Raw genomic sequence first — 55,829 nt, forward strand, 5'->3', positions numbered from 1 at the left:
GCGCGTGATGCCATTGCGCGGGGCGTGGATGATCTGCTGATTGCGTTCGGCGACACGCCGCTGATCTCGGCCGAGACCTTTGCGCGGCTGCGCGCGCCGCTGGCCAAAGGCGCCGCAATTGCCGCACTCGGCTTCCGCGCCGCCGATCCCACCGGCTATGGCCGCTTCATCGTCGAGGGCGACCGCCTGGTCGCGATCCGCGAGCAGGCCGATGCCAGCGCCGAGGAGCGCAAGATCGACCTGTGCAATGCCGGGGTTATGGCGATCGACGGCCGCCGCGCGCTCGCGATCCTCGACAAGATCGGCAATGCGAATTCCAAGGGCGAATATTATCTGACCGACGCGGTCGGCATTATCAGCGAACAGGGATGGGATGCCGTGGTGATCGAAACCAGCGAGGACGAAGTGCGCGGCATCAACACCAAGGCGCAGCTCGCCGAGGCTGAAGGCGTGATGCAGGCGCGGTTGCGGAAAGTGGCGATGGAGTCCGGCGTCACGCTGATCGCGCCCGAAACCGTCTATCTCGCCGCGGATACCGTATTCGGCAAGGACGTGACGATCGAGCCCTTCGTGGTGATCGGCCCCGGCGTTTCGATCGGCGACGGCACGGTGGTCCATTCCTTCTCGCATATCGTCGAGACCAAGCTCGGCAAGAAGGTCTCGATCGGCCCCTATGCGCGGCTGCGGCCCGGCACCTCGCTCGGCGACGGCGCGCGCATCGGCAATTTTGTGGAGACCAAGGCCGCGACGCTGGAGGCCGGCGTCAAGGTCAACCATCTCTCCTACATCGGCGACGCCACCATCGGCGCCAATTCCAACATCGGCGCCGGCACCATCACCTGCAACTACGATGGGTTCAAGAAGCACAAGACGATCATCGGGCAGGGCGCCTTCGTCGGCACCAACTCCTCGCTGGTCGCACCGGTGACAATCGGCAACGGCGCCTATATCGGCTCGGGCTCCGTGATCACGCGCGACGTGCCCGACGACGCCATGGCGCTGGAGCGCAGCCCGCAGACCATCCGCGAAGGTGGTGCGGCGCGCTATCGCGAGATGAAGACGCGAGGGAATAAGCCGGCGAAATGAGCGCCGCTATTCGTCGTCGGCGAATTCGGAGAAGATCGCGCGCGTCAGGCGCCAGCCGCGCGGCTTGGCACGCTTCGCCGGCTCGCCGGCGACGTGCTTGATGAAGACGGGCTTGCTTTCCTTGCCGCGCTGGGGCGGCGGCCAATGCGCGAGGTGCGTGCCGGTGGTCTCGCTGGCGCGCACCGCCATCGATGACAGGCCTTTGCGGTTGGATGAGCCTTTCATGGCCTCTCTCCTTGGTACGCAAGGGTTGGCCAAATTTGTTGACAACAAGTTAACGCGCGCGGTTTAAGGCCCAGCCAGTTCGACGCAGGCGAGGCTCGGTCGCCGTCGGTGCTGTCTCAATCAGCAATAATTATTGAGTATCTGGTTCCTTAGGAACTTCGCTAAAAACCGAGCGGGTCGTTTAGGCGATTTTTCGACGATTTGGGGGATATTGATCCGCATGTGCGGGATTGTCGGCATTCTCGGGCGCCAGCCGGTTGCAGAGCAATTGGTGGATTCGCTCAAACGTCTTGAATATCGCGGCTATGATTCCGCGGGCGTCGCCACGCTCGAGGGCAAGCATCTCGAGCGCCGCCGCGCCGAGGGCAAGCTGAAGAATCTGGAGAAGCGGCTGGAGGCCGAGCCGCTCAAGGGCACGACCGGAATCGGTCACACCCGCTGGGCCACCCACGGAAAGCCGACCGTGAACAATGCGCACCCGCACGCGACCGAGCGTGTCGCCGTCGTTCACAACGGCATCATCGAGAATTTCCGCGAGCTGCGCGAGGAGCTCGAAAAGAAAGGCACGGTGTTCCACACCCAGACCGACACCGAGATCGTGCTGCATCTCGTCGACGACCTGCTCACGCGCGGCAACAAGCCGGTGGAAGCGGTGAAATTGACGCTGGCGCGGCTGCGCGGCGCGTTCGCACTCGGCTTCATCTTCGCGGGCGAGGACGATTTGATGATCGGCGCGCGCAACGGTCCGCCGCTCGCGATCGGCTATGGTGACGGCGAGATGTATCTCGGCTCCGACGCCATCGCGCTCGGGCCGTTCACCGACACGATCAGCTATCTCGAGGACGGCGACTGGGTCGTGCTGACCCATACAAGCGCTTCGATCTTCGACAAGGACGGCCATGCCGTCCAGCGCGAGAAGACCAAGCACGCGGCCTCGACCTCGCTGGTCGACAAGGCCAATTACCGCCACTTCATGGCCAAGGAGATCCACGAGCAGCCGGAAGTGGTCGGCCACACGCTGGCACGCTATGTCGACATGGCGACCGAGCGGGTCTCGCTGCCGGTCAAGCTGCCGTTCGACTTCAAGAACATCCAGCGCATCAACATCACGGCTTGCGGCACTGCGAGCTACGCCGGCTTCGTCGCAAAATACTGGTTCGAGCGTTTCGCGCGCGTGCCGGTCGAGGTCGATGTCGCCTCCGAATTCCGCTACCGCGAGGCGCCCTTGCGCAAGGGTGATCTCGCCATCTTCATCTCGCAGTCGGGCGAGACCGCCGACACCTTGGCCGCGCTGCGCTACGCCAAGGCCCAAGGCGTGCACACGGTGGCCGTGGTCAACGTGCCGACCTCGACGATCGCGCGCGAAAGCGAGACCGTGCTACCAACGCTGGCCGGCCCAGAGATCGGCGTCGCCTCGACCAAGGCGTTCACCTGCCAGCTCATGGTGCTGGCAAATCTTGCGATCGCGGCCGGCAAGGCCCGCGGCGAACTGACCGACGAGGACGAGACCAAGCTCGTTCACGGGCTCGTCGAAATCCCGCGTTTGATGTCGGATGCGCTCACCACCGAGCTCCAGATCGAGAAGCTCGCGCGCGAGATCGCGAAATCTCGCGACGTGCTCTATCTCGGTCGCGGCACCAGCTTCCCGCTCGCCCTTGAAGGGGCGTTGAAGCTGAAGGAAATCTCCTACATCCACGCCGAGGGCTATGCCGCCGGCGAGCTCAAGCACGGCCCGATCGCGCTGATCGACGAGACCATGCCTGTCGTCGTCATCGCGCCCTACGACCGGGTGTTCGAAAAGACCGTCTCCAACATGCAGGAGGTCGCCGCTCGCGGCGGCAAGATCATCCTGATGACCGACGCCAAAGGCGCGCAGGAGGCAACCGTCGAGTCCCTCGTCACCATCGTCATGCCCGATATGGCGGCGGCGTTCACGCCGATGGTCTATGCGGTCCCGGTTCAGCTGCTCGCCTATCATACGGCGGTCATCATGGGGACCGATGTCGACCAGCCGCGCAATCTCGCGAAATCCGTGACGGTGGAATAGGCAGAAGGGTCGAGTGCGGGACGCTTCGTGGTCTTCCAAAACCTGCTAGAAGACCCTAGCTTGGACGAAGCGACTGACTTGGAACCCGAATGAACCCCCGTGACGACGCGCCTGCGCCTCTTGATGCCGTGCCCGAGCCGCATACCGGCCTGATCGGCCGCTTCCGTAACTATTTCCTCACCGGCCTCATCGTGACGGGGCCGATTGCGATCACGCTGTATCTGGTCTGGTGGTTCGTCACCTGGGTCGATGGCGTGGTGCGGCCGTTCGTGCCGCTGGCCTATCGGCCCGAGACTTATCTGCCCTATGTCATTCCCGGCTGGGGGCTGATCGTCGCATTCTTCACGTTGACGCTGGTCGGCTTCCTCGCGGCCAATTTGATCGGCCGGACACTGGTCGATGTCGGCGAGACCTTCCTCGGCCGCATCCCGGCGGTACGCGCCATCTACCGCGGCCTGAAGCAGGTGTTCGAGACGCTGTTCTCGGGCAAGGGCTCGAGCTTCCGCAAGGTCGGCCTGGTTGAGTTTCCCTCGCCGGGCATGTGGTCGATCGTGCTGATCTCGCAAGCGCCGAACGAGGACGTCTCCCGCAGCCTGCCGGGTCAGGAGGAGCACGTCTCGGTGTTCCTGCCGTGCTCGCCGAACCCGACGACCGGCTTCTTCTTCTATGTGCCCAAGAGCAAGATCGTCGAGGTCGACATGAGCACCGAGGATGCCGCGACGCTGATCATGTCGGCCGGCGTCGTGCAGCCGGGCTCAGCGCCCGATTCGAAGAAGGCAGCGGCGCTGGCGGGCATGGCGAATGCCGCGCGTATTGCCAACGCCTCGGCGGCGGTGCAGCCCCAGCCTGCGAAGGTGGAGTAGGGCCATTCCCCTGCGGGATGGCCGCCGTTCACGCGGGCGTCTCGTCCTCTGCTAGTCTCCGATTGAACTGAGCGCGTTGCTCGGGCTTCGATCTGGAGTGCACGATGTCCAAAACTATTGCGATCCTCGCGCCCGGTGCCATGGGCAGTGCCGTGGCCCGCCGTCTCGGCGAGCACGGTGCGCGTGTGCTGACGTCGTTGAGAGGGCGGAGCGAAGCGACGCGCAAACGCGCCACGGATGCCGGCATGATCGGCGCCGAGGACGACGCGATCGCGGACGCCGACATCATCCTGTCGATCGTGCCGCCGGGCGAAGCCGTGGCGCTCGCCGAGCGGCTGGCCGGGCTGATCGTCCGGCGCGAGAAGAAGCCGGTCGTGGTCGATTGCAATGCCGTCAACGTCGATACCGTGATGAGGATCGAGGAGATCATCGGCTCGGCACAGGCGCCGTTCGTCGATGCCGGCATCATCGGGTTCCCGCCCCAGCCCGGTGGCAAGAGCCCGGCCTTCTACATGTCGGGCGAGCACGCCAAGGATGTCGCCGTGCTGAAGGATTTCGGGCTCGACGTGCGGATCGTCGAAGGGCCGGTCGGTGCCGCGTCCGCGCTGAAAATGTCCTATGCCGGGATCGTCAAGGGCCTCGCCGGGATCGGCGCGGCGATGGTGGTCGCGGCAACGAAAGCGGGGGCTGCGGATGCGCTGCGCGACGAACTCGCACTCAGCCAGCCCGCGGTTCTGGCCCGGCTCGAAGTCGCGCTGCCGGACATGATTCCGAAAGCCTATCGCTGGGTCGCGGAGATGCGGGAGATTTCCGGCTTCCTCGGCCCCGATCATCCGGCGAGCCAGGTTTACGAAGGCTTTGCGCGCTGGTTCGACCACCTCGCCGAGGATGCGAAAGGCGAGGCGGCGGATACCGACCTGATGAAGGCATTCGCCGCGCGCATCGCGCAGAAGAAATCCTGATCGTCCGGTCTCACGTCACCGCCATCATCATGTGCCGTGCAGCGAATCCAGAAACCCCTGGATGTCTCGATCGCGTCTCAAGCGCACGACCGGAACGTCAGCGCCATACTGCATACGCTCGGCCTCGATGAGAGGCGCGCGCTCGGTGTCGTAGCGCCACGCCTCGCGCATCAATTTCCAGTCGAACTGCTCGGGGCACCCCTCCGGGAGATCAGGCCGGGCCTTGTCGCGATCGAAGGCGGATCGCAGGAGAATGCGCCACTGGCAGAGCCAGCGCGGGCGGTCGATGACGACCAGCGTATCGGCGCGCGCGAGCGTGAGATCGAAGGCAAGTCCCGAGAAGCTGCCGTCGACAACCCATGCGTCGCCCGCGATCGCGTCAGTAACCCGTGCTCGGAAGTTCGGTTTGTCGGATGGCTTCCATCCCGGCCGCCAGTAGAGCACGTCGAGATGCACCACCGGCAGCGCGAGCTTTTGCCCGAGATTTCGGGAGAGGCTCGTCTTTCCGCTACCCTGACAGCCTACAACGATGATCCGGCGCATCGTCGTAGGGTTCCATAAAGTCGGGCGAAGGGAAAGAGGAGGCCTCCGAACGCGCGTTATTACCTGGCATGTAATTGAGCTCATCTGCAGCCTGGCTACTGTCCGGTCATTCACCCGACAGGAAGCATTCCATCAAGCCTCCTGTCGCGTGTGTGTCGGTGCATGAGGAGAGAGCTATGCAAGTCGTGTTTACGAAGAAGGAACCGCCGCAATGGCTGCTCGACATGTGGCGGGAGATCGACAACAAGACCTTCGGACCAGGCTTCGACTGTTTTACGGAAGATGCCGTTTGCAACCTCGGCGTCGCCGATTGGAAGGGGCGCGAGGCGATCCGCGGCAATCTGAAGGCCTTCATCGACACCGGATTCACCGCGCTCCATCACATCACCGAATATTGGGACGCGGGCTCGCTGAAGGTGTTTCGGGGTGTCGTGGACATGACACCCGATGATCCCTCAATGAAGACGGTTCATCCCACGATGACGCACTTCTTCTACATGGACGAGAGGAACGACACCAAGGTACGGCACTGGGTCGGTGCCGTGGGGCCGGTCGCCTTCGGTTGATCGCCACGAACCTGCTACCATCGGCGGTGGTGCCTCGGACAACCCGACGTACCGCCGCCGATGCGCGTTGACGATGCCGCACATCGACAGGAAGGATCAGTCGGCCATGAAAGCGACGGCCAGTGCCCTCAAGACGCGCGCCAGTTCCGCGGGCGCGCTGCTGCGTCAATGGCGGGACATTCGCGGCAAGACGCAGCTCGACCTGTCCTTCGACGCCGGCGTCTCGCAGAAGCACATCAGCTTCGTCGAGAGCGGCCGCAGCGTTCCGAGCCGCCAGATGCTGCTCGACCTTGCGCAAGCCCTCGACGTGCCCTTGCGCGAACGCAACGAGCTGCTGCTGGCCGCCGGCTATGCGCCGTCCTATTCCGAGCCCGCGCTCGAGGCGCCCGGCATGACGAGCATCAACCGTGCCCTGCAACGCATGCTGCGTCAGCACGAGCCGTTTCCCGCCATCGTCATGGACCGGTACTGGAACGTGCTGATGACCAATGAGGCCGCGCCGCTTCTGTTCAATTGCTTCATCGACATGTCCGCACGGCCGGCGCCACGAAACCTGCTGCATCTTATGTTCGATCCGGAGGGCATGCGCCCTTTTATCGCGAACTGGCCGCAGACCGCACGCGGGCTGCTGGCGCGGGTGTATCGCGAGGCAGTCGGACACGTGGTTGACATCAGGACGAAGGCGTTGCTGGAGGAGCTGTCGCAATACCCCGGGGTGAAGCCGGAATGGCGTGCGCCGTCGGCATCCGATGCGATGCCGATGATCCCGTTGTCCTTCGTCAAGGACGGTGTGACGCTGGACTACTTCTCCCTGATCACGACGGTTGGAACGCCGCAGACGGTGACGGCGGAGGAGCTGCGGCTCGAGTGCATGTTCCCCGCCAACGAGGGGACCGAAGCCGAGCACGGCAGGTTCTTGCGCGCGCACGCCGGTTGAGGAGACGTCGCGAGGCTCATCTGTTATTGTTTCTGCGAAAGCGGTCACTCCGCAATGGGAGTTCGAATGAGAGTGCTTGTGATCGGCGCGGGAGCGCTCGGAGGCTACTACGGAGCGCGCCTGGTCCGAGCCGGCGGCGACGTGAACTTTCTGGTGCGGGCCGGGCGTGCGGAGCAATTGCGGCGGAATGGATTGCAGGTCGTGAGCCCGCAGGGCGATTTCGCCGTGCAGCCGAAGATCATCCTGGCCAACGACCTCAAGGAAACGTTCGACGTCGTGCTCGTCGGGGTGAAATCCTACTCGCTCGACGATGCGATGGCCCAGTTTGCCCCGGCCGTTGGCGCCCACACGATGATTTTGCCGATCCTCAACGGGCTGAAACATGTCGACGCCCTGACGGCGCGGTTCGGCGCCGCTCAGGTTCTCGGCGGGCTCGCGAACGTCAGTGCCGGGCTCGATGCGGATGGTCGCGTCGTTCAGTTCATGGCCAATCAGACCATCGTCTTCGGCGAAATCGGGGGGTCGTTGAGCGAGCGTGTGCTCGCCCTGGAGACGCTGCTGCACGTGCCCGGTATCGACGTGCGCGCCAGCGAAGCGATCATGCAGGACATGTGGGAGAAATTCGTCCAGCTCTCGACGCTCGCCGGCATCACCTGCCTGATGCGTGCAAGCATCGGAGACATTCTGGCCGTTCCGAACGGCGAGCAATCCATCTTCCGCCTGTTTGCCGAATGCTGCGCCGTCGCCACGGCCTCGGGTTTTGAGCCGCGAGCGCCTTTCATCGAGTTTGACCGGAAGCTGTTCACGACCCCGGATTCCCCGCTCAAGGCCTCGATGCTGCGTGATATCGAGCGCGGCTCGGTCACCGAGGCGGAGCATATCCTCGGCGATATGGCCAACCGGGCTCGTGCACTCGGCATCGACACGCCCCTGCTGGATCTCGCCCGGGCGCATGTGGCGGCTTATGAGATTGGGCGGCAACGAGCGGCCAGCTAACCCGCTCCGATCAGCGGGATCGCTTCATCCCGCTCATACAGATACAGCAGGCAGCGCAGTGCCTCGCCGCGCTCGCCCTTGAGTTTTGGATCGTCCTTCAGGATGCGCAGCGCCTCGTCGCGGGCCTGCGTGATGAGCTGGCCGTGCACCTCCGAGCGGGCGATGCGGTAGCCGGGCAGGCCGCTCTGGCGCACGCCGAGCACATCGCCTTCGCCGCGCAGCTTCAGATCTTCCTCGGCGATCCGAAAGCCGTCGGTGGTCTCGCGGATCACCTTCAGCCGTGCTTTCGACATCTCGCCGAGCGGCTCGGAGTAGAGCAGCAGACAGGTCGAGGCCTCCGAGCCGCGCCCGATGCGGCCGCGCAATTGATGAAGCTGGGCGAGGCCAAAGCGTTCGGCGTTCTCGATCACCATGATGGTCGCCGCCGGCACGTCGACACCGACCTCGACCACGGTGGTCGCGACCAGCAGACCGATCTCGTGGGCGGCGAACTGGCCCATGACGCGGTCCTTCTCGGTGCCCTTCATCTGGCCGTGGACGAGGCCGACACGGTCGCCGAAACGCTTTTGCAGGGTTTCGAAGCGCTTGGTCGCATTGGTCAGGTGCTCGGTACCCTCGGCCTCGGATTCCTCGACCAGCGGGCAGATCCAGTAGACCAGCTTGCCGGATTCGAGCGCGCGGCCGATGCTGTCGGTGACCTCGCCGAGGCGGCTCATCGATATGGTGCGAGTTTCGATCGGCTGGCGGCCGGCCGGCTTCTCCCTGAGCTCGCTGATGTCCATGTCGCCGAAATAGGTCAGCCCCAGCGTGCGCGGAATCGGCGTGGCGCTCAGCACCAGCACGTCGACGGCCTCGCCCTTTGCCGTCAGCGCCAGCCGCTCGCGCACGCCAAAACGATGCTGCTCGTCGACGACGGCGAGGGCGAGATCGCTAAAGATCACGTCGTCCTGGATCAGCGCATGGGTGCCGACGAGCAGGTCGATCTCGCCGGCTTCGAGTTGTGCCAGCAGGTCACGCCGCTCCTTGCCCTTTTCGCGGCCGGTGAGGATCGCGACCCGCATGCCCGCGCGCTCGGCGAGCGGCGCGATGGTCTTGATATGCTGACGAGCCAGAATTTCGGTCGGCGCCATCAAGGCGGCCTGCTTGCCGACCTCAGTGACGGCAGCGGCGGCCAGCAGCGCGACCACGGTCTTGCCGGAGCCGACGTCGCCCTGGAGCAGGCGCAACATGCGCACCGGCTGTTGTAGATCATTGGCGATGGCGGCTGCTGCGTCGCGCTGGGAGGTTGTCAGCGCATAGGGCAGGGCATCGATGATTTTGTTGCGGAGGTGCCCGTCGCCGGCGTTGCGCGCACCGGCCGGGCGTCGCAATTGGGCGCGGATCAGGGCAAGCGCAAGTTGCCCGGCCAGGAGTTCGTCGAAGGCGAGGCGCGACCAGAACGGCTGGTCGGGCAGAATGTCGGTGAGCTCGACCGGCTGGTGCACGCGGGTGAGCGCCTCGGCGATCGGTGGGAAGCCGCAGCGGCGCAGCACCTCCGGGCTGATCCATTCCGGCAGCGCCGGTAGCTTCTGCAGCGCCTGCGCGACCGCGCGGCGCAGCGAGCCGAGCGCAAGGCCTTCGGTCAAGGGATAGACGGGATCGATGCCGGAGAGTTTGGAAATCGCCTCCTCGTCCAGCACCCGGTCGGGATGCACGATCTGCGGGATGGCGTCGTACATCTGGAGCGTGCCGGAGACGAAGCGCTTCTCGCCGATCGGCAGCAGCTTCTCGACATAGCCGGGCTTTGCGCGGAAGAACGTCAGCACGACGTCGCCGGTGTCGTCGCTGGCGTAGACGAGGTAGGGCGCGCGCGCATTGCGCGGCGGGGGCGGGCGGTGGCGGTCGACCGTGACCTCCAGCGTCACCATGGTTCCCTGCACGGCGTCGCGGATCTTCGGCCGGGCGCGACGGTCGATCACCTGGCTGGGCAAATGCAGCAACAGATCGAGCAGCCGCGGCGTCTCATTGCGGCTGAGCAGATATTGCAGCAGCTTGTCCTGCTTCGGACCGACGCCGGAGAGGCTGGTCACGGGGGCAAACAGCGGGTTGAGCAGGCTGGGGCGCATCAGGCGAATCTAGGACCGTTTTCGCTCGTCAGCCCGGCTTTATGCCCGGCATCCACGTGTTTTTTCGTGCCCCTGCGGGGCAGCGGGCCATGACAAATCGAGGGCTGACAGGGCCCGCCCGAGTGGCTATATCACCCCGGCCCGGCACGTCCGGGCTTTTGGCGTTTGACTGGATTTGAGACATGACGGGAACGACACGATCGAGCAACGGGCTGGACGACCGCCGCAAGCGGCTTCTGTTCCGCTGCTGGCACCGCGGCACGCGCGAGATGGACCTGATCCTCGGCCGGTTCGCGGATGCCGAGATCGGCAATCTGTCCGATGACGAGCTGACGCAGCTCGAGACCCTGCTCGAAGAGGCCGATCCCGACCTCTATGCCGCCATCACCGGCGACAAGGTGCTTGCCGCCGACGTCATCGGCCCGCTGTTTGCGCGCATCAAGGGGTTTCCGATCGCGGACCGCGACGTATGAAGCAGGGGATGAAATCGCCGGCCGAGCTGCTCACGCCCGGCCGCGCGCTCACGCTTGCCAATGTTGCCGAGGGTGCAGAGGGCCTCGTCATCTCTGATCTCGCGCGCGCCATCGCGGCGCGGCCGAAGAAGCCGGCTGTCAGCCTCGCGGTGATCTGTCGCGACGGGCCGCGGATGCAGCAGCTCGAACGTGCCCTGCAATTCTTCGCGCCCGATTTGCCCGTGCTGACCTTCCCGGCCTGGGACTGCCAGCCCTATGACCGCGTCTCGCCGCATGGTGGCGTCCTCGCGCAGCGCCTGACGACGCTGGCGCGGCTGGCGTCACTGACCGGTAGCGACAAGCCGCTGATCGTGCTGACCACGGTGAACGCCGTGGTACAGCGCGTGCCGGCGCGCGAGCTCGTCGCGGCGCAGGCGCTGTCGGTCGCGCCCGGCAACGTCGTGCCGATGGATACCATCATCGCCTGGCTCGAGCACAACGGCTACAACCGCTCCTCGACCGTGCGCGAGCCCGGCGAATACGCGGTGCGCGGCGGCATTCTGGACCTGTTTCCGGCCGGCCTGGACCAGCCCGTCCGTTTCGATTTCTTCGGCGACAGCCTGGAATCGATCCGCACCTTCGATGCCGAGACCCAGCGCACGCTGCTCGACATGCGCGCGCTCGATCTCGTGCCGATCTCCGAATTCCAGCTCGTCACCGAGACCATCCGCCGCTTTCGCATGGGCTATGTCGCCGAGTTCGGCGCGCCCGAGCGCGACGATGCGCTCTACGAGGCCGTCAGCGAGGGCCGCCGCCATCCCGGCATGGAGCATTGGCTGCCGCTGTTCCAGGACCGGATGGACACGCTGTTCGACTATCTGCAAGGAGCTTGCGTCGCGATCGAGCCGCAGGCCGAGGACGCCATCCGCGAGCGTTTCAAGCAGATCCTCGATTATTACCAGGCCCGCCGCGACGCCATGGAGCATCCGGGCGGCGGTGCCATCTACAAGCCGCTGCCGCCTGACAGGCTCTACCTGACCGAGGAGGAGTGGGGCAAGCGTGAGAGCGGGATGCCGTTGGTGCGGCTGACCCAGTTTTCGGTGCCCGCTGATGGTACCAGCGTGGTCGATGCCGGCGCGCGCAAGGGACGAGACTTCGCCCCGGAGCGCAACGATAACAAGATCAATGTCTTCGAAGCCGTCGTCGCACATGTGCATGGGCTACTGACAAACCGCAAGAAGGTGGTCATCGCGCTCTGGACGGAGGGCTCGCGCGACCGCATGACCTCGATGCTGCGCGATCACAAGCTCACCCCCGTGACCAGCGTCAACAGCTGGCGCACGGTGCAGGCGACCCCGCGCAACGAGACCATGCTGGCCGTGCTCGGCCTCGAAAGCGGATTCGAGACCGACGAGATCGCTGTCATCAGCGAGCAGGATATCCTTGGCGATCGCCTGGTCCGACCGCGCAAGGCGAGCCGCAAGCTCGACAATTTCATCTCGGAGGTGACGAGCCTCGCCGCCGGCGATATCGTGGTCCATGTCGATCACGGCATCGGCCGCTTCATCGGCCTGCAGACGCTGGACGTCGCCGGCGCGCCCCATGACTGCCTCGAGCTGCATTATGCCGCCGAGACCAAGCTGTTCCTGCCAGTCGAGAACATCGAGCTGCTGTCGCGCTATGGCTCCGACCAGACCACGGTCGAACTTGATCGTCTCGGCGGTTCGGGCTGGCAGACGCGCAAGGCCAAGCTCAAGAACCGCATCCGTGAGATCGCGGGCGAGCTGATCAAGATCGCCGCCGAGCGCCACCTCCATGAGGCGCCGAGGCTGCCGGTGCAGCCGGGCCTCTACGACGAGTTCTGCGCGCGCTTCCCCTATGACGAGACCGAGGATCAGCTTGGTGCGATCGAGTCCACGCTGAAGGACCTCGAGCTCGGCCGTCCCATGGACCGGCTGATCTGCGGCGACGTCGGCTTCGGCAAGACCGAGGTGGCGCTGCGCGCCGCCTTCGCGGTGGCGCTCGAAGGCAAGCAGGTCGCGGTCGTGGTGCCGACCACGCTGCTCGCCCGTCAGCATCACAAGACGTTCACCGACCGTTTCAAGGGTTTCCCGGTCCAGGTCGCCCAGGCCTCCCGGCTGGTGCCCGCCAAGCAGCTCAATCTGGTCAAGAAGGGCCTCGCCGACGGCTCGGTCGACATCGTCGTCGGCACCCATGCGCTGCTCAGCAAGTCGATCAAGTTCCGGGATCTCGGCCTGCTGATCGTCGACGAGGAGCAGCATTTCGGCGTGACCCACAAGGAGCGGCTGAAGCAGCTCCGCGCCGAGGTGCACGTGCTGACGCTGTCGGCCACGCCGATTCCACGCACACTTCAATTGGCGCTCACCGGCGTGCGCGAGCTCTCGATCATTGCCTCGCCCCCGGTCGACCGCCTCGCGGTCCGCACCTTCGTCGCCCCGCACGACCCCTTGATGATCCGCGAGGCGCTGCTGCGCGAGCGCTATCGCGGCGGCCAGGCGTTCTACGTGGTGCCGCGCATCGACGACCTCGCCGAGGTCAGGGATTTCCTCGACAAGAACGTGCCGGAGATGAAGGTTGCGGTTGCGCACGGGCAGATGCCGCCCGCCGTGATCGAGGATATCATGACGGCGTTCTACGACGGCAAGTTCGATATCCTGCTGTCGACCACGATCGTGGAATCCGGCCTCGACATCCCCAACGCCAACACGCTGATCGTGCATCGCGCCGACATGTTCGGCCTTGCCCAACTGTATCAGCTCCGCGGCCGCGTCGGCCGGTCCAAGCTGCGGGCCTATGCGCTGTTCACGCTGCCGGCGCAGCAGAAGATCACGGCGCAGGCCGAGCGCCGGCTCACCGTGCTGCAATCGCTGGAGACGCTGGGCGCGGGCTTCCAGCTCGCCTCGCACGATCTCGACATCCGCGGCGCGGGCAATATCCTGGGCGAGCAGCAGTCCGGCCATATCAAGGAGGTCGGCTTCGAGCTCTATCAATCGATGCTGGAGGAGGCGATCGTCAACCTCAAGGCTGGCGTGTCCGAGCCCGCGGCCGACCGCTGGTCGCCGACGATCACCATCGGCATGCCCGTGCTGATTCCGGAGGATTATGTCGGCGATCTCTCGGTGCGGCTGTCACTCTACCGCCGGCTCGCCGACCTCGACAGCGAGGAGGAGATCGAGAACTTCGGCGCCGAGATGCGCGACCGGTTCGGCGTGTTGCCGGACGAGGTGCGCTATTTGTTCAAGGTCGCCGCGATCAAGGCGTTCTGCCGCCAAGCCAATGTCGGCAAGATCGACGCCGGTCCGAAGGGCGCCGTCATCGCCTTCCGCGACAATTCCTTCGCCCATCCCGACCGGCTGGTGAGCTTCATCCGCAGCCACGGCCAGGCCGCGAAGGTGCGGCCCGACATGAAGGTGGTGTTCCTGCAGGACTGGGAGACGCCGGAAGAGCGTCTTGCCGGCACCACCGAGATCATGCGCCAGCTGGCGCAGCTCGCGCAGAGCAAGAAGGCGGCGTAGAGGTTTCCGGAGGCGGCGCGAAACGACGCGCCGCACTCGGATCCCCGAACAGCGACATATGATCACTTGCGCAATGATCGAACAGTTGCTAGGTTCAATCTATCGAGTTTCGGCCGAACGACTTGGCCTCGCCGCTGAAAAGCGCGCCTGACTGACGACCCTCCCTCCAGATCTCGACGACACCCACCGCGCTTCTGAGCGCGGCTAAACGTTTATCTATCTTAAAGGACGATCCCCATGACGACGGGAACTGTGAAGTGGTTTAACAGCCAAAAGGGCTTCGGATTCATTCAGCCGGACGAGGGCAGCCAGGATGTCTTCGTTCACATCAGCGCCGTTGAACGCGCCGGCATGAATACCCTCAACGAAGGGCAGAAGGTTTCTTTTGAAATCGTTGCAGATCGCAAGACCGGCAAGTCTGCTGCTGAAGATCTGCGCGCCGCATAGGCTGCCGCAATCCCAATGACGTTGCTTTGACCACGGATGTACTGGCAGAGCTTCGGATTTTGACCCGCGACCGTTTACCGGCCGCGGGTTTTTTGCGCCAGCGGCCGGCCCTCGCGAATGAGAATGCGAACGGTGCGTTTCGCGTAAAGCTTCCACATGTGAGCAGTCGAGCTCCGACGGCAGCGAGCGCTCGCGGATGATTACGACGCCGCCCGCGATGCCTCGGCCGACAGCCGCCCAAGCAGCGACCTTGCCGTATCCGAGGGCGACAGCGAATCCACCGAAACGACGGGATCGCTGCGCATCTCGTGCTTGCCGTTCGACGTGTGCCGCATCACCGCGGAGAGGCGGCGGGCGATCATGTGGGCGGTGCGGAAGTCGGTCTCCGCGAACACGACGACGACCGAGCCGTCCTTCTGCGCCACGCCAAAATCCATCTGCCGCATCAGCCGGCTGAGAATGCGCGCGGCATCGAGCTGGGCTCGGGAATTGCCGGGATCGAAGGCGAAGCGTGCGACCGAGAGGCCGCCGCCGCGGGCCAGCGTCTGCTCGACCGCCTTGGCAAAATCACGCGCAAAAGCTTCCGCCGTGAGCAGGCCGCTGCGCGGGTCGAGCCAGCCGCCGGCATCGATCGAGCGCAGCGTACGGCTCAGCTGGGCTTCCATGGCGTGCTGGCGGATCAGGGGCAGCGCGTTGGCGGCGACCTTCGCCGACTCACCGGGGATCAGTTCAAGATTGGGTAGGTCGTAAGTCTGCGTCAACTGATGCGCAGTGACGACCACGGGCAGGCTGCGGAAGCGGGTGTCCTCGGCGAGCACCGTGAGAAAGGCATCGGTCACGCGGGGGGTAAAACCTTCAGCGAGCACGACGCCGTCGAGGTCGCGGGTGTTGAGATGCTTGGCCGCTGCCTCGATCGAGAGCGCCCCGATGACGCCGACGCGCTCGCCGAGCGCGACGGAAAGCGCGGGGTAAGCCGCGCCGCGGCCGATCAGAAGCACCGTGGCATCGCGAACGGGATCAGCCTCCGGCAGCGCGACTTTGACCTCGGGCAGCCGGCGCAGCACCGTGGCGTGAAGGGTACGAATCCGTAGAGCGGCGCGAAGCCGCGCGATCAGGCGTTCGGAATGGCCGGCGCGCGAGGAAGAGAAGGGCAGGACGTTGTGCGGGAGCGCGCCCGCCGCATCCAATGCCACGAAGGGAAGGTAAGGGGATTGCTCTGCGATCTTGCTGGCGAGCGGCGCCAGATGCGGCTCGTGCCCGGCATGCATCGCGGCGAGAACCGCGGCCGGCTGTACCTCTTCGACCGCGCGCGCAGCGCCGGCCCAGCCGGTGTCGATCACGGGAAAGAATCGCGCCTCGTCCAGCGCCGCAAGGAAGGTCGGCCGCTCGCCATTGGACACAAACAGGATCGGGCCGGCCTGGGACATCGAGAAACTCTGGTCACGCAACAGGTGCTGCGCAATCTAGTCCGGCCGCCTTAATGCAGCGTCAATGGAACGGTCGAAACTCCGCTTAGACCGGCCCGGAACGGTCGCGAAAAGCTTCGACCATCAGGGGGTTAAGCCCGAGTTCGCTGAGCGCCTCGCGGGCGCGGGCATTGTCCTGAGCCCGGCCCGCGAGCCGGTGACCGGAGAGCCGGTCAGGCAGCGCGGTCAGCAGGGCGCCCTGGCCGAGCCGGCGCGCCCATTCCTGCAGGTCGTTGGAGAGGAAGCGGTAGCCGCCGACGGCCATGATCCCGGAGGGCGGCGCGGTGATACAGATCGCGCCGCTGGGACGGTCGAGCCGCGCGGCGTAGCCGGTATCGACATAGTCGCGTGGCGGTTGCGCGATCAGGGTGTCGCCGACCGGCGGCGGCGGGGCGTAGGCCGCGATCGGCACCATCGGGCCGCGCAGCCCGAGCGTGCCCTTCGGCGTCAGCAGAATCTCGCCGGCGATCGACGAACCCGACTGCTCGCGCGGCGCGCCGTGCGGTCCCGGCATCACCGGCACCGGCATGCCGTCCTCGCCACGCCGGGCGCCGAACAATCCGGCCTCGCCGAACAGATAGACGTCCGTGAAAGGCGCATGCGGCGCAATCCATGCCTCGCTCGCCGACACCTGCTCGGGGGCGCGCCACAGGCCGATGACGTTGCGCAAGCTCGGCATCCGCGCCGCCAGCTCGGAATCGCCGAGCCGCTGGGCGAACTGTGCCGGTGCGATCAGCACGTCGCATTCGTGCGCATTGATCTGCTGCTCCAGCACGTCGTTCTCGAAGGGGTGATGCAGCGCCAGCGTGCCGCCGCACAGCAGCCACACCGCGAGCGAGGAGGCGAGCCCTGCGAACGACATCGGCGTGAACGCCGCCATCACGGTTGCGCCTTGCCTGATGTCGGCTTCCAGCGACATCGCGAGCCCCCCGGCGATCAGGCTGAAATGCGGCCGCGGCACCGGACGAAAGCCTTCCGCGGTGACGTCGAAGGAGATCATCGCCGCCTTGCGGCCATCCTGAATCACGGCGCGCGCTGTGCCGGGCGGACGGGCCTGCACGTCGTCGAGCGAGGCCATGCCTTCGGGCAGGTTGGTGCCGAAGCCGCAGACATGGCGAATCGAGAAGGCTTCCGCGGCCGCGTGCATGGCGAGATCGGCATAGCTGACGCCGTCGACCGTGCTCATGGTGACGATGGCGCGCGCCGCGGTACGATTGAGAGCGGCGGTCAGTTCGGCATGGCGCCAGAGCAGCGGCAGCACGGCGACGACAAGACCGGCGCGATGGGCGGCGAGAACGGTGAGCACGAACTCGACCGTATTCGGCAGTTGGATGGCGATGACGGAATTGGCCGGCAGGCCTGATTCGACGAAATAGGCGGACAGCGCCTCGATGGCGGTGTCAGCCTCGGCATAGCTCATCCGCCGCGGCTCGTGCCCGGTCACGCGGAACTTGTTCAGGGGGTCGAGCAGAGCGGTCGCGTGCGGCTGCCGCATCAGCGTGCGCTGAAACAGTGTGTCGAGCGTCGGCGATACGGCTGGCTGGTTCACGGCGTCACTTTGCTTGATGAGCTTGCGGCTGCCCCTTCGACCACCAGGTCTCCGGCAAATAGCCGGACAGCGAGGTGGCCTCTGGCCGTTCTATCCGATTCCAGCGCGCGATCCATTGCTCGGATACGTTAAACAGGGGGATTGTATAGAAACCGGAGATCAAAGCGCGGTCGAGCGCCCGCACCGCGGATACGAAATCCGTGTGTTCACGGGCTTCCAGCAGTGCGGCGATCATCGCATCGACCGCGGGATCCCGGGCCCCCATGTAGTTGCGGGTGCCCGGACTGTCGGCGGCAGCGCTCCCCCAGTAGAAATATTGCTCGTTGCCGGGCGACAGGGACTGGTCCCAGCGGTTCTGGATCATGTCGAATTCGTAGGCGAGCCGGCGCTGGTCGAACTGCACGGGATCGACCGATCGCACGCTGGGCTCGATGCCGGCGCGCCTGAGGTCGCGCTGAAAGGCAAACGCGACGCGTTCCTGGTCGCGGGTCGTGACCAGGATCTCGAAGGTGAAGGGCGCCTTGGTCGCACGGTTGCGCAGCACGGTGCCGTCGAGATCGTAGCCGGCCTCCGACAACAGCTTCAGCGCCGCGCGCAGCGTGGTCCGGTCGCGGCCCGAACCGTCGGTCACCGGCAGGCGGTAGCTGCCGTCCATGATGTCAGGCGGGATCTGCGCGGCGAACGGCTTGAGCAACTCGCGCTCGCGCGCATCCGCAGGCTTGCCATATGCTGAGAGGTCCGAGCCGGCAAAATAGCCGGCGACGCGCGAGTAGAGGTTGAAGAAGTAGTTGCGGTTCACCAGCTCGAAATCGAACAGCAGCGTCAAGGCCTGGCGCACGCGGATGTCGGCGAATATGGGACGCCTCGTGTTGAACACCAGAAATTCGGAAGGTTGCGGCACGCCCGGCTTGAAGGTGTCGCGGATCACGTCGCCATTCTTCGCCGCGGGAAAGTCGTAGCCGTCGTGCCAGCGCAGCGGCTCGTGCTCGATGCGGAAATCATAGAGGCCGCGCTTGAAAGCTTCGAACTGGCCGTTGGCCTCGCGAAAATAGTCGAGCCTGATCTCGTCGAAATTGTAGAGCCCGCGATTGATGGCGAGGTCACGGCCCCAATAGTCGGGATTGCGGGTGAGCGTCACGCTGGCACCGGGCCTCACGGCGGTGACGCGATAGGGGCCGGAGCCGACCGGGCCCGTCAGCGTCGTCTCCTCGAAAGCCGCGACGTCGACCGCATGTTTCGGCAGGATCGGCATCAGGCCGAGGATCAGCGGCAGTTCGCGGTCATTGGCTCCCGCAAGGTCGAAGCGGACGGTGAGGGGATCCGGCGCCTCGGCCCTTGCCACCTTGCCGTAATATTGCCGGTGGTTTGGGCGGCCGTGGTCGCGCAGCAACTGCCAGGAGAACAGCACGTCCTCGGCGCGGACCGGCTTGCCGTCGGAGAAGCGCGCGCGGGGATCGATGTGGAACGTGACAAAGCTCCGCTCGTCATCGGTCTCGACCGATCTGGCGAGCAGTCCGTAGAGCGTGAACGGCTCGTCATTGCCGCGCGCGAGCAGACTCTCGACCACGTAGTTCCGGACCGGCTGAACGGCCAGTCCCTTGACGATGAAGGGATTGAGGCTGTCGAAGGTGCCGAGAACGCCCCAGGTCAGCCGGCCGCCCTTGGGGGCGTCAGGGTTGACGTAAGGCATGTGGATGAAATCGGCTGGCATCGCCGCCTTGCCGTGCATGGCGATGGCGTGGGCTTCCTCGGCCCCTGCGCCGCTGGCCGGGAGCCCAAAGGCGAACGGCAGCCCCAAGGCGAAAGCCAGGACACAGAGGCGGACGCAAAGACCTTCAGGACGGCCCTCGAGAAGGCGCTGGAACATGAACATCTGGACACGTTGATTCGAGGACCGCAGGCCTGAATCCTATCACAGGGATTTTCCCGGGGGCGCACGCCGGCGCGCGGTCAAAGGCGCTTGTCGGCATTGATCTTTTCGTCGGCCACGTTAAGAAGGCACGCAATCGCGCAAGAGCGCCGAGCCCGTCACTTATCTGCCTCATTTGACGGGGAGAGAGCCGCGCCCAACGCGGCCAGGCTCGGTGCGTCGAAGCGGTTCGGGCACTTCCCGTTCAGAAAGGGTTTTCCGCAATGAATTTCCGTTACTTGGCCGCGTCCGTCCGGCCGCGCGGGCGACTTCTCGCCTTGTTGACGGCGACGGCGTTGGCCGTCCCGTTTGCCGCCGAGGCCCAGGCTCCCGCGCCAGCTCCGGGCACGCCCGCGCCGAAGGCGACCCCGAAGGCCGCTCCGAAGGCTGCCCCCAAGGCTCCGGCGCCGGCCGCTCAGGCACCGGCCCAGCCGGCACCCGCCCAGGGCGCTCCGGCGCAGGGCGCTCCAGCGCAGCAGGGCGCGGCCCAGCCGGCCGATCAGCAAATCCAGCTGATCTACGCCCCCTGGACCAAGTTCTGCCTCAAGGGCCAGGACGCCAATGCCAAGCAGGTCTGCTTCACCGGCAAGGACGGCCGTATCGAGTCGGGCCAGCCGGTCATCGCGGCCGTCATCATCGAGCCAGAAGGCGAGCCGAAAAAGATCCTGCGCGTGACGCTGCCGCTCGGCATGCAGTTGGTGCACGGCACCCGCATCATCGTGGACAACAATCCGCCGTTGCAGAGCCCGTATGTGATCTGCTTCCAGAACGGCTGCATGTCCGACTACGAAGCCACGCCCGAGTTCATCAACAACATGAAGAAGGGCCAGAACCTCGTTGTTCAGGCGATCAATGCCAACGGCGCACCGCTGACGCTGCCGCTGCCGCTCGCCGGCGAATTCCAGAAGGCCTATGACGGCCCGCCGACCGATCCGAAGGTGTTCGAGGAAACCCAGAGGAAGCTGCAGGAAGAGCTCCAGAAGAAGGCTGAAGAGCTGCAGAAGAAGCAGCAGCAAGCGCCTGGCGCCGCTCCGGCCGGACAGAAGTAATCAGGGATCAATCCCGCACATGAAAAAGGCGCTCGGTTCGAGCGCCTTTTTTGCTGGCCAGTTGATGGCTTCGAAACTCAGTTCAGCGAAGGATTGCGCGGGCGATAGCCGGTCTTGTCCTTGACGAAGATCTCGGCGACCTGGGAATGCCGGACCGGCTCGCCGGAATCGTCCGGCACGAGATTCTGCTCGGAGACATAGGCGACGTATTCCGACTCCGAGTTCTCCGCGAGCAGGTGATAGAACGGCTGGTCCTTGTGGGGCCGCACCTCCTCGGGGATCGACAGCCACCACTCTTCGGTGTTGTTGAATTCCGGATCGATGTCGAAGATCACGCCCCGGAACGAGAAGATCCGGTGGCGCACGACCTGTCCGATCTGGAATTTGGCGGTCCGCGCTTTAATCATTCCCCGTCGATAGACCAGGATTGTGGCCGATGCTAGTGCCCTGATCTGGAATTAACCCGCGGTTGCGGGGCAGATAGGCCCCCAATCTTCAGAAAACACTTCATCAATGGTCGATATCCTCAATCTGGCTCTACCATATTTCGGCTTGATCTTCGTTGGATTCGCCTGTGGCAAGGTCAAATCCCTGCCGGAATCGGGCCTCGCCTGGATGAACTTCTTCCTGCTCTATGTGTCGCTGCCGGCGCTGCTGTTTGCGATCATGTCGAAGACGCCGTTTTCGGAATTGAACAACCCGCCGTTCCTGGTCGCGACCACCCTGTCGACCGTTGCGGCGTTCACACTCGCGCTGGTCGTCGGCAAGGTTTTGGGCGGGCTGACGCTGCGCGAGGCGACGCTCGCCGGGCTCTCCGGCGGCTACGGCAATATCGGCTACATGGGACCGGGGCTGGCGCTCGCCGTGCTCGGGCCGAAGGCCTCCGCGCCGACTGCGCTGATCTTCTGCTGCGACAGCATCTTCCTGTTCACGATCGTGCCGTTGCTGATCGAGCTCTCCGACCGCGATCATCCCTCGATCGTGCATGCCTTCGGCGTCGTGCTGAAGCAGATCGTGCTCAACCCGCTGATCATGTCGGCCTGCTTTGGCGCGGCCTTCGCATCGCTGCATATCGAGATGCCCGTCGCACTCGATCGCACCATCACCTTCCTCCAGAACGCAGCCGCTCCGACCGCGCTGTTCGTGCTCGGCGTGACCGTGGCGCTCCGCCCGTTCGATCGGGTCCCGTGGGAAGTGCCGGGCGTGATCGCGATCAAGCTCCTGATCCATCCGCTTGCAGCTTTCGGCCTGATGCTGGCGCTCGGCCCGTTTGCGCAGCCCTGGGCCGCGACCGCCGTGCTGATGGCCTCGCTGCCGCCGGCGCTAAACGTGTTCGTCATCGCCCGGCAGAACGACGCCTGGATCGAGTCTGCCTCCGTCGCGGTGCTGCTCGGGACGTTTGCGTCCGCGGTCACGCTGACCAGCGTGATGTGGGCGATCCAGACTGGCCGGCTGGCGTTTCCTTGAGCGGCGGTTACTTCCGCCAAGTCGGCGTGAGCCCCTCGCGCATCGCAAAACGCCGGAGCGGGCCGATCGCGCCGAGCAGGTGCATGCCGACCGCGCGGACGGGCTGGAGTGGCAGGAAATCGTTGAGCAGCGAGCGGTTGGCGATGTCGATCGCAAAGGTCCGGCTCAGGATGTCCGGACGCCGCGCCCGGTCATAACGCTTGAGCACGTCTGCTGCGCCGGGATCTTGGCCTGATGCGATGGCCTCGCCTGCAAGCCTCGCAATGTCGGCGGCATCGCGGAGGCCGAGATTGAGACCCTGGGCGCCGATCGGGGGAACCACATGGGCGGCTTCGCCGACCAGCGCAATGCGGTCGCCGCCGAAGGATTTGGGACGTTCGATCGCCAGCGGGAACAGATGGCGGCCCGGCTCCACCGTCATGCGCCCGAGGATCGAATGCGACTGCTTCTCGATCGCGGCGGACAATTCCTCATCGCTCAGGCCGCGAAGCCGCTCGGCGTCCGCAGGCGCCGAGACCCAGACGACGCTGGAACGATCGCCGGGCAGGGGCACGAACACGCAAGGACCATGCGGGGTGTGGAACTCGGTCGAGACGTTGCGGTGGGGCCGCGCGTGCCCGACGTTGAAAGTCAGTGCCGTCTGGGTCAGCTCGCGCCGCGTCACCGCGATGCCGGAGGCTTCGCGGCACAGCGAATGCCGGCCGTCGGCCCCGACCACGAGGCGGGCCGAGAGAAATTGCGCAGCGGCCGTGCGGATCGCGACGTCATCGGCTTCGATGACGACAGTTTCGGCCTCGTCGTCGAAACGGACGACATCGGGCAGTTCGGCCGCGCGCGCTTCCAGCGCCAGCATCAGCGAGCGGTTGTCGATGTTGTAGCCGAAGGCATCGAGGCCGATTTCGTGGCAGGAGAACCGGACCTCCGGCGCACGAAACAGCCGGCCGGTGTCGTCGACGAGCCGCATGATTTCGAGCGCGGCCGCCTTGTCCTTGCAGCGCGGCCAGACGTCGAGGCTCTCCAGCAGATCGACGGAGGCACCGAGTAGCGCCGTGGTTCGATTGTCGGCATAAGGCATGCGACGCGCCACCAGCGCGGTCCGTGCGCCCGCCTGCGCCAATGCGATGGCGGCGCTCAGTCCCGCCGGTCCGCCGCCGATCACGGCCGCGTCAAAGAGTGTCGATGCATCTGTCATGGAACGACATTGGACATGCCCCGCGGCAAATTCAAGCCCACTCATATTTCCCTGATTTTATGACGAATTGTGCGACCAGGCGCCGCAATGGCTTATGTGCAAACCGGTGTCATTCTGATAGCAGAAGTCATGGACAGCCAAGAGGATTCCCTGAAGCCCAGGCCCGCGATCCGCGCCGCTGCCTTCTCGGTGCACATCTTCACCGCGTTCGGTGCGGCGATCGCGCTGCTGGCGATGCTTGAGGCCGTGCGTGAGCACTGGGCGGCGATGTTTCAATGGCTGGGCGTCGCCCTCATCATCGACGCGATCGATGGGCCGATCGCGCGCCGGCTCAACGTCAAGGACGTGCAGCCGAACTGGTCGGGCGACGTGCTCGACCTCGTGGTCGATTTCGTCACTTACGTCTTCGTGCCGGCCTATGCGATCGTGGCCAGCGGCTTGCTGCTGCCGGTCGCAGCTCCCCTGCTCGGCGTCGCCATCATCGTCACCAGCGCATTATATTTCGCCGATCTGCGCATGAAAGCGGACGACAATCATTTCCGCGGTTTTCCGGCGCTGTGGAATGCGGCGGCGTTCTATCTGTTTCTGCTGCACTGGCCGCCGCTGCTCTCGACGCTGCTAGTAGCGGCCCTGGTGGTGCTGACCTTCGTGCCGTTCCACGTGCTGCATCCGGTGCGCGTCGTGCGGCTGCGCTGGCTGACGATGTCGCTGATCGCCATCTGGGCTCTGCTCTCCTTCTACACGCTGCAGATGGACTTTCGCGTCGGCACCGGTGTGACTGTCGCGCTCTGCGCGATCGCGCTCTGGATCAGCTTCAGCGACGCATTGATACGGCTGACAAGATCCTTCGCATGATGCACCTGTTGACCAGCCCCGAAGCCTGGGCCGCGCTCCTCACCTTGACCGCGCTCGAGATCGTGCTCGGCATCGACAACGTCATCTTCCTGTCGGTGATCGTCTCGCGCATTCCCGAGAAGCAGGCGCACCGCGCCCGCCAGATCGGGCTCGCGCTGGCGCTGATCTTCCGCATCATCCTGCTCAGCCTCCTGGTCTGGCTGATCGGCCTGACCGCGCCGGTGTTTTCGTTTTCCGGTTACGGCTTCTCCTGGCGCGACCTCATCCTGATCGGCGGCGGTCTGTTCCTGATTGCGAAGGCGACGCACGAGATTCATGGCGAGGTCGAAGCCGATGACGGCGAGGGCGGCGAGAAGTCACCTCGTAACGCTTTCTTCTGGGTCATCGTCCAGATCGTGATCATCGACATCGTGTTCTCGCTGGACTCGATCATCACGGCGATCGGCATGGCGCAGGACCTCGAAATCATGATCGCGGCCGTCGTGATCGCCTGTCTCATCATGTACATTTCGGCCGGACCGGTGTCGCGGTTCGTCGCGGAGCATCCGACCACGAAAATGCTGGCTCTGGCCTTCCTGGTGCTGATCGGCGTCGCGCTGGTTGCGGACGGATTCCAATTCCACATCCCGCGCGGCTACATCTATTTCGCGATTGCGTTCTCGGCAGCGGTCGAGTTTTTCAACGTGCTAGCGAAACGCAACCGCAGGAAGACCGGCAAGCCGTCGGTCTAGGCGTTCCAGCCCGCGTCGAGTTGACAAGGCGGGCGCGATGTCTTTCGCTGGCCCGCGAGAAAAGGAGGTCAGGTGATGACCAAAGCCGTCCGTGTGCACAAGGTCGGAGGCCCCGAAGCCCTGGTCTATGAGAGCGTCGATGTTCCGGCGCCCGGGCCCGGCGAGGTGCGCATCGTCCAGCATGCCGTCGGCCTGAACTTCATCGACGTCTATTACCGCACCGGCCTCTACAAGGCGCCGGGGCTGCCCTTCATCGCCGGCAACGAGGCCTCGGGCGAGGTCGTCGCGGTCGGGCCGGGCGTGACGAATTTCCATCCCGGCGACCGCGTCGCCTACTACCACAATCTCGGCGCCTATACCGGCGAGCGCAACATCCCCTGGGAGCGGCTGGTCAAGCTGCCCGACCACATCACCCACGAGCAGGGCGCCGTGCTGATGCTGAAGGGGCTGACGGTGTGGTATCTCCTGCACAAGACCTTCAAGGTCGAGCCGCATCATCGCGTGCTGATCCACGCCGCGGCCGGCGGCATCGGCCTGCTTGCCTGCCAATGGGCGAGGGCAATGGGTGCCCACGTCATCGGCACCGTCGGCTCGCGCGAGAAGGCTGCGCTTGCCGAGGCCAATGGCTGCGACCATGTGATCCTCTACAACGAGGAAGACTTCGTTGCGCGCGTCAAACAGATCAGCCGCAACGAGGGCTGCGACGTGGTTTATGACGGTGTCGGCAAGGCGACGTTCCCAGGCTCGCTCTCCTGCCTGAAGCCGCGCGGGATGTTCGTCTCCTTCGGTAATGCCTCAGGCCCGGTGCCGCCGTTCTCGATCGCCGAGCTCAACACCCACGGCTCGCTGTTTGCGACCCGGCCCAAGCTCAACGACTATATCGGAACGCGCAAGGAGTTGCTGGAAGGCGCTGACACGCTGTTCGCCGCCGTCATTAACGGCAAGCTGCACGTGCCGATCAACCATGCCTACGCGCTCAAAGACGCCGCCAAGGCGCATATCGATCTCGAGAGTCGCAAGACCACGGGCGCGTCGATCTTGAAGCCGTAGAGAACGTCTTGCCGAAGTCGTCATGCCCGGGCTTGTCCCGGGCATCCACGTTCTTCGTGCCGCGCCTCAAGGCGTACATGGCCGGGACAAGCCCGGCCATGACGGAGAGAGCGAGCCGTCTACGCCACTCGCCGTGCCGCGCCGGCTCTGGTCAAGATACCGTCGAGACAATCGATCATCTCGGCGATCTCGGCCCGCGTGACGTTCAGCGCCGGCATGAAGCGCAACGTGTCGACCTGCGGCGCGTTGAGGAGGACGCCGGCCTCGAACGCCTGCGCGACGATGCCGGGCGCGATCGGCAGCTTGAGGTCGAGCGCGAGCAGGAGCCCGCGACCTCGCACTTCGCCGAGCCCATGCCGCGCCGAGACCTTCTGCAGCTCGCTTTCGAGCAGCAGCCCGGTTTCGGTCGCCGTCTTCAGGAACTCCGGCTTGCTGACCTCGTCGAGCACCGCTAGCCCCGCCGCGCACATGATCGGGTTGCCGTTGAACGTGCCGCCCTGGTCGCCGTGCTCGAAGCAGGCCGCGCGTTCGATCGCGAGCAGCGCCGCGAGCGGCACGCCGCCGCCGATGCCCTTGCCGAGCGTCATGATGTCGGGCGCGATGCCTGTGTGCTCGTAGTGGAAGAGCTTGCCGGTCCGGCCCATCCCGGTCTGGATCTCGTCGAAGATCAGGAGGAGGCCGTGCGCGTCGGTGAGAGCGCGCAACTCCTGCAAGAACTGATCGGTCGCCGGCCATACGCCTGATTCCCCCTGGATCGGCTCGATCATCACGGCGACGGTGTTGTCGTTGATCAGCTTTTTGACCGAGGCGATGTTGTTGAGCTTCGCCTTCTTGAAGCCTGCGACCTTTGGCTCGAACAGCGGCTCAAAGGCCTTCTTGCCCGAGGCCGACATCGTCGCCAAGGTGCGGCCGTGAAAGCCGCCTTCGAAGCTGATGATCTCGAACGCGCCACCTCGATGCAGGCTGCCATATTTGCGCGCGAGCTTGATAGCGCCCTCGTTGGCTTCCGCGCCGGAATTGGCAAAGAACACCTGGTCGAACGCGCTGTTTGCAACCAGCGCCTGCGCGAGCTTCAGGCTTGGTTCGTTGTAGAAGGCGGGGCTTGGCGTCAGCAGCCGCTTGGCCTGCGCAGCAAGCGCGTTGGCGATCGCGGGCGGGGAGTGGCCGAGGCAGTTGACCGCCCAGCCCTGTACGAAATCGAGATAGCGCTTGCGGCTGTCGTCCCAGAGGTAGGAGCCGGCGCCGCGGACGAACACGGCCTTGGGCCGAGCGGTGATGTCCATCAACGCGTCATACGGATGGGTGGCGGTGGTCATGTCGAACTCCTCTGGAGGCGGGTGGAAAAGGGGGCGCGAAAAGCAAGAAGGCCGCACCTTGCGGGTGCGGCCTTCTCGAAAACCTACGCTGAATTCAGTGCTTCAGCGGCGTCGTCGGACATGGCGCACCCTCTCATCGTCGCGGAAGCGACGGCGGAGCATTTCGGTGCGCTGATGGGTCCGAGCGTTGATCATGGGGCGCGGCAATACATGCGAATGGCCGGGCTTGTCAAGCGCCGCCTTGCAGACCACACGCCCAGCGTGCATGGGGCAGGAGAGAGATGCGCGCCGGGAAACCATTACGTCTCTAGCGCGTTTGTGATCAGCGAACGCGAATTGGCTCGAACCGAACGCCTGACGGTTCGGACCAAGAGGGGCGGGACCAACCAGATAGTTTTAAGCCTTGTCCGACACGCCTTATTCGATCGACCTCGACAGCATTCGCGGCGCGTTTCCGCCGGGCATCGAGGCGCCGCCGCTGTTACTGGATTTTGCCGGCTGGCTGAAGGGACGGCCCTGGGGCAGCGTCGGCTGCTTCTCGCTGCAGGGCCAGTTTTCGGATCAGGCGCCTATTGTTGACGGCAGTCCCTTGCGCGACAGGTTTTCGCTGTTCATGCGGCTGCCGGATGGCTCGGCTGTTGGCGGCTGGTACGGCGCGGGTCTTGACCGCGACAATCCGCCGATCGTGGGGCTTGGCTCCGAGGGCGATTACGAGCTGCTGGCGCCGAGCCTCGATGGCCTGCTCGCGAAACTGACGTCGCAACAATTCGACAACGCTTGGAGCGATCTGAAGCCGCACGACGAAGTCGAATGTCAGACGGTCGAGCTCGCGCAATGGCTCACCGGACGGCTGGGCAGGGATATGGCGGCGTCCGATGACGATCCGTCGGAGCTGCCCGACTTTCGCGGCTTCATGGAAAGATGGAGCCGGGGTCGCGAAGACTATTGGGCCAATCATCGCCTGATGGCCGAGCTCGGCTGGCGCCTGGCCGCGCATCTCCCCAAGGGCAAGAACGCCTGGGACAAGACGCATTTCGAGGTCGCGATCGTCGGCAAGCAGTACGAGGCGCGCGTCCTGTCGCGCGGGCCGCAGCCGTTCGAGGAAGCCGCCTCGATCGAATCCCTGCTGCGCGATCTGCGTGAGGAGATGCGCCGCGCACAGCCCGAGCTCGGGCTGTGGTACGCCATGAAATTCGATCTCTATGCCGACGGCCGCGTCATGCCGAACTTCGAATATGATGTGCGCCCGACCATCGAGGGCGAGCCCGCGAAGCTGTCGGAGGCGCAAGCCGATCTTGCCCGCGCCCCGCGCCCGGAGCGCTGGGTGCCGAAATGGCTGGCGGAATCTTGAAGCTGGGCATCCAGCGATGCCGCCGCCCAGCCGGCGCCGAAATCTTCCGCTGTCGCGTCATCATGACCTCGCGGGAACGGCACCTTCGATCCCCCTTGACTTAGAGCGCGCTCGAAGGGGTATCTGTACGTGCGTCAGTACGAGAACGGGCACACATGAAGATCGGCGACCTCGCAAAACGGACCGGCCTGTCGACACACACGCTGCGCTACTATGAGCGCATCGGGCTGCTGCCATACGCCGACCGGGATCGCTCCGGCCAGCGCGACTTTGACGCATCGATCCTCACATGGATCGAATTTCTCGGTCGGCTCAAGACCACGGGAATGCCGATCCGGGGCATGTTGCGTTATGCGGCGCTTCGGGATGAAGGCGAAGCCACCGGGCCAGCCCGGCGGCAGATGCTGGAAGTCCACCGGGAACAGGTGCGCACGCAAATTGCCGAACTCCAGGAATGCCTGCTCGTCCTTGATACCAAGATCGCCGGCTATGCCAGCGACGAACAGAGGACGAAGGAAAATGACGCACGCCCAAACACAAGACGAAAGCCGCGTCGATCGCGGCCAGCGGGCCCTGTCGCGCATTGACGGCAGTGCCGGCGAAAAGGTCGTCGCCTCACTCGCCGACATAGCTCCGGATTTCGCACGATACGTGATCGAGTTTCCGTTCGGCGACATTTACTGCCGCCCGGACCTCGGCCTGCGCGATCGAGAGATCGCCACGATCGCCGCGCTGACGGCGCTCGGAAATGCCGCGCCTCAGCTCAAGGTGCATCTCGAGGCGGGTCTGAACGTCGGCCTGTCTCGCGACGAGATCGTGGAGATCATGATGCAGATGGCCGTCTATGCGGGCTTCCCGGCGGCGCTGAACGGGCTGTTCGCAGCCAAGGAAGTGTTCGCCGCACGCGACGAACAGCAGGCGTCGGGAGAAGCGACATGACCTCGTAGTTCGGGCACGCCCAGCCTGAACGCCGGCTGGTGGAAAATGCCTAAGGCGCGCCGGTCTTGCCGGCGTGCCGCGACCGGAATCTCAGAATCCCGCGACGCTGCCGTGGAGGTCGTACTGGTCCGCGCGCTCGATCTTGGCGGTGACGATCTCGCCGACGCGCAAGGGGCGGCGGCTCGACAGGTAGACGGCGCCGTCGATCTCGGGCGCATCAGCCTTGGAGCGGCCCCTTGCGACGGTCGGGCCGACCTCGTCGATGATGATCTGCTGGCGCGTGCCGACCTTGCGCTTCAGCCTGCGCGCAGAGATTTTCTGCTGGCGCGCCATCAGTGCATTGTAGCGCTCCTGCTTGATCTCTTCCGGCACGGGGTTCTCGATCGCATTCGCCGTGGCGCCGGCGACCGGCTCGTACTTGAAGCAGCCGAGCCGATCGATCTCGGCTTCGTCCAGCCAGTCGAGGAGATAGGCAAAGTCCGCATCGGTCTCGCCGGGGAAGCCGACGATGAAGGTCGAGCGCAAAGCGAGATCAGGACATTGCTCGCGCCAGCGCTTGATGCGCGCCAGCGTCTTGTCCTGCGCCGCCGGGCGCTTCATGGCCTTCAGTACTTCGGGGCTCGCATGCTGGAACGGGATGTCGAGATAGGGCAGCACCTTGCCCTCGTTCATCAGCGCGATGACCTCGTCGACATGCGGGTAGGGGTAGACATATTGCAGCCGGACCCAGGCGCCGAGCTCGCCGAGCTCGCGCGCGAGGTCGATGAATTTGGCGCGGACCTGGCGATCCTTCCACGGGCTCTCGGCGTATTTCAGATCGACGCCATAGGCCGAAGTGTCCTGCGAGATCACCAGCAGCTCTTTCACGCCGGCGTCGACCAGGCGCTCGGCCTCGCGCAGCACGTCGTTGGCCGGTCGCGAGACCAGGTCGCCGCGCAGCTTCGGGATGATGCAGAAGGTGCAGCGGTTGTTGCAGCCCTCGGAGATTTTCAGATAGGCGTAGTGCCGCGGCGTCAGCTTGATGCCTTGCGGCGGCACCAGATCGAGATGCGGATTGTGGGCGGGCGGCAGCGCGCGATGCACGGCGTCCAGCACGCTCTCATATTGCTGCGGGCCGGTGATGGAGAGCACGCCGGGATAGGCCTGCTCGATCTGCTCGGGTTCCGCCCCCATGCAACCGGTCACGATCACCTTGCCGTTCTCGGCCATGGCCTCGCCGATCGCCGAGAGCGATTCCTGCTTGGCGCTGTCGAGGAAGCCGCAGGTGTTGACGATGACGATGTCGGCCCCGTCATGCTTGCGGGCGAGCTCGTAGCCCTCGGCGCGCAGATGCGTGATGATGCGCTCGGAATCCACCAAAGCCTTGGGGCACCCGAGCGACACGAAGCTGACCTTCGGCGCAGCCGTCTGATCCATATCCAAATCTGCCTGATTGACAGGGTTGAGCTAGTCCCAATTGCCCATAATTACAACCCTTTGCATGGCTCGCGGGCATGCTATGGATGAATCACTGGTGGTGAGTGAGCAATGAGCGCCGAACAGTCGCCCAAAATCGTGATCGTCGACGAAAGCCCGATCCGGGCTGCGATCCTCGAAGAAGGGTTGCGGGAGGCCGGATTTACGCAGATCGTCCATATCCGCGAGATGCAGAGCCTGCTCGCCCGGATTTATGCGGTCGATCCCGACATCATCCTGATCGATCTGGAAAACCCCAGCCGCGACGTGCTGGAAGCGATGTTCCAGGTCAGCCGCGCCGTGAAGCGGCCGATCGCGATGTTCGTCGACCAGAGCGATTCATCCTCGATCCAGGCCTCGGTCGAGGCGGGGGTCTCCGCCTATATCGTGGACGGGCTGAGGAAGGAGCGCATCAAGCCGATCCTCGACCTCTGCGTGTCGCGCTTCAATGCCTTCGCAAAACTCCAGGAGGAACTGGAGCGTACCAAGTCGCAGCTCGAGGATCGCAAGGTCATCGAGAAGGCCAAGGGCATCCTGATGAAGGTGAAAGGCCTCACCGAGGACGAGGCCTATGTGCTGCTGCGCTCCACTGCGATGCGCGAGAAGAAGAAAATCGGCGAGATCGCCCAGTCGATCATCACCGCGTCGGAGATGCTGAAATGACCGCTCCCCTCCGCATCGGGTTCATTCCGCTGGTCGATGCCGCAGCGCTGATCGTTGCCGTCGACAAGGGATTTGCCGCGGCTGAAGGGCTCGAGGTCGAACTGGTCCGCGAGGTCTCCTGGTCCAACGTCCGCGACAAGCTCAATATCGGCTTGTTCGACGCCGCGCATCTGCTCGCTCCCGTCGCGATTGCGTCCTCGCTCGGGCTCGGCCACGTCAAGGTGCCGATCGCGGCGCCCTTCAATCTCGGCATCAACGGCAACGCGATCACGGTCTCGCCGGCGCTTCATACCGCGCTGATGGAGGAGATCGACGGCGACCGCTTCGATCCGCTCGCCACGGCAAAAGCGTTGGCGCGCGTGGTCACCAAGCGGCGCAAGGCTGGGGCCGATCCGTTGACCTTCGGCATGACCTTCCCGTTCTCGACCCACAATTATCAATTGCGGTTCTGGATGGCGGCGGCCGGCGTCGATCCCGACGAGGACGTGCGGCTGGTCGTGCTGCCGCCGCCCTATATGGTCGACAGTCTTGCCAATGGGCATGTCGATGCGTTCTGCGTCGGTGCGCCCTGGAATTCGATCGCGGTCGATCTCGGGATCGGCCACATCCTGCATTTCGTCTCCGACATCCTGGCCCATGCGGCGGAGAAGGTGCTGGCGCTCCGCCAGGTCTGGGCCGACAAGAATCCCGACGTGGTAGCCAGCCTGGTGCGCGCGGCGGTGAAAGCCGCCGAGTTCATCGAGCATCCCGAAAACCGGACCGAAGCGGCGCAGATCCTGGCGCAGCCGGAGCGGATCGGCGTCGATGCCGAAGTCATCCAGCGCACCCTCACGGGGCGCCTCAAGATTTCGCCGGACGGCACCTTTCGCGAGAGCGGCAGCTACCTCCTGGTGGGACGCGAGGAAGCAGGGCGCCCCGATCCGGTCCAGGCCGCCTGGCTCTATGCGCAGATGGTGCGCTGGGGGCAGACGACGCTGACGCCCGACGGCGTCAAGACGGCGATGGCCGTGTTCAGGCCCGATCTCTACGACGGCGCCCTCGGGCGCCGGCCGCCCGCCCAAGCCCCCGCGGCATTCGGCGCATTCGCCGGCCCCGCCTTCGATCCCGCCAATATTCGGGGGCATCTCGAGGCCTTCGAGGTGGGCCGCTGGAAGGTGTGATTCGGGTCTGCATCGTTTTTGAGCGCTGGAGATCCGAGTCTAAATTTTAGGCCGACTGCTCGAATTTCATAAGAGTTCCGGAGCCCAGAGTTCCCCGGCGCGCTCTTAATTACCTGATACCTCACACATTTTCATTTCATCGAAGCTGGCACGCAACTTGAATGTTGCAGTGCGGCCAGCCTGTCACAGATGCCTGCTGCGCCAGTCCCCAGCAACGAAGCTGTTCGGACCGCTGGGTGCGCAGCCGGCTCTCGAGCCAGCCGAGCTCCTCGCGGGTCGTGCACTTTCCGTCGATACCACCCAGGTGGCCGCAGGAGCTTCGTTACTGACCATGAAACTCGACACCGTCTCAGTCGACTTTACCGACGACCAGAAACGCTACCTTGAAGGCTTCACGACCGGTCTGCAGATCAGTCGCGTCGGTCGCGGTCTCGGCGGCGGCGCCGGCAAGGCGAACGCCGAGCCGACCGGTCCCGATGCCGTGCACATCAAGGCGCAGGACAAGGTGATCGCCGCGGGCAAGAAGCTCGCCGACCAGGAGAAGGTCAAGCGCGACGAGCATCCCTTCGATGCCTATCCGCGTCTCCGCCAGCAGGCGCTCGATAATACGCCGCCAAGCCCGGCGGACAATTTCCGCTGGCGCTATTACGGCATCTTCTACGTCGCGCCGACGCAGGACTCCTACATGTGCCGTCTGCGCATTCCGAACGGCATCATGAAGCACTGGCAACTGTCCGGCCTTGCCGACCTCGCCGATGAAACCTGCGGGCCCTACAGCCACGTCACGACGCGTGCCAATCTCCAGCTTCGCGAGATCCCGCCGAAGAACGCCGTGAAGCTGATCGAGGGCATACAGGATCTCGGCCTGTGCTCGCGCGGCTCCGGCGCCGACAACATCCGCAACGTGACGGGAACGCCGACGGCGGGCATCGATCCGCAGGAGCTGATCGACACGCGGCCTTATGCGCGCGAGTGGCACTACCACATCCTGAACGATCGCTCGTTGTATGGCTTGCCGCGCAAGTTCAACGTCGCCTTCGACGGCGCCGGCAAGATCGCGGTGCTCGAGGAGACCAACGACATCGCCTTCACGGCGTATGAGGTGAAGGATGGGTTCGGCGTCGAACCCGGGATCTGGTTCCGCCTCGGCCTCGGCGGCATCACCGGCCACAAGGACTTTGCGAAATATTCCGGCATCGTCGTCAAGCCTGAAGACGCTACCGCCGTTGCCGACGCCATCGTGCGCGTCTTCATCGAGCACGGCGACCGCACCAACCGCAACAAGGCGCGGTTGAAATACGTGCTCGACGCCATGGGCCATGACGGCTTTCTCAAGCTGGTCGAAGAGCGGCTGAAGACGCCGTTCACGCGCGTGACGGAAGAGGCGTTTGCGCCGCGGCCGGCCGCGGACCGCATGGCGCATATCGGCGTGCACAAGCAGAAGCAGGACGGCTTGAACTGGATCGGCGTGTCGCTGACGCTCGGCAAGATCAGCTGCGATCAGATGCGGGGTCTCGCCAAGGTGGCGCTGGACCTCGGTGACGGCGAGATCCGTCTGACCGTCTGGCAGAACCTGCTGATATCAGGGGTGCGTGACGAGAATGTCGAGCTTGCCGTTGCGGCGATCAAGCAGATCGGGCTCGCGGCCGAGGCCTCGCACATCCGCGCCGGCCTGATCGCCTGCACCGGCAATGCCGGTTGCCGCTTTGCCGCCTCCAACACCAAGCGTCACGCCGCCGAGATCGGCGAATGGTGCGAGCCGCGCGTCGAGATGGACAAGCCGGTCAACATCCACGTCACCGGCTGCCACCATTCCTGTGCCCAGCACTACATCAGCGACATCGGTCTGATCGGGGCGCGCGTGCCTGTCAACGAGGAGGACACGGTGGAGGGCTATCATCTCTTCACCGGCGGCGGGTTCGGTCCTGACGCCGACGTCGGTCAGGAGGTCTATCACGACCTCAAGGCCGAGGACGCGCCGAAGACGGTCGAAGGGCTGCTCAAGGCCTATATCGCCCATCGCTCGTCTCCTGACGAAACCTTCCTGTCCTTTGCGCGCCGCCACGACGGCGAGACGCTGCGCAAGCTTGCCGATGCCGAGGTGTCCTCATGAACCAGATCAGCCCTCCACCCAAACTCGACATTATTCCCACGAGCGCCCCGTTCTCCGACGCGCAACGCTCCTGGCTGAACGGCTTCTTTGCCGGGCTGCTGTCGCCTGAGGCGGCCACGCCGCTGTCGGCGGAGCAGGGCGCCGCGGTCATGCAGGCTGGTGACGGTGACGACGGTGAAGCGCCGTGGCACGACCAGACCATGCCGATCGCCGATCGGATGAAGCTCGCCGAAGGCCGTCCCGTGCGGCGCAAGATGATGGCGGCGATGGCGCAGCAGGATTGCGGGCAGTGCGGCTACAATTGCCACGACTATTCGGAGGCGATCGCGAGCCGCAGTGAAGCGCGCCTCAACCTCTGCGTCCCCGGTGGCAAGGAAACCGCACGGATGCTGAAGTCGTTGCACGAAGAGCTGGACAAGGCGCCGGCGGCAAAGCCGGCTGACAAGCAAGACGCGGTGGCGGCCCCCGCCGTGACCGTGACGATCGCCGAGCCCGGCCGCTCGCGGGACAACCCCGTTGCGGCGACCTTCCTGTCGCGCCGTCTTCTCAACAAGGGAAAGTCCGAGAAGGAAACCTATCACGTCGAGTTCGATCTCTCCGAGAGCAAACTCGACTACGTCGTCGGTGACAGTTTTGGCGTGTTCGCGCGGAACGAGCTCGGCCTTGTCGACCAGGTCATCGCGTTGCTCGGTGCCTCCCACACCACGAAGGTCAACGGCAAGACGCTGCGCGAGGTGCTGATCGACGACGTCTCGTTGTCGCCGGCGCCCGACACGCTATTCGAACTGCTCTCCTTCATCACCGGCGGCGCGCAGCGCGAGAAGGCGCGGGCGCTGGCACAGGGCGAGGATCCCGATGGCGATGCCGCAACGCTCGACGTCATGGCGGCGCTGCAGAAGTTCTCGGGCACGCGGCCGCATCCCGAAGCCTTCGTGGAGGCGCTCGAGCCGCTGCAGCCGCGGCTCTATTCGATCTCGTCCTCGCACAATGCGACGCCTGGAAAGCTGTCGCTGACGGTCGATTCCGTGCGCTACGTGATCGGCAAACGCAAGCGCATCGGCGTTGCCTCGACCTTCCTCGGCGAGCGCATCGCTGAGGGCGAGAAGCTCAAGGTCTATGTGCAGAAGGCGCACAATTTCGGCCTGCCGCAGGATCCGAAGACGCCGATCATCATGATCGGCCCCGGCACCGGCATTGCGCCGTTCCGCGCCTTCCTGTTCGACCGCAAGGCGACCGGTGCGCCTGGCAAGAACTGGCTGTTCTTCGGCCATCAGCGCAGCGATTGCGACTTCTTCTACCAGGAGGAGCTCAACGCGATGAAGACCTCGGGCCTGCTCACGCGTATGTCGCTGGCCTGGTCGCGCGACGGCGAGAAGAAGTTCTATGTGCAGGACCGCATGCGCGAGGTCGGCCGCGAGGTGTGGACGTGGCTCGCCGAGGGGGCGCATTTCTACATCTGCGGCGATGCCAAACGCATGGCCAAGGACGTCGAGCGTGCACTGGTCGATATCGTCGCCCAATTCGGGGCGCGTTCGACCGACGAAGCCGTCAGTTTTGTCGCAGAACTCAAGAAGACGGGCCGCTTCCAGGCTGACGTCTACTAGATGTCATCCTACGGTCATCCGAGCCGGTTCCAACTGGCTCGGATTTGAGCGAATAAGATTCTCGGAAGTGGCGGGCGAGGAGAATTTGCTCCTGCGATGCGGGGTTTTCAGAGAACCCGCATCGCTATTTCCGCCGGTCTCTTGCCCGCCACCCCGGTTGATCCTTCATAATCGTCCGAATGGGGCGTTGGAGATCGACCATGCGCGAACTATCGGCGGAAGCCAGGCTGCACTTCTACGCGCGCTCGCTCTCGCGGCGGACCGGTGCGAGCGTGCATCATGCCGCAATGTACAGCGCCTTCGCCGTCATCGCCGCGATCGTGTTCGGCACGCTGTCGGTACACCCGTTCTGATCACGCTCCGCGCTTGAACGGCGCGACCTCGATCCCTGCATCCTTCAAAGCCTGCCGCAGACCGCGCGCGATGTCGACGGCGCCCGGCGTATCGCCGTGGATGCAGACCGTGTCGGTGCGCATCTTGATGACCTTGCCGGTGACCGAGACCACCGCGCCGTCCTGCACCATGCGCACCACGCGGTCGGCGATGGCCTTGGCGTCATGCAGCACTGCACCGGGCTTCTTGCGCGAGACGAGATTGCCGTCGTCCTCATAGGCGCGGTCGGCGAACACCTCGTGCACCATCGGCAGATTGGCGGCTTCGCCGGCCTTCACCAGCTTGGAATTGGCGAGCACGACGAAAATCAGGCTCGGGTCGACCGCCTTGATGCCGGCGGCGATCGCCTTCGCCGTCATGTCGTCCTCGCAGGCGACGTTGGAGAGCGCGCCATGCGCCTTCACATGCGTTACCTTGTGGCCGGCCGCGGTCGCGATCGCCTGCAGCGCGCCGATCTGGTAGGCGACGAGGTTCTCGATCTCGGAGGCCTTCAGGCCCGCGATCGGATGGCGGCCGAAGCCGTGCAGGTCGCGATAGCCAGGATGCGCGCCGACCGAGACGCCGCGCGCCTTCGCCAGCTCGACCGTTCGGCGCATGATGTCGGGGTCGCCCGCGTGGAAGCCGCAGGCGACGTTGACCGAGCTCGCCAGCTCGATCATGGCGGCATCATTGCCCATCTCCCAAGCGCCAAAACCTTCGCCGAGATCGCAATTCAGATCGATCGTCTTCATGGGTTGCTCTCCGTCTCTGGTCGTCTTGTCGTTTACGGCTCGGCCGCGACCTGCCAGGTCCCGGCGTCGACGGCACTGACAGCATAGCCCGCGACGTTGGCATCGCTGAGCGCTTCGATGTTGAGCGCCACGGTGTCGGCAGAACGCAGGCGATCGGGCAGGTTGCGGATCAGCTGCGCAAATTTCTTCGCCTCGTCCTGCGCCTCGGCCATGCTGACCGCCTTGAAGCGGAACGCCGTTCCCGCTGAGGTCTGCGCGAGACGGCCGACGTCGGCCGTGATCACGGTCGCGATCTTCGGGTAGCCGCCGGAGGTGCCGCGATCCATCATCAGCGCGATCGGCGCGCCGTTGCCGGGCACCTGGATGCTGCCGTTGACCGTGCCGTCGGAGACGATGTTGTGGCCGTGCAGATGCTTGATCGCGGGACCTTCCAGCCGGTAGCCCATGCGATCGGAGGTCGCCGAGATCTTCCACTCGCTGTCGAGGAACAGCGCCTTGTTGGCGTCGTCGAACTCGTCGTCCTGCGGACCCAGCAGGACGCGGATCGGACCGCTCGACGGCTTCGGCAGTTCGATGCGCTGTTCCGGTGCACCGCTTGCGGCATCGACGCTGAATTCGTCGTCGGCCTGCAGCGGGCGCGGGTAGGGGCTGCCGAGACCGGCACGGGCGTTGACTGCGAGACTGCCGAACACCGGCTCGCCCTTGATCCCGCCTTCGATCGCCAGATAGGTGAACGCACCGCCGCGAGCAAAACCCAGCGTCAGCGTCTCGCCGTCTTTCAGCGTCACCGATGTGTCCGTGGCGACCGGACTGCCGGCGATGTCCGCATTGCGCGGCGCGCCTGAGATCGCGACGCGCACGGCACCGTCGCGCGCGGTGAACGCGGCGCCGAACGGGCCGACCTCGACAGCGGCTGCGAACGGTTCGTTGCCGACAAGCGTGTTCGCCGCCGCGAGCGACAGGCGGTCCATCGCTCCGCTGACCGTCAGGCCATAGCGTTGCGCGCCATGGCGTCCGCCGTCCTGGACCGAGCTTGCCGGCCCGATGCTGGCGATCACGAGCCGGCTCATGCCACCACCTGCTCGGCAATGATCTCGCCGGCCTCGGCAGCGCGGTCCTGTTCCTCGAATGTCTTGTGGTCGATCGCGAAAAACGTCACGCGATCGCCGGGTTCGGTGAGGAAGGTCGGATTGCGGTGGAGCTGATAGGTCCGCACCGGCGTGCGGCCGAGCAGGTGCCAGCCGCTCGGGGCCGCCAGGCACTGGATTCCGGCCTGGATGCCGCCGATCGAGATCGTGCCGGCAGGCGTCAGCAGCCGTGGATTCTGCCGCCGCGACATCTGCAGGGATTTGTCGAGGCCGCTGAGATAGGACCAGCCCGGCGTGAAGCCGATCATGGCAACCTTGTAGTCGCCGGCGACGTGGCGCGCGACGATGTCGTCGGGTGTGGTGTTCAGCGCCTTCGCGACGTCCTCGAGGTCGATGCCGTGCTCGCCGCCATAGGCGACGGGAATTCGCCATCGGCGGGCCTTGGTGGCCGCCGGCAGCGGCTGGCTGGCGAGCGCGAGCAGCTTTTCGCCAAGTTCATCGAAGCCGATCTTGCCGGGATCGTAATGCACCAGCAGCGAGCGATAGGTCGGCACGGACTCGGTGATGCCATCGATCGGACTCGCTGCGAGCGCCTTGTCGAGCGCCAGCACGCGCTGGTTGGCGTCGTCGTCGATGGTACGGCTGAACTCGACCGTGACGGCGCTGTCGCCACTGGGCAGCAGGCGGGGCGGGGGAAGCGTCGCGGACATGGGCTGTCGAAATCGGGCTTCTGGAGATACGCGGGCTCGGCCTTGAGCTCCGCTCGTCCCTGCTTCGCGTAAATGCGCCCGCAAGTCCAATAAATTAATGCAGGGGGAGGCGATAAACCCTTGTTATCGCGACGCATAACAGCGCTGCGGCCCTGCATGATTGGTAGCTTGTTGGCCCTTGACGCAAGGCCCGCACCCCGCAAGATGCGCGTTCTTTCCCGCCCATCCGGAGCTCGTCTGTTTCCATGTCGCTATCCCCCGAAGCCCGCAAGACCCTCGCCGGCATCACCACTGCCACCATCACCACGGTCCTGCTGAAGAAGGGCCTGCGCAACATCTGGATGCGCGGCGCGCGTCCGCTGCGTCCGGGTCTGCCGCGCCTGGTGGGACCGGCCTTCACGCTGCGCTTCGTGCCGGCGCGGGAGGATCTGGCGACGCCGGAGTCATGGTCGTCGCCGATCTCGACCCGCACCGCGATCGAGGCGATGCCGGAGGGCTGCATCGCCGTGGTCGACGCCATGGGCATCACCGACGCCGGCATCTTTGGCGACATCCTATGCGCGCGCATGATGAAGCGCGGCGTCACCGCACTCGTCACCGACGGTGTCGTGCGTGACGTCGAGGGCGTGCTCGGCACCAACCTGCCGGTCTGGTGCGACGGCTTTGCCGCGCCGCCGTCGGTTGCCGGCCTGACCTTCGTCGGCTGGGGCGAGCCGATCGGCTGCGGCGGCGTTGCGGTGTTCCCGAACGACATCGTTGTTGCCGACCAGGACGGCTGCGTGCTGATCCCGCAGGCGATGCTCGAACAAGTGCTCAACGAGGGTGTCGAGCAGGAGCGGATGGAAGCCTGGATCGTCAACGAGGTGAACAATGGCGCGGTGCTCCCGGGCCTCTATCCCATGAACGCCGAGACCAAGGCGCGCTACGCAGCAAGCAAGAAGTAATCGGGAAAGAAGCGAGGTAATCCCAATGGAGATCACTGTTGCAGGCACGCGGCTGACCCGCCGCGCGCCCAAGGAAAATTTCACCGGCACCGTCTGGCAGGACCCGGTGATCATGGCGCCCGCGCCGGCACGGCTGAACTGCTCGCGTGTCTCGTTCGAGCCTGGCGCACGCACCAATTGGCATCATCATCCGCTCGGGCAGACCCTCTACGTCATCTCCGGTGTCGGCCGCGTTCAGACCAAAGGCGGGCCCGTCAGGGAGATCCGTCCCGGCGACACCGTCTGGATTCCGCCGGGTGAGGTGCACTGGCACGGCGGATCGCCGACCAACGGCATGTGCCATATCGCCATGCAAGAAGCGCTCGACGGCGTCTACTCGACGTGGCTGGAGCCGGTGAGCGACGCGGAGTATGGGGCCGCGTTGGGCTAGCTCTCGTGCCCCGGACAAGACGCATCGCCCCGCGGCGATGCGTCGCCGATGCGGGGCCCAAAACTTTTGACGGCATCAGGACTGCTGAGTCCCGGCTCTGCGCAGCAACGCTTCACGTCGCTGCTTGTCCGGGGCACGACACCTTACATCCGCTCGGCGGTCCACGTTCCCGTGCACATGCTGCCGCGCCACGTGCCGGAGCCGGAGGTGCCGCTGAGGCGGCCGAAGCCGACGGCGCGCTTGATGCCGGTGCTCAAGGTGACATTGATGCTGCCGGCATCCGCGACGCGGCCCGACGCCGTCACCATTGCGCTGCTCGAGGCGATCTGACCGTTGTTGATGCCGATGGCGACGGTCGAGCCGTTGCCGCAGGTCTCGCTCGATGACGAGATGCGGACATTCCATGCGCCGTCGAATGTGCTGGCGCTGGCCTGCGCGGCCGGCAACGCGATGACTATGATTGTGGCGAAGAGAGCCTTGCGAAATCCGTTCATGACACGCCCCTAGGGTTGATCATGCGGGGATCGTGTCACGGACGCGGAACCGGCGATGTGAGGGCTGTCACGCGCGCGACGGGCTCTGTGATGTCGCGCACATCCCGGAAATCGAGGGGCAAAAGCAAAAGGGCCCGCATTGCGGGCCCTTTGTCTCGGTCAGAGTGTCGCGGGAAGTCAGTTCACCCGCGTCCAGGTCTGGCCGCCGCAGAACATGCCGCCGAAGGCGCAGCCCTGCACGCGCAGGCGATCGGTGCCCTTCAGCGCGATGGTTGAATCGTAGGTCGAGCCGGAGTTCGGATCGAGGATCCGGCCGGACCATTTTGGGTCCTTGTTCTGGTCCTTGCCGGGCTTCATATTGATCAGAACCTGCTCGCCATTCTGGTTCGATTTCGAATCGACCGAGTAGCCGCAGAGATTGCTGCCGCATTGCTCGATGCGGACCTTGCCTTCCTTCTCCTCGGTGAGCCAGACGCCGAGCGGTGAATTGAGGTCGCGCGTGGCCGCGGTTGCGGGAGCCGGCGGCGCGACGGCGGCCGACTGAACGGGAGCAGGCGCCGGGACGGGAGGCGGAGATGGCGCCGGCGGCGCGACTGCGACCATCGGGGCGGGCGGTGGAGGCGGGGCGGGCGGTACTGCGGCCACGGTCGGGGCAGCACTTGGGGCCGGCTGAGGCGGCGGCACAAGCGCCTCTTCGGCCGGAGCCTTGTTAGCCGTGGTGGCCGGAGGCGCTGGCGGGGCAGGAGGCGCCACGGCCACGGGGGCTTGGACGGGAGCTTGGACAGGGGCCTGCTCGGCCGCCGGCGGCGCCGTGACAGGTGTTGGGGCCGGCGCCGGATTGGCAGGCGGCTGCGGATCAGCCTTGGCCTGTTGCGGTGCCTGCGGGTCCGCTTTGGGAGCCCCCTTGGCATCGTTCTTGGCTTTCTTCGCCTTGCCATGGCCGGTGTTGTCGTAGACGCCGGGGATTTGCACCGTGCCGCGGTCGGGATCAATGCGGATGGTGCGCCCGCCATAGTCGAAGGTGTACTGCGCCTGCGCAGCGGTGCTCGCCAAAAGGAATGCGGCCGTGGCCAACAGCTTCCTCATTTCGCATCTCCTGAAACAGGTGGTCCCCGCACCGACGCTTACGCCCCGGTTCGATCGCAAAAAGTGATCTAGATCACTGTCACCGTATGAGTCGTGGCTTCTGCGTTTGGGGTTCAATAACACCGGAGCCGGTCCAAAGTTTGGCCGGCACAAGCGACAGGAGGACGCGGCCCTAATCGAACCAGGCGGCGTAGATCTTCTTGTAGCTGCCGTCCTGCATCGAAATATGCAGCCATTGATCGACGAAGGCCTTCAGCGCCATGTCGCGCTGGAGCCAATAGGCCTTCTCGGAAAAATCGAACGGCTTGTCGGGATGCACCGCGCAGAGCACGCCTTGATGCTGCTTCTGCTGGTAGCGCGTCTCCGAGGCGTCGGTCATCATCAGGTCGGCATTGCCCTTGGCGATCTCGTCGAAGATCACGGTATTGTCCGGGAAGACGGTGATGTCGGCGTCCTTGATGTTGGCACGCGCGAAGCGCTCGTTGGTGCCGCCGGGATTGACGATCACGCGGGTGCCCTTCTTGTCGATGTCGGTGATGCTCTGGTATTTGCCGACATCGGCACAGCGCGCGATCGGCGTCTTGCCCTCGCGCATGATCGGCGTGGAGAAGAAGCCCTTCTTCTGCCGGTCGAGCGTGACCGAGACGCCGCCCATGGCGATGTCGAACTGATCGGCCTCGAAATCCTTCATCAGCTTCGGCCAAGCCGTCGGCACGAATTCGACCTTGACGCCGAGCGCCTTGCCGAGTGCCTCCGCCATGTCGACATCGAAGCCACTGAATTGCTGCGTCGTCTTGTCGAGATAGGTGAAGGGCTTGTAGTCGCCGGTCATGCCGACGCGCAAAGTGCCGCGCTTGACTATCTCGTCGAGGCGGGACGGCGCCGTCTGCTGTGCGTGGGCCGAAAGGTTTGCCAGCAGGACCACGGCCAAAGTCGCCAGAATTCGAATGGTCATTCGAACGATCATCTCTTTTCCACCCATGTCCAAGCTGTCATTGTGCAGCTCTCGAGGCCTGTCTTGAGGCCTGGATTTAGACCAGATGCCCGTCTCTGGCGAGGCGGAATTGAAGGGAATTTTGAAGTGACGATCTCAATGTATGACGCCTCGGTCGGACTCTTCGTGCCGTATCTGCGCAACCTCTCCGCACTGCTCGACAAGGGCGTTGCCTATGCCGAGGCCCGGAAGTTCAACCCGGCCGTCCTGCTCGGCATGCGCATGGCGCCCGACATGTACGATCTGGCGCAACAGATCGGCGAGGCCTGTCGCCACGCCACGGTCGCCGCGGCCTTGCTCGCCGACCGCGAGCCGGTGGCGCTGCCGGTGCTGGAGCACGACATGGCCGGGCTCCAGGCCCGCATCGCGACGTCAATCGAGTTCATCGAAAGCCTGCCGCGCGCAGAGATCAATGCTGCGGCGGAGCGGAATGTCTTCTTCAGGCTGAAGAACGGGACCGAGTTGCCCTTCACCGGGCGGACGCTGCTGCTGACCTTCAGCGTTCCGCAGTTCTTCTTTCACGTCACGACCGCCTACGACCTGTTGCGGCACGCAGGCGTCGAGCTCGTGAAGAAGGATTATCTCGGACGACGATAAGCCGAACCGGCATCCACTTCGCGCGAGAGCGCGCTAGGCTTCGCCCTTGCGCTCGTAATCGGCGAGCGAGCTGCGGCCGGCGATCTCGCTGCGCAGCTCTTCGAAGCGCCGATGCGCCTCGTCCTCATGCGCGTCGACGAAATGCACCGCGGCTTCGCCGGTCATCGGGCCGCTGACCACGGGCACGGACTGCTCGCCGATGGTCTCGTGGACGTAGAACTGGCCGTCATCGCCGCGATGGACCGTCCATTTCAGACGGATCGCCACCATCGGCCCGGGGCCGACCTTGCTGTAGCCGTCGGCGTCGGCGTGCTCCGGCACCAGCGGCTGCTCCTCGACCACCGGATGCTCGTCGACCATCGGGTGCTCGTCCGCGACCCCATGCTCACCAGCAACCACCATTTCAGTCACGGTGACAGTCTCGGTCTCGCGCACAGTCTCGGTCTCGCGCACGACGAGGACGGGTTCAGGATGCTCCAGGATGCTGGCGATGGTCGCCAACGCGTGGTCGGTCGGGTCGATCTCTGACAAGGGTCCATCCTCCAGCTCGACGCGGCCGGCAAGTCTGTCCCACTGCCGCCGCGGCCGGACCTATTACGCGGGTTTGATTAAGGCTGAGTGAGGGCTCGATCTGCACCAAAATGGGACTCATTCTGGCGTTCCGAAGGCGGCGGGTTGATCGCCCGCCCAAGAGAACCGCCTAGCCCGGAGATGCGCTCAGCCCAGGACATCCTGATTGATGATGTTCTGCCGGATAGGATCGCCGTCCAGCACACTCAGGATGTTGCGCGCGGTCTGCTCGCTCATCCGGCTCACCGCCTCGACCGTCACGCCGGCGACGTGCGGCGCCATGATGACGTTGGGCAGCGCGAACAGCGCGTTGCTGACCGGTGGCGGCTCCGCCTCGAACACGTCGATGCCGGCACCGGCGAGCTTGCCCGAGACCAGCGCGTCGTACAGCGCCGCCTCCTTCACGATGCCGCCGCGTGCGGTGTTGATGAGGTAGGATTTCGGCTTCATCCGGCCGATCCGCGCCGCGTCGAACAGACCGACGGTCTCCGGCGTCTTCGGGCAGTGGATGGTGACGAAATCGGCGTGAGGCAGCGCGGCATCGAGGTCGGCGACCGGCTCGCAGCCTGCTGCCTTGATCTCTGCGGCTGCCTTGTAGGGATCATAGACCTGCACATTCATGTCCATCGCCAGGCAGCGCTTGGCGGTGCGGGTGCCGATGCGGCCGAAGCCGATGATGAGGACGGTCTTGCCGTAGAGATCGAACGGCAGCATGCCGAGACGGTCCGCCCATTTGCCGTCTTTCACGCAGGCGTGCATCTCCTGCGCGCGTTTTGCCAGTGTCAGCATCATGAACAGCGCCTGTTCGGCGACCGAGGGCGAGTTCGCGCTGCCGGCGACCATCAGCGGCACCTTGCGGCGGGAGAGGGCGGGGACGTCGACGGCGTCGTAACCGACGCCGATCCGGGTCACCACCTTCATGTCCTTCGAGGCTTCGAGCTCGGTCTCGCCGAAAGCGGTGGCGCCGAGCGCCACGCCATGGACCGGCGCGTGGCTCTTCAGCAAGGCCTCGAAATCCCTGGCGGAGATCAGGTTCGGAAACTCGATGAGCTCGATATCATCTCGCTGGGTGAGGAGGGCGCGCGCCCCTTGCGACAAAGTTTGCGTGACAAAGATTTTCTTCTTGTTGGTCGACATCGTCCCTACCTGCGCGAGTTTCTTGGCCGGCCGTCACAAGACGGCGCCGGTCGCCTCGTTTAGCAGGTGCATATTGTTGAGGTCCATCGCCAAACGTATGGGTGCTCCGTCCTTGGCGCCCGCATTGGGATCGACACGGCCGCAGACGGGCGTGCCTTCCAGTCCGAAATAGACCAGCGTCTCCATTCCCATCGGCTCGGTGACATCAAGCACGGTGTCGAAGGTCTCGACACCCGGCTCGAGATGCGCATGCGATTCCGTGAGATGTTCGGGACGGATGCCGAGCAACAGGTTTTCAGATCGGGGCAGCGCGCTGTAACGGGCGGCGCGGGCCGGCGGCAACGGGAATGAGATGCGATCCGTCAGGCGGACGTTGAGCTTGCCGCCAACGTCCTCGAGACGGCACGGAATGAAGTTCATCGCCGGCGAGCCAATGAAGCCCGCGACGAAGCGCGTCGCCGGCTTGTGGTAGAGCTCGTTCGGGGTGCCGATCTGCTCGATCCGACCCTTGTTCATCACCACGACGCGATCAGCCAGCGTCATCGCCTCGACCTGGTCGTGGGTGACGTAGACCGTCGTGGTGCGCACTTTCTGGTGCACCTTCTTGATCTCGATCCGCATCTGCACGCGCAGCTTGGCGTCGAGATTGGACAGCGGTTCGTCGAACAGGAAGACCTTTGGGTTGCGCACGATGGCCCGCCCCATGGCGACGCGCTGGCGCTGGCCGCCGGAGAGCTGCTTCGGCTTGCGGTCGATCAGGTCGGTGATGTCGAGGAGGCGGGCGGCTTCCGTCACCCGCGCCTTGATCTCGGCCTTGGGATAGTGCTTGAGCCGCAGCCCGAACGACATGTTCTCCGCGACCGTCATATGCGGGTAGAGCGCGTAGTTCTGGAACACCATCGCGATGTCGCGATCCTTCGGCGGCACGTCGTTGACGACGTCCCCGCCGATCATGATGTCGCCGTCGGTGATGTCCTCGAGTCCCGCGATCATCCGCAAGGTCGTCGACTTGCCGCAGCCGGAGGGGCCGACGAGCACGATGAACTCATGGTCTGAGATGTCGAGATCGATGCCGCGCACCGCCTCGACGTCGTCGTACCGCTTGACCACCTTCCGCAACGCAACCTCAGCCATAAGACATCAACCCTTTGTCGCGCCGGCGGTCAGGCCGGCAATGTAATAGTCCATCAGGAAGGCGTAGATGACCAGCGGCGGGGCAGCGCCAAGCAGCGCGCCGGTCATGATCTGCCCCCAGTTGAAGACGTCGCCCTTGATCAGCGTGGTGGTGATGCCGACCGGCAGCACGAGCTGGTCGATGGATGTCGTGAACACCAGCGGATAGAGGAACTGCGCCCAGGACACGGTGAAGGCGAAGATGGTCGCTGCGATCAGGCCAGGGAGGGCAACCGGAATGAAAATCCGCGTCAGGGTCTGGAGCCAGGAGGCGCCGTCGATGAGAGCCGCCTCGTCCAGCTCCTTCGGGATCGAGGCGAAATAACCGATCATGATCCAGGTGCAGAACGGCACGGTCAGCGTCGGATAGATGAACACCAGCACGTACCAGCGGTTGAGAAGGGTGATGCCGGTGACGTCCTGGACCACCGCGAGCATCTTGAACAAGGGAATGAACAGGAGGCTGTCCGGGATCAGATAGGTGAGAAAGACCCCGGTCGCGAGCGTCGCCGAGCCCCAGAACTTCATCCGCGCCAATGCAAACGCCGCCGGAATGCTGATCAGCATCGTCACGATCACGACCACGATCGAGATCATCGACGAATTCCAGAAGAATCGCAGGAACTGGTTCGAGGTCAATAGCTCCACATAGTTCGACAGCGTCGGATGAAATACCCACCACGGATTGGTGGCGGCCGAGATCTCCGCGCTGCTCTTGAGCGAGGTGATCAGCATGTAGATCGGCGGGATCAGGAAGAAGATCGCAAACAGCACCAGGAAAAAGTAGGACCAGCGCAGCGCCCAGGTGCGGTCGCGGCTCATGCTTCGAAGCTTGACCTTGCGTGTCGGTCCGGCCTTGTCGATTGCGAGCGTGCTCATCAGGCTTCGTTCCCACGTTTGTTGACATCGCGCAGGATGAAGACCGCTGCGACGGCGAGGATCGGCACCATGAACAGCGAGACGCAGGCGCCGAGCGGAATGTCGCTGCTCTGGATGCCGACCTGGAACGCCCAGGTGGCGAACAAATGCGTCCGGTCCAGCGGACCGCCGGAGGTGAGGATGCGCACGATGTCGAAATTGGCGAAAGTGACGATCAGCGAGAACAGCGTGGTGATGGCGATGATGTTGCGCATCATCGGCAGGGTGATGTGCCAGATCTTCTGCCACCAATTGGCGCCGTCGATCGCTGCGGCTTCGTAGAGCTGGTCGGGTACGGATTTCAAGGCGGCCAGGTACATGATCAGGAAGAACGGCGCGCCGTACCAGACGTTGACGAGGATGACGGAGAAACGCGCCCAGAAGGTGTCACCGAGCCACGGGATCGGACCGATGCCGAAGAACGACAGCGTATAGTTGAAGGCGCTGTAGGAGGGATCGAACAGCCACAGCCATGCCAGCGTGCTCATCGCCGGTGGGATCACCCAAGGCACCAGCAGCATGCCGCGCCATTTACGTTGCTTCTTGCCGGGAATGTTGTGGACGAAATGCGCGACGATGAAGCCGATCAGCGCCTTGAAGACCACGGCGGTAATCGCAAAAATGCAGGACTGTCTCACCACCATCCAGAACGTTTCGCGCTTGAACAGGAAGGTGAAGTTGCTGAGACCGACGAACTTCGTCATCGCCTTGTTCAGCGTCGCCAGGTAGACCGAATAGAAGGCGGGATAGAGCACGAGCAGGGCGATCAGGAGGATCAGCGGCAGCGTCAGGAAGAACGCGACGGTCGATTTCCGTCCCATTGCATTGCGCAGGCTCGCCCGTTTGCGCGGGCTCGCAGCTCGAGCGGGACGGCCTTGCTCAACGACGACATCGGCCATGACGTTAGCCTCTTTTGCAGGACACGCAGCAGGACATGTAGGACGGCGAAGCCGGCGCAGCCGTCGGCTTCATTCGGCAAGCGGATCGAGCGAGTGTGCCTCGGCGGCTCACGCGCGAAGCGTGAACCGCCATGGCACATACCCGGCTCAGGTTCGCATGAAGCCTTCGCACTCGCCTTCGGCCCAGGCGAGCGCGGTTTCCAACTTCTCTCCTTGCGCAAAGCGCAGCGCCATCTTGGTCAGCGTCGCCTGGAAGTAGATCTGCTGGGCGATCTTCGGCGGCGCCGGAGACGCGGCGATCGACATCGTCTGCTGCTTGTAGGGATCCGGATAGTGGAAGAGCGTGCCCTTCGGCGGCCCTTCCTCGGCCCAGGTCTTGAACTTCGTCATGTTCGCGTAGGCCGGCAGATCGTACCCGCCGCTCGCCGCGACGAACTTCTCGATCGCCGCCGGCGAGGACAGGTGAACAAGCAAGCTCTTGGCCGCTTCCTTGTTTTTGCCAAAGGCCCAGACGCCCCAGAAGTACGGCAGGAAGGGCGCAAAACGTCCCTTCGGACCGGACGGGAAGCCGTGCGTCCAGCACTGTTCGGCGACTTGCGGTGCGTCGCGCTTGGCGACCGCCCAGGCACTCGGCGGATTCAGGATCATCGCCCCGCGGCCCGAGATCAGCCATTTGTTGTTGGAGGCATCGTCCCAGGACGGCGCGTCGGTGGGCAGGACGGCGATCAGCTTCTTGTAGAATTCGAGCGCCTGCCGCACTGCATCGGTCTTGACGGTGATATCGCCCTTGGCGTTGACGAGCTCGGCGCCGAACGACTGGAAGATCGCGCCGGCGGTGTCGACGCTGTCGGTGGTCTCGCCGAGACCGATGCCGAAGGGGAAGCCGGCCTTGTGGCAGGCCTCGGCCGCCTTCAGGAACGTCTCCATGGTCCAGTTGTCTGCTTTCGGCGGGGCGCCGACTGGATACATCTCCTGCACGTCGATGCCGGCGTGTTTCTTCATGAGATCTATGCGGGAGCAGGGGCCCTTGATCTGGCTTCCCGGCGTCGCGGGCACTGCGAGCCATTTGCCGCCCGACCGCCCGAGATATTTGACGGTGTCGTTCACCTCGCCGTTCTGCTTGATGAGCGGCTCCATGACGTCGTTGAGCGGTTCGAGATTCTCGGAATAGGCGTGCGGCCACCAGCTCGGCATCTGGAGAATGTCGTGACCGGACTTGGCCTGGGCTTCGGCCGCTGCCGTCAGCTCGATCTTCTTGTTGTTGCTGGTGATGTAGTCGATCGAGACTTCGACCTTCTCCTTCTCGCCCCATTCCTTGACGAGCGCGGTGGAGGCATCGTTGGCGCCGGGCACCCAGTGGTCCCAGAAGCCGATCGAGAGCTTGCCGGCGGCGTAAGCGCCTCGGACATAGGGCGCCGTGATCAGCGCCGCGGAGGACATTGCAGTGGCAGCCACAAATTGACGTCGCGTCAGTGTCTTGCGTGACATCTCGTTTCCTCGCTTGGGTGTTTTATTGTTCTGGCGTTCCTCTGAACTCTTCCGAGTTCTGCTTTTGATTTTCTTTTCGAAAGTTTCTCGTTCGACGTTTCTTGTTGATGCCGTCGGCTTCGAAGGCAAATTGGTAGCGCGATCAGATCATGATTGATTGCGTCTGTCGAGAAAACCGAACGGCTTGCGCCTAGAACTAACGTTGTGTCCGGGAACGCGGCAGCGCCCTCGACCTCATGCGCGGACCATGAACCACGGCCGGTTGTTTTGCGACGCACACTTGGCGCTGGCGCGCCCGACCGACATGTGCGCAATTACGCCGCAGTTTCCAAGGAGCCTGCATAAGCACCTCGCGGCAAACACTTTTCGGGCGTGCATAGCATTTGTCGGGGCCTAGACCTCGAAGCGGTGAAAACGATAGAGTTGCAGCTGGCGGGTGGTTCTCATCCCCAAGAGCCTAATCAGATCGAGATGGAGACCAGAATGATCAACCCGGCGCCGCCCGCGCGGCTTTACCTGCGACGATGGTTCGCGCTGGGGTCCGTTTTCGTGTTGCTGCTCGGCGCAGCCGCGGTGGCGAACGCTCAAGGCCTGGTCAAAGGGGTTCAGGAAGGAGCGGCGGCCGGGAACAAGGCGGCGGGTCCGGTCGGCGGTGTGCTCGGCGGCGCGATCGGCGGTGTGGTCGGTGTGTTCACCGGCGTGCTCGGCGTTGGCAATAATGGCAATCAGGCGCCTGCCGCCAGAGATCCGAGCAAGGATGCAAGCAAGGATGCGCTCAAGGACGCCAAGCAGGGCGCCGGCAAGGACAAAGATGCCAAGAGCGCCAAGGCGGGCAAGGGCGCCAAGGCGAGCAAGGAGGCGAAGAACGCGCCGCAGGACAAGGATGTCACGGTCCTCACCCAGATCGGCGCGCCGCAATTGACCGCCGACCAGATCGTCACCAACAGCGACTCCTATATCGAGCGGATCAAGACCGAACTGAACCTCACGCCCGAGCAGGAGAAGCACTGGTACGGCTTCTCGAGCGCCATGCACTACCTCGGGCATAACGGTGCCGAGCGGCTCAACCTGCGGGTTGCGCGCGCCAAGCGGGATCCTCCCGACGACATCGTCGAGCAGATGCGCAACGAGGCCCAATTCCTGATCGACCGCGCTGCCGACCAGCGCAATGTCGCCGACGCCGCCGAGCCCCTCTATTCGAGCCTCGATGACAAACAAAAGCAGGTGTTCGTGCAGGAGATGGTGCGGCTCAGCCACGAACGAGGATTGGATTGATCAAGTGGAATCGGATCGGGCGCGTCGAATTAACGGACCCCGCCACGAATTCGTGAATGCTCTTCGCAATTCGGTTATGATTAGCTTGGGAAGCTGATGGGCGGGGTTGATATGGCGGACGGACTCTCCGTTTTCCTGGTCGAAGACGAGACGTTGATCCGGATGATGATGACGGACATGGTGGAGGAACTCGGCCACCACGTCATCGCGGAAGCGGATAATGTTCGGGACGCCAGCGCTTTCGCCATGACCGCGCAGTACGATCTTGCGATCCTCGACATCAATCTCAAGGGCCTCTACGTCGATCCGGTCGCCGATCTGATCGAGCGTCGCGGGAAGCCGTTTTTGTTCGCCACGGGCTACGGTCCGGAGCTGCTGCCGTCCTTGCTCAGGCGCCGGCCGATCCTGCGCAAGCCGATTTCGATCGATCAGCTCAAGGCGATGATCGATTCGATGTTTCCGGAAGCGGCAGCGAAGACGCCGAACTGAGACCAAAATGAAAATGGCCGCCCATCAGGGGCGGCCATTTCGCGACGGAATTCGTCGCGGCTTCACATCAGGCCGGCGCCGAGATCGATGCCGCGCGCCATCAGGCCGAACGAGGCGACCAGGCCCGTGCAGCAAAACAGCAAGATGGTCTTGAACGAAGAAAACGAAGAATCAGCCAAACGCGTTTCGCTGGTGGCCGGCATCGCGGCGATCGAAATCATGCTCATGTTCATTCCCCCCTTTGTTGCCCCTGAATTGGATCAGGTGGGGAACTCCTAGAGCAAAAAGTTTGACGCGAGCTTTCGAGGGATCGTTAATGAAATCGCAATCGATACCGCATTTTCGGGCACTGGAGTGCGATCACGCGTTTCAGTGGCGCCCGTTCTTCAGCACCGTGGCGATGGTGTGGGCCGTCATGGCGGCGCGGTCCGAAGCGCGCTGGGCTGCGAGGCGGTCACGCGCCTTTTCCTCGATCAAGAGCTCGATCAGGGCCAGCCGCTTGCCCTCGTCGTCCGCCTCGAGCAGCAGGCGGTGATAGCGGTGATAGTCGAAACCCAGATCCTGCTTACGCATGTCACGCCCCCGCAACTACGCCACGCACAAGCTAGGATTGTTTCTCATCCGGGACGTGCGCGCAAGCACGATCCCGCGTCGCGCGCGCGTGCCGCGCAATCAGCTGTGCATGACTGGAACCCGCGGACGGAGGCGCGCGCCGTTTAAGGCTGGTTGTGCTCCGCGAACATCGTCAGGCCGAGGAAACTCGCATCAGGTTTCGTGACCAGTCTGGTCGGGATGTCGCGCAGATAGTCCTGGAAGCGTCCCTTGGCTTCGAAGCGCGCCTGGAATGCGGAGGCTGCGAGGAAGTCAGGAAAGCGCGGCACGATTCCGCCGGCGATATAAACGCCGCCGCGTGCGCCGAAGGTCACCGCGAGATTGCCCGCGACCGAGCCGAGGATGGCGCAAAACATCTCCAGCGTCTTGCGGCTGAGCTCGCAACTGCCTTCCAGGGCGGCCTTCGTGATGGCGGCAGCATCGCGATGCGGCACCTGAGCGCCTTCCACCTCGGCCAGCGCCTCGTACAGGCTTTGCAGGCCCGAACCGGACAACGCGCCACGCTCGATGGAGACATGGCCGAGGCGTCGGCGCATGCACGCGATCACGCGTTCCTCGCGCTCGTCCTCCGCCGGCAGGGTCGCGTGGCCTGCCTCGGTGACGACGGCCAGCCGTGAGCCGTGGCGCTCGACGAGGCAGGACACGCCAAAGCCGGTTCCAGGGCCAACCACCAGCAACGGCTCTCCGGGAAGGCCATCCTGTCCGCCGAGCGGGATCAGGTCGGCGGGCTGCAGGGCGGGCAGGGACCAGGCCACCACCTCGAAATCGTTAAGAACATGGACGCTGTCGAAGCCGAGGGCCGGCTGAAGCTCGTTGCCGTCGATGACCCATGGGCTGTTGGTCATGACGCAGCGGTTGTTGGTCACCGGTCCTGCGACGGCCAGCACGGCCCTTGGGGGCGGTTGGCCGTGGCAGCGACGCGCGAGAACATCGGCAATGGCTTCCCGGACGGTCGGGAAGTCTGCCACTTTGACGTAGTCGATCGGTCCGGTCTGATCGCCCTGACTGAGCGCGAAGCGCGCATTGGTGCCGCCGATATCGGCGAGAAGAATCTGTCCTGTCTTGCCGATGGTCATGTGCGTATGGCTGCCGCAGCCTTTCCGGCTGCGGGAACCGCTTCCTCCGCTCTATCCGATCGCAAGACGCGAACGGCTGTCAGAATCCGTCCCCGGGTGGATCTAGTCAACACGCATCAGCCCAAACCGTTGCATCCCGGGACCGACGGGGCGCATTCGCGCAGATCGCCGCACCTTCTCGTTGGTTGCGAAGCAGCCCGGGAAGATCGACACTGCAGACGTGCCTTCGGCGCCGCTCGCGCGGATGGCCTGGAATGGACCTTGCGATGAAGATTTCCGACCGCGACGTGCTGCTGGTCATCGACGTGCAGAACGATTTTTGCACGGGCGGGGCGCTCGCCGTGCCCGGCGGCGAGAAGGTCGTCCCCGCCATCAATCGGATCGCCCAAAAATTCGCCAATGTGGTGCTGACCCAGGACTGGCATCCCCGCGATCATGTCTCCTTTGCGCCGAACCATGCGGGCAAACAGCCGTTCCAGACCATCGTGCTCGACTACGGCGTCCAGGTGCTGTGGCCGAGCCATTGCGTGCAGGGCACCGCAGGCGCCGAATTTCATCGCGATCTCGACGTCACCCGCGCAAATCTGGTGGTGCGGAAGGGATTTCGGCGCGGCATCGATTCCTATTCGGCGCTGTTCGAGAACGACAGGACAACGCCGACCGGCCTGCTCGGATATTTGCGCGAACGCGAGTTGAACACCGTCTTCGTCGCCGGCCTCGCGTTCGACTTCTGCGTTCGCTTCTCGGCGGACGATGCCCGCAAGGCCGGGTTCGAGGTCGCCGTCATCGAGGACGCCTGCCGCGGCATCGATCTCGACGGCTCGGTGGCCGCGACCCATCAGAGTTTTCGCGAGCGCGGTATTTCGCTCGTCAGCTTCGAGGCCTTCCTGTGAGGACCGTGGGATAGCCATGGCGGAGAAGACCGGCAAACAGCTGCGCGCATCGGAGCCGGTCCCGGATGACCCGCTGCTGTGGCCGTTCGCTGCGGCGCGGATTGCCATGGACGCCTGCTTTGGATGGCTCGAGCGCGGCCCGTCGGAGCTGGCCGACAGCAGCCTGCCTTGGACCACGCCCAACTCCGTCGCGCTGGAGCTTGCGACCATGCGCCTGCGTAATTGCGCGCGGACGGGGGCCGGCCAGCCGGCACTGGTCTGCGCGCCCTATGCGCTGCACCGGGCCCTGATCGCCGACTTCGCGCCCGGCCACAGCGTTGTGCAGTCCCTGCAAAATGGCGGCATCGACCGGGTCTATCTCACCGACTGGCGCTCGGCCGCACCCGACATGCGCTATCTCTCGATCGACAGCTATCTCGGTGATCTCAACGTCGCCATCGACGAAATCGGCGCGCCGGTCGATCTCGTCGGCCTGTGCCAGGGTGGCTGGCTCTCGCTGCTCTATGCGGCGCGCTTTCCCGCCAAGGTGCGGCGGCTGGTACTGGCTGGCGCGCCCGTCGACCTCTCCATTGACTCCAGGCTGTCGCAGCTCGCCCGCAACGCGCCGGAGATGGTCTACGACCAGCTCGTCGCCCGCGGCGGCGGCAATGTCAGCGGCGAAGAGATGCTGCGGGTCTGGTCGAAGGCACCGAGCCGCGACGACATCGCGACGGCGCTGCAGAGCGACCTCTCCGGCGAGGACGGTGCGGCGCTGCTGGCGCGCTTCGAGCGCTGGAATGCCGAGCCCCTCAATCTGCCCGGCACCTATTATCTCGAGATCGTCAACTGGATTTTCCGGGAGAACCGGATCGCGCGCGGCCAGTTCACGGCACTCGGCCGCGGGATTGATCTGAAGGACGTGAAGGCGCCGGTCTTCCTTTTGGCCGGACTCGATGACGACGTCGTGCCGGCTGCGCAGGCGCTCGCCACCGCCGGCTTGCTCGGCACACCGCCGGCCTTCATTGCGGCGGCCTCCCAGCCCAGCAACCATCTTGGCCTGTTCATGGGCGCGCGGACCCACGCCCATGACTGGCCCCGGATCGCCGAGTGGCTGCGCGACGATCTGCCCGGCATGCTGGCGCGCAGAGCCTGAGACTGCCTCAAGGGCACGGCCGGGCAGCGAAGCTGCAAATCCGTTATGCATGCCGTTGAATGACCT

The 55,829-nt window shown here is 64.6% G+C and carries 55 protein-coding genes (1 of these 55 running past the window's edge); 30 read left to right on the forward strand and 25 right to left on the reverse strand.

All coding sequences use genetic code 11. From position 1 onward, the window contains the following. Positions 1–1,086, forward strand: partial view of a bifunctional UDP-N-acetylglucosamine diphosphorylase/glucosamine-1-phosphate N-acetyltransferase GlmU gene (gene glmU / locus RX329_RS22315; protein ID WP_317244247.1) — the 3' portion only. Its footprint begins 270 nt before the window's first position; only the last 1,086 of its 1,356 coding nucleotides appear in the window; its start codon lies beyond the left edge, outside the window; the stop codon is at positions 1,084–1,086. A gap of 6 nt (positions 1,087–1,092) precedes the next feature. Here the strand turns inward: glmU and RX329_RS22320 are convergent, their stop codons facing one another. After that, positions 1,093–1,311 (reverse strand): hypothetical protein, encoded by a 219-nt coding sequence (locus tag RX329_RS22320; protein WP_018457943.1) that lies wholly within the window; start codon positions 1,309–1,311, stop codon positions 1,093–1,095. A gap of 220 nt (positions 1,312–1,531) precedes the next feature. Between RX329_RS22320 and glmS the strand changes: the two genes are divergently transcribed. The 3 genes from glmS to RX329_RS22335 all read left to right on the forward strand — a co-directional run bounded on the left by glmS (position 1,532) and on the right by RX329_RS22335 (position 5,183). Further along, complete coding sequence (glmS, locus tag RX329_RS22325; RefSeq protein WP_204511260.1) at positions 1,532–3,358, forward strand: glutamine--fructose-6-phosphate transaminase (isomerizing); 1,827 nt, start codon at positions 1,532–1,534, stop codon at positions 3,356–3,358. Between the two features lie 89 nt (positions 3,359–3,447). Further along, a complete protein-coding gene (locus RX329_RS22330; protein ID WP_018457941.1) occupies positions 3,448–4,221 on the forward strand; it encodes a DUF502 domain-containing protein in 774 nt (257 codons plus the stop codon). Between the two features lie 104 nt (positions 4,222–4,325). Continuing rightward, positions 4,326–5,183: an NAD(P)-dependent oxidoreductase gene (locus RX329_RS22335; protein WP_085353114.1), complete on the forward strand. Its 858-nt coding sequence runs from the start codon at positions 4,326–4,328 to the stop codon at positions 5,181–5,183. 27 nt (positions 5,184–5,210) lie between these two features. Here the strand turns inward: RX329_RS22335 and RX329_RS22340 are convergent, their stop codons facing one another. Continuing rightward, positions 5,211–5,726 carry an AAA family ATPase gene (locus RX329_RS22340; RefSeq protein ID WP_317244248.1) on the reverse strand — a complete coding sequence of 172 codons (516 nt, stop codon included), beginning with the start codon at positions 5,724–5,726 and terminating at the stop codon, positions 5,211–5,213. Between the two features lie 176 nt (positions 5,727–5,902). Between RX329_RS22340 and RX329_RS22345 the strand changes: the two genes are divergently transcribed. The 3 genes from RX329_RS22345 (at position 5,903) to panE (ending at position 8,225) form a co-directional block, all read left to right on the forward strand. After that, positions 5,903–6,292 (forward strand): hypothetical protein, encoded by a 390-nt coding sequence (locus RX329_RS22345; RefSeq protein WP_018457938.1) that lies wholly within the window; start codon positions 5,903–5,905, stop codon positions 6,290–6,292. Between the two features lie 106 nt (positions 6,293–6,398). Next, entirely contained in the window at positions 6,399–7,229 is an 831-nt protein-coding gene (locus tag RX329_RS22350) for a helix-turn-helix domain-containing protein (RefSeq protein WP_026233463.1), read from the forward strand. Positions 7,230–7,295: 66 nt separating this feature from the next. Then, complete coding sequence (gene panE / locus RX329_RS22355; protein WP_018457936.1) at positions 7,296–8,225, forward strand: 2-dehydropantoate 2-reductase; 930 nt, start codon at positions 7,296–7,298, stop codon at positions 8,223–8,225. Here the strand turns inward: panE and recG are convergent. Continuing rightward, positions 8,222–10,330, reverse strand: coding sequence for an ATP-dependent DNA helicase RecG (gene recG / locus RX329_RS22360; protein WP_317244249.1), 2,109 nt, complete (start codon positions 10,328–10,330; stop codon positions 8,222–8,224). The two genes, panE and recG, sit on opposite strands and share 4 nt — an antisense overlap. Before the next feature lie 182 nt (positions 10,331–10,512). On the opposite strand from recG, the gene RX329_RS22365 reads away from it, so the two are divergent. From RX329_RS22365 to RX329_RS22375, 3 genes are all read left to right on the forward strand, one after another. Beyond that, complete coding sequence (locus RX329_RS22365; RefSeq protein ID WP_018457934.1) at positions 10,513–10,803, forward strand: succinate dehydrogenase assembly factor 2; 291 nt, start codon at positions 10,513–10,515, stop codon at positions 10,801–10,803. Further along, positions 10,800–14,318, forward strand: coding sequence for a transcription-repair coupling factor (mfd, locus tag RX329_RS22370; RefSeq protein WP_317244250.1), 3,519 nt, complete (start codon positions 10,800–10,802; stop codon positions 14,316–14,318). The genes RX329_RS22365 and mfd overlap by 4 nt, the downstream gene beginning before the upstream one ends. 237 nt (positions 14,319–14,555) lie before the next feature. Further along, a complete protein-coding gene (locus RX329_RS22375) occupies positions 14,556–14,765 on the forward strand; it encodes a cold-shock protein (protein ID WP_018457932.1) in 210 nt (69 codons plus the stop codon). Between the two features lie 200 nt (positions 14,766–14,965). Here the strand turns inward: RX329_RS22375 and RX329_RS22380 are convergent, their stop codons facing one another. The 3 genes from RX329_RS22380 to RX329_RS22390 all read right to left on the reverse strand — a co-directional run bounded on the left by RX329_RS22380 (position 14,966) and on the right by RX329_RS22390 (position 19,653). After that, complete coding sequence (locus RX329_RS22380) at positions 14,966–16,192, reverse strand: GGDEF domain-containing protein (RefSeq protein ID WP_247369964.1); 1,227 nt, start codon at positions 16,190–16,192, stop codon at positions 14,966–14,968. A gap of 85 nt (positions 16,193–16,277) precedes the next feature. Continuing rightward, the gene (locus RX329_RS22385; protein WP_247296681.1) at positions 16,278–17,780 is read right to left on the reverse strand and encodes an AMP-binding protein; all 1,503 of its coding nucleotides are present in this window, start codon (positions 17,778–17,780) and stop codon (positions 16,278–16,280) included. Between the two features lie 4 nt (positions 17,781–17,784). After that, positions 17,785–19,653 (reverse strand): extracellular solute-binding protein, encoded by a 1,869-nt coding sequence (locus RX329_RS22390; RefSeq protein WP_317244251.1) that lies wholly within the window; start codon positions 19,651–19,653, stop codon positions 17,785–17,787. A 260-nt stretch (positions 19,654–19,913) separates the two neighbouring features. Here RX329_RS22390 and RX329_RS22395 point away from each other — a divergent pair, with 260 nt between their 5' ends. Then, entirely contained in the window at positions 19,914–20,738 is an 825-nt protein-coding gene (locus RX329_RS22395) for an invasion associated locus B family protein (protein ID WP_018457928.1), read from the forward strand. Positions 20,739–20,815: 77 nt separating this feature from the next. On the opposite strand, the gene hspQ is transcribed toward RX329_RS22395, so the two are convergent. Beyond that, positions 20,816–21,145, reverse strand: coding sequence for a heat shock protein HspQ (gene hspQ / locus RX329_RS22400; protein WP_018457927.1), 330 nt, complete (start codon positions 21,143–21,145; stop codon positions 20,816–20,818). A 106-nt stretch (positions 21,146–21,251) separates the two neighbouring features. On the opposite strand from hspQ, the gene RX329_RS22405 reads away from it, so the two are divergent. Further along, complete coding sequence (locus RX329_RS22405) at positions 21,252–22,205, forward strand: AEC family transporter (RefSeq protein WP_317244252.1); 954 nt, start codon at positions 21,252–21,254, stop codon at positions 22,203–22,205. A 7-nt stretch (positions 22,206–22,212) separates the two neighbouring features. On the opposite strand, the gene RX329_RS22410 is transcribed toward RX329_RS22405, so the two are convergent. Next, positions 22,213–23,397, reverse strand: coding sequence for a UbiH/UbiF family hydroxylase (locus RX329_RS22410; protein WP_018457925.1), 1,185 nt, complete (start codon positions 23,395–23,397; stop codon positions 22,213–22,215). Between the two features lie 87 nt (positions 23,398–23,484). Between RX329_RS22410 and pcsA the strand changes: the two genes are divergently transcribed. The 3 genes from pcsA to RX329_RS22425 all read left to right on the forward strand — a co-directional run bounded on the left by pcsA (position 23,485) and on the right by RX329_RS22425 (position 26,033). Then, complete coding sequence (pcsA, locus tag RX329_RS22415) at positions 23,485–24,252, forward strand: phosphatidylcholine synthase (RefSeq protein WP_085353096.1); 768 nt, start codon at positions 23,485–23,487, stop codon at positions 24,250–24,252. Next, entirely contained in the window at positions 24,249–24,983 is a 735-nt protein-coding gene (locus RX329_RS22420; RefSeq protein WP_018457923.1) for a TerC family protein, read from the forward strand. Before pcsA ends, RX329_RS22420 begins: the two co-directional genes overlap by 4 nt. A gap of 75 nt (positions 24,984–25,058) precedes the next feature. Beyond that, on the forward strand, positions 25,059–26,033 hold the full coding sequence (locus tag RX329_RS22425) for a quinone oxidoreductase family protein (protein WP_018457922.1): 975 nt from the start codon (positions 25,059–25,061) through the stop codon (positions 26,031–26,033). A 119-nt stretch (positions 26,034–26,152) separates the two neighbouring features. On the opposite strand, the gene RX329_RS22430 is transcribed toward RX329_RS22425, so the two are convergent. Next, entirely contained in the window at positions 26,153–27,349 is a 1,197-nt protein-coding gene (locus tag RX329_RS22430) for an acetylornithine transaminase (RefSeq protein ID WP_317244253.1), read from the reverse strand. A gap of 403 nt (positions 27,350–27,752) precedes the next feature. Here RX329_RS22430 and RX329_RS22435 point away from each other — a divergent pair, with 403 nt between their 5' ends. The 3 genes from RX329_RS22435 (at position 27,753) to RX329_RS22445 (ending at position 29,639) form a co-directional block, all read left to right on the forward strand. Then, complete coding sequence (locus RX329_RS22435; RefSeq protein ID WP_317244254.1) at positions 27,753–28,700, forward strand: hypothetical protein; 948 nt, start codon at positions 27,753–27,755, stop codon at positions 28,698–28,700. Between the two features lie 155 nt (positions 28,701–28,855). Continuing rightward, positions 28,856–29,287, forward strand: a complete 432-nt coding sequence (locus RX329_RS22440; protein WP_317244255.1) for a MerR family transcriptional regulator — start codon at positions 28,856–28,858, stop codon at positions 29,285–29,287. Next, a complete protein-coding gene (locus RX329_RS22445; protein ID WP_317244256.1) occupies positions 29,220–29,639 on the forward strand; it encodes a carboxymuconolactone decarboxylase family protein in 420 nt (139 codons plus the stop codon). The genes RX329_RS22440 and RX329_RS22445 overlap by 68 nt, the downstream gene beginning before the upstream one ends. A gap of 90 nt (positions 29,640–29,729) precedes the next feature. Here the strand turns inward: RX329_RS22445 and rimO are convergent, their stop codons facing one another. Continuing rightward, positions 29,730–31,055 carry a 30S ribosomal protein S12 methylthiotransferase RimO gene (rimO, locus tag RX329_RS22450; protein ID WP_317244257.1) on the reverse strand — a complete coding sequence of 442 codons (1,326 nt, stop codon included), beginning with the start codon at positions 31,053–31,055 and terminating at the stop codon, positions 29,730–29,732. A gap of 111 nt (positions 31,056–31,166) precedes the next feature. On the opposite strand from rimO, the gene RX329_RS22455 reads away from it, so the two are divergent. From RX329_RS22455 to RX329_RS22475, 5 genes are all read left to right on the forward strand, one after another. Then, on the forward strand, positions 31,167–31,757 hold the full coding sequence (locus RX329_RS22455; protein WP_007590901.1) for an ANTAR domain-containing response regulator: 591 nt from the start codon (positions 31,167–31,169) through the stop codon (positions 31,755–31,757). After that, a complete protein-coding gene (locus RX329_RS22460) occupies positions 31,754–32,917 on the forward strand; it encodes a CmpA/NrtA family ABC transporter substrate-binding protein (RefSeq protein ID WP_018457916.1) in 1,164 nt (387 codons plus the stop codon). The genes RX329_RS22455 and RX329_RS22460 overlap by 4 nt, the downstream gene beginning before the upstream one ends. Positions 32,918–33,248: 331 nt before the next feature. Continuing rightward, a complete protein-coding gene (locus RX329_RS22465; RefSeq protein ID WP_018457915.1) occupies positions 33,249–35,030 on the forward strand; it encodes a NirA family protein in 1,782 nt (593 codons plus the stop codon). Further along, the gene (locus tag RX329_RS22470; RefSeq protein ID WP_018457914.1) at positions 35,027–36,634 is read left to right on the forward strand and encodes a sulfite reductase subunit alpha; all 1,608 of its coding nucleotides are present in this window, start codon (positions 35,027–35,029) and stop codon (positions 36,632–36,634) included. The genes RX329_RS22465 and RX329_RS22470 overlap by 4 nt, the downstream gene beginning before the upstream one ends. A 200-nt stretch (positions 36,635–36,834) precedes the next feature. Then, on the forward strand, positions 36,835–36,987 hold the full coding sequence (locus RX329_RS22475) for a hypothetical protein (protein WP_007590908.1): 153 nt from the start codon (positions 36,835–36,837) through the stop codon (positions 36,985–36,987). Here RX329_RS22475 and RX329_RS22480 read toward each other — a convergent pair whose 3' ends face one another. From RX329_RS22480 to pxpB, 3 genes are read right to left on the reverse strand one after another with little or no spacing between them, the layout of a single operon-like run. Continuing rightward, complete coding sequence (locus tag RX329_RS22480; protein ID WP_018457913.1) at positions 36,988–37,758, reverse strand: LamB/YcsF family protein; 771 nt, start codon at positions 37,756–37,758, stop codon at positions 36,988–36,990. A 32-nt stretch (positions 37,759–37,790) separates the two neighbouring features. Further along, positions 37,791–38,828 carry a biotin-dependent carboxyltransferase family protein gene (locus RX329_RS22485; RefSeq protein ID WP_018457912.1) on the reverse strand — a complete coding sequence of 346 codons (1,038 nt, stop codon included), beginning with the start codon at positions 38,826–38,828 and terminating at the stop codon, positions 37,791–37,793. After that, a complete protein-coding gene (pxpB, locus tag RX329_RS22490; protein WP_317244258.1) occupies positions 38,825–39,556 on the reverse strand; it encodes a 5-oxoprolinase subunit PxpB in 732 nt (243 codons plus the stop codon). Before pxpB ends, RX329_RS22485 begins: the two co-directional genes overlap by 4 nt. Before the next feature lie 245 nt (positions 39,557–39,801). Between pxpB and RX329_RS22495 the strand changes: the two genes are divergently transcribed. Further along, positions 39,802–40,500 carry a ribonuclease activity regulator RraA gene (locus tag RX329_RS22495; protein WP_317244259.1) on the forward strand — a complete coding sequence of 233 codons (699 nt, stop codon included), beginning with the start codon at positions 39,802–39,804 and terminating at the stop codon, positions 40,498–40,500. 25 nt (positions 40,501–40,525) lie between these two features. Beyond that, entirely contained in the window at positions 40,526–40,930 is a 405-nt protein-coding gene (locus RX329_RS22500; protein ID WP_018457909.1) for a cupin domain-containing protein, read from the forward strand. A 143-nt stretch (positions 40,931–41,073) separates the two neighbouring features. Here the strand turns inward: RX329_RS22500 and RX329_RS22505 are convergent, their stop codons facing one another. The 3 genes from RX329_RS22505 to RX329_RS22515 all read right to left on the reverse strand — a co-directional run bounded on the left by RX329_RS22505 (position 41,074) and on the right by RX329_RS22515 (position 43,465). Then, on the reverse strand, positions 41,074–41,424 hold the full coding sequence (locus RX329_RS22505) for a hypothetical protein (protein ID WP_007590916.1): 351 nt from the start codon (positions 41,422–41,424) through the stop codon (positions 41,074–41,076). Positions 41,425–41,601: 177 nt separating this feature from the next. Then, positions 41,602–42,510, reverse strand: a complete 909-nt coding sequence (locus RX329_RS22510; RefSeq protein ID WP_317244260.1) for a DUF2147 domain-containing protein — start codon at positions 42,508–42,510, stop codon at positions 41,602–41,604. Between the two features lie 172 nt (positions 42,511–42,682). Next, positions 42,683–43,465, reverse strand: coding sequence for a transporter substrate-binding domain-containing protein (locus RX329_RS22515; protein ID WP_018457907.1), 783 nt, complete (start codon positions 43,463–43,465; stop codon positions 42,683–42,685). Positions 43,466–43,603: 138 nt separating this feature from the next. On the opposite strand from RX329_RS22515, the gene RX329_RS22520 reads away from it, so the two are divergent. Next, positions 43,604–44,101: a DUF1993 family protein gene (locus tag RX329_RS22520; protein WP_018457906.1), complete on the forward strand. Its 498-nt coding sequence runs from the start codon at positions 43,604–43,606 to the stop codon at positions 44,099–44,101. 33 nt (positions 44,102–44,134) lie between these two features. Here RX329_RS22520 and RX329_RS22525 read toward each other — a convergent pair whose 3' ends face one another. The 6 genes from RX329_RS22525 to RX329_RS22550 form a co-directional block, all read right to left on the reverse strand. Next, on the reverse strand, positions 44,135–44,632 hold the full coding sequence (locus RX329_RS22525) for a hypothetical protein (protein ID WP_085385225.1): 498 nt from the start codon (positions 44,630–44,632) through the stop codon (positions 44,135–44,137). Positions 44,633–44,818: 186 nt separating this feature from the next. Beyond that, positions 44,819–45,808: a hydroxyacid dehydrogenase gene (locus tag RX329_RS22530; RefSeq protein ID WP_085353081.1), complete on the reverse strand. Its 990-nt coding sequence runs from the start codon at positions 45,806–45,808 to the stop codon at positions 44,819–44,821. A 33-nt stretch (positions 45,809–45,841) separates the two neighbouring features. After that, positions 45,842–46,942, reverse strand: a complete 1,101-nt coding sequence (locus RX329_RS22535) for an ABC transporter ATP-binding protein (RefSeq protein ID WP_018457903.1) — start codon at positions 46,940–46,942, stop codon at positions 45,842–45,844. Positions 46,943–46,948: 6 nt separating this feature from the next. Further along, positions 46,949–47,860: a carbohydrate ABC transporter permease gene (locus RX329_RS22540; RefSeq protein WP_018457902.1), complete on the reverse strand. Its 912-nt coding sequence runs from the start codon at positions 47,858–47,860 to the stop codon at positions 46,949–46,951. Continuing rightward, on the reverse strand, positions 47,860–48,798 hold the full coding sequence (locus RX329_RS22545) for a carbohydrate ABC transporter permease (RefSeq protein WP_007590928.1): 939 nt from the start codon (positions 48,796–48,798) through the stop codon (positions 47,860–47,862). The genes RX329_RS22540 and RX329_RS22545 overlap by 1 nt, the downstream gene beginning before the upstream one ends. Before the next feature lie 147 nt (positions 48,799–48,945). After that, complete coding sequence (locus RX329_RS22550) at positions 48,946–50,286, reverse strand: ABC transporter substrate-binding protein (protein WP_026233460.1); 1,341 nt, start codon at positions 50,284–50,286, stop codon at positions 48,946–48,948. Positions 50,287–50,769: 483 nt separating this feature from the next. Between RX329_RS22550 and RX329_RS22555 the strand changes: the two genes are divergently transcribed. Together RX329_RS22555 and RX329_RS22560 are read left to right on the forward strand one after the other, a co-directional pair. Next, positions 50,770–51,561 carry a Spy/CpxP family protein refolding chaperone gene (locus RX329_RS22555; RefSeq protein WP_317244261.1) on the forward strand — a complete coding sequence of 264 codons (792 nt, stop codon included), beginning with the start codon at positions 50,770–50,772 and terminating at the stop codon, positions 51,559–51,561. A gap of 111 nt (positions 51,562–51,672) precedes the next feature. After that, on the forward strand, positions 51,673–52,050 hold the full coding sequence (locus tag RX329_RS22560; RefSeq protein WP_026233459.1) for a response regulator: 378 nt from the start codon (positions 51,673–51,675) through the stop codon (positions 52,048–52,050). A 62-nt stretch (positions 52,051–52,112) separates the two neighbouring features. Here RX329_RS22560 and RX329_RS22565 read toward each other — a convergent pair whose 3' ends face one another. The 3 genes from RX329_RS22565 to glk all read right to left on the reverse strand — a co-directional run bounded on the left by RX329_RS22565 (position 52,113) and on the right by glk (position 53,738). Beyond that, positions 52,113–52,277, reverse strand: coding sequence for a hypothetical protein (locus RX329_RS22565; protein ID WP_162847220.1), 165 nt, complete (start codon positions 52,275–52,277; stop codon positions 52,113–52,115). 142 nt (positions 52,278–52,419) lie between these two features. Then, positions 52,420–52,623 (reverse strand): hypothetical protein, encoded by a 204-nt coding sequence (locus RX329_RS22570; protein ID WP_018457896.1) that lies wholly within the window; start codon positions 52,621–52,623, stop codon positions 52,420–52,422. A gap of 143 nt (positions 52,624–52,766) precedes the next feature. After that, positions 52,767–53,738 (reverse strand): glucokinase, encoded by a 972-nt coding sequence (gene glk / locus RX329_RS22575; protein ID WP_317244262.1) that lies wholly within the window; start codon positions 53,736–53,738, stop codon positions 52,767–52,769. Positions 53,739–53,992: 254 nt separating this feature from the next. On the opposite strand from glk, the gene pncA reads away from it, so the two are divergent. After that, positions 53,993–54,631 (forward strand): bifunctional nicotinamidase/pyrazinamidase, encoded by a 639-nt coding sequence (gene pncA, locus RX329_RS22580; RefSeq protein ID WP_018457894.1) that lies wholly within the window; start codon positions 53,993–53,995, stop codon positions 54,629–54,631. A gap of 16 nt (positions 54,632–54,647) precedes the next feature. Beyond that, entirely contained in the window at positions 54,648–55,763 is a 1,116-nt protein-coding gene (locus tag RX329_RS22585; protein ID WP_317244263.1) for an alpha/beta fold hydrolase, read from the forward strand. The last annotated feature ends 66 nt before the right edge of the window (positions 55,764–55,829 follow it).

Source organism: Bradyrhizobium sp. BWC-3-1, from assembly GCF_032917965.1.
Lineage (GTDB): Bacteria > Pseudomonadota > Alphaproteobacteria > Rhizobiales > Xanthobacteraceae > Bradyrhizobium > Bradyrhizobium canariense_D.

Coding starts and splice junctions, on each gene's coding strand:
- RX329_RS22320 (WP_018457943.1), bottom strand. CDS start 1,311: ATGAAAGGCTCATCCAACCGCAAAGGCCTGTCATCGATGGCGGTGCGC.
- glmS (WP_204511260.1), top strand. CDS start 1,532: ATGTGCGGGATTGTCGGCATTCTCGGGCGCCAGCCGGTTGCAGAGCAA.
- RX329_RS22330 (WP_018457941.1), top strand. CDS start 3,448: ATGAACCCCCGTGACGACGCGCCTGCGCCTCTTGATGCCGTGCCCGAG.
- RX329_RS22335 (WP_085353114.1), top strand. CDS start 4,326: ATGTCCAAAACTATTGCGATCCTCGCGCCCGGTGCCATGGGCAGTGCC.
- RX329_RS22340 (WP_317244248.1), bottom strand. CDS start 5,726: ATGCGCCGGATCATCGTTGTAGGCTGTCAGGGTAGCGGAAAGACGAGC.
- RX329_RS22345 (WP_018457938.1), top strand. CDS start 5,903: ATGCAAGTCGTGTTTACGAAGAAGGAACCGCCGCAATGGCTGCTCGAC.
- RX329_RS22350 (WP_026233463.1), top strand. CDS start 6,399: ATGAAAGCGACGGCCAGTGCCCTCAAGACGCGCGCCAGTTCCGCGGGC.
- panE (WP_018457936.1), top strand. CDS start 7,296: ATGAGAGTGCTTGTGATCGGCGCGGGAGCGCTCGGAGGCTACTACGGA.
- recG (WP_317244249.1), bottom strand. CDS start 10,330: ATGCGCCCCAGCCTGCTCAACCCGCTGTTTGCCCCCGTGACCAGCCTC.
- RX329_RS22365 (WP_018457934.1), top strand. CDS start 10,513: ATGACGGGAACGACACGATCGAGCAACGGGCTGGACGACCGCCGCAAG.
- mfd (WP_317244250.1), top strand. CDS start 10,800: ATGAAGCAGGGGATGAAATCGCCGGCCGAGCTGCTCACGCCCGGCCGC.
- RX329_RS22375 (WP_018457932.1), top strand. CDS start 14,556: ATGACGACGGGAACTGTGAAGTGGTTTAACAGCCAAAAGGGCTTCGGA.
- RX329_RS22380 (WP_247369964.1), bottom strand. CDS start 16,192: ATGTCCCAGGCCGGCCCGATCCTGTTTGTGTCCAATGGCGAGCGGCCG.
- RX329_RS22390 (WP_317244251.1), bottom strand. CDS start 19,653: ATGTTCATGTTCCAGCGCCTTCTCGAGGGCCGTCCTGAAGGTCTTTGC.
- RX329_RS22395 (WP_018457928.1), top strand. CDS start 19,914: ATGAATTTCCGTTACTTGGCCGCGTCCGTCCGGCCGCGCGGGCGACTT.
- hspQ (WP_018457927.1), bottom strand. CDS start 21,145: ATGATTAAAGCGCGGACCGCCAAATTCCAGATCGGACAGGTCGTGCGC.
- RX329_RS22405 (WP_317244252.1), top strand. CDS start 21,252: ATGGTCGATATCCTCAATCTGGCTCTACCATATTTCGGCTTGATCTTC.
- RX329_RS22410 (WP_018457925.1), bottom strand. CDS start 23,397: ATGACAGATGCATCGACACTCTTTGACGCGGCCGTGATCGGCGGCGGA.
- pcsA (WP_085353096.1), top strand. CDS start 23,485: ATGGCTTATGTGCAAACCGGTGTCATTCTGATAGCAGAAGTCATGGAC.
- RX329_RS22420 (WP_018457923.1), top strand. CDS start 24,249: ATGATGCACCTGTTGACCAGCCCCGAAGCCTGGGCCGCGCTCCTCACC.
- RX329_RS22425 (WP_018457922.1), top strand. CDS start 25,059: ATGACCAAAGCCGTCCGTGTGCACAAGGTCGGAGGCCCCGAAGCCCTG.
- RX329_RS22430 (WP_317244253.1), bottom strand. CDS start 27,349: ATGACCACCGCCACCCATCCGTATGACGCGTTGATGGACATCACCGCT.
- RX329_RS22440 (WP_317244255.1), top strand. CDS start 28,856: ATGAAGATCGGCGACCTCGCAAAACGGACCGGCCTGTCGACACACACG.
- RX329_RS22445 (WP_317244256.1), top strand. CDS start 29,220: ATGACGCACGCCCAAACACAAGACGAAAGCCGCGTCGATCGCGGCCAG.
- rimO (WP_317244257.1), bottom strand. CDS start 31,055: ATGGATCAGACGGCTGCGCCGAAGGTCAGCTTCGTGTCGCTCGGGTGC.
- RX329_RS22455 (WP_007590901.1), top strand. CDS start 31,167: ATGAGCGCCGAACAGTCGCCCAAAATCGTGATCGTCGACGAAAGCCCG.
- RX329_RS22460 (WP_018457916.1), top strand. CDS start 31,754: ATGACCGCTCCCCTCCGCATCGGGTTCATTCCGCTGGTCGATGCCGCA.
- RX329_RS22465 (WP_018457915.1), top strand. CDS start 33,249: ATGAAACTCGACACCGTCTCAGTCGACTTTACCGACGACCAGAAACGC.
- RX329_RS22470 (WP_018457914.1), top strand. CDS start 35,027: ATGAACCAGATCAGCCCTCCACCCAAACTCGACATTATTCCCACGAGC.
- RX329_RS22475 (WP_007590908.1), top strand. CDS start 36,835: ATGCGCGAACTATCGGCGGAAGCCAGGCTGCACTTCTACGCGCGCTCG.
- RX329_RS22480 (WP_018457913.1), bottom strand. CDS start 37,758: ATGAAGACGATCGATCTGAATTGCGATCTCGGCGAAGGTTTTGGCGCT.
- RX329_RS22485 (WP_018457912.1), bottom strand. CDS start 38,828: ATGAGCCGGCTCGTGATCGCCAGCATCGGGCCGGCAAGCTCGGTCCAG.
- pxpB (WP_317244258.1), bottom strand. CDS start 39,556: ATGTCCGCGACGCTTCCCCCGCCCCGCCTGCTGCCCAGTGGCGACAGC.
- RX329_RS22495 (WP_317244259.1), top strand. CDS start 39,802: ATGTCGCTATCCCCCGAAGCCCGCAAGACCCTCGCCGGCATCACCACT.
- RX329_RS22500 (WP_018457909.1), top strand. CDS start 40,526: ATGGAGATCACTGTTGCAGGCACGCGGCTGACCCGCCGCGCGCCCAAG.
- RX329_RS22505 (WP_007590916.1), bottom strand. CDS start 41,424: ATGAACGGATTTCGCAAGGCTCTCTTCGCCACAATCATAGTCATCGCG.
- RX329_RS22510 (WP_317244260.1), bottom strand. CDS start 42,510: ATGAGGAAGCTGTTGGCCACGGCCGCATTCCTTTTGGCGAGCACCGCT.
- RX329_RS22515 (WP_018457907.1), bottom strand. CDS start 43,465: ATGACCATTCGAATTCTGGCGACTTTGGCCGTGGTCCTGCTGGCAAAC.
- RX329_RS22520 (WP_018457906.1), top strand. CDS start 43,604: ATGTATGACGCCTCGGTCGGACTCTTCGTGCCGTATCTGCGCAACCTC.
- RX329_RS22530 (WP_085353081.1), bottom strand. CDS start 45,808: ATGTCGACCAACAAGAAGAAAATCTTTGTCACGCAAACTTTGTCGCAA.
- RX329_RS22535 (WP_018457903.1), bottom strand. CDS start 46,942: ATGGCTGAGGTTGCGTTGCGGAAGGTGGTCAAGCGGTACGACGACGTC.
- RX329_RS22540 (WP_018457902.1), bottom strand. CDS start 47,860: ATGAGCACGCTCGCAATCGACAAGGCCGGACCGACACGCAAGGTCAAG.
- RX329_RS22545 (WP_007590928.1), bottom strand. CDS start 48,798: ATGGCCGATGTCGTCGTTGAGCAAGGCCGTCCCGCTCGAGCTGCGAGC.
- RX329_RS22550 (WP_026233460.1), bottom strand. CDS start 50,286: ATGTCACGCAAGACACTGACGCGACGTCAATTTGTGGCTGCCACTGCA.
- RX329_RS22555 (WP_317244261.1), top strand. CDS start 50,770: ATGATCAACCCGGCGCCGCCCGCGCGGCTTTACCTGCGACGATGGTTC.
- RX329_RS22560 (WP_026233459.1), top strand. CDS start 51,673: ATGGCGGACGGACTCTCCGTTTTCCTGGTCGAAGACGAGACGTTGATC.
- RX329_RS22565 (WP_162847220.1), bottom strand. CDS start 52,277: ATGAGCATGATTTCGATCGCCGCGATGCCGGCCACCAGCGAAACGCGT.
- RX329_RS22570 (WP_018457896.1), bottom strand. CDS start 52,623: ATGCGTAAGCAGGATCTGGGTTTCGACTATCACCGCTATCACCGCCTG.
- glk (WP_317244262.1), bottom strand. CDS start 53,738: ATGACCATCGGCAAGACAGGACAGATTCTTCTCGCCGATATCGGCGGC.
- pncA (WP_018457894.1), top strand. CDS start 53,993: ATGGACCTTGCGATGAAGATTTCCGACCGCGACGTGCTGCTGGTCATC.
- RX329_RS22585 (WP_317244263.1), top strand. CDS start 54,648: ATGGCGGAGAAGACCGGCAAACAGCTGCGCGCATCGGAGCCGGTCCCG.